Annotated in this window: 43 protein-coding genes and 2 pseudogenes; 27 read left to right on the top strand and 18 right to left on the bottom strand. The window is 60.2% G+C overall.

The features are described from left to right. The first annotated feature begins 102 nt into the window (after nucleotides 1–102). The 6 genes from B0W55_RS31160 (at nucleotide 103) to B0W55_RS14730 (ending at nucleotide 3290) form a co-directional block, all read left to right on the top strand. Complete coding sequence (locus B0W55_RS31160; RefSeq protein ID WP_083743194.1) at nucleotides 103–627, top strand: hypothetical protein; 525 nt, start codon at nucleotides 103–105, stop codon at nucleotides 625–627. Between the two features lie 149 nt (nucleotides 628–776). Further along, the gene (locus tag B0W55_RS31155; RefSeq protein ID WP_077046710.1) at nucleotides 777–1334 is read left to right on the top strand and encodes a hypothetical protein; all 558 of its coding nucleotides are present in this window, start codon (nucleotides 777–779) and stop codon (nucleotides 1332–1334) included. Between the two features lie 40 nt (nucleotides 1335–1374). After that, nucleotides 1375–1611, top strand: a complete 237-nt coding sequence (locus B0W55_RS31150; protein WP_077046709.1) for a hypothetical protein — start codon at nucleotides 1375–1377, stop codon at nucleotides 1609–1611. 70 nt (nucleotides 1612–1681) lie between these two features. Beyond that, a complete protein-coding gene (locus tag B0W55_RS31585; RefSeq protein ID WP_077046708.1) occupies nucleotides 1682–2590 on the top strand; it encodes an immunity protein Tsi6 family protein in 909 nt (302 codons plus the stop codon). Nucleotides 2591–2629: 39 nt separating this feature from the next. Then, the gene (locus B0W55_RS14735) at nucleotides 2630–2977 is read left to right on the top strand and encodes a hypothetical protein (RefSeq protein WP_077046707.1); all 348 of its coding nucleotides are present in this window, start codon (nucleotides 2630–2632) and stop codon (nucleotides 2975–2977) included. 34 nt (nucleotides 2978–3011) lie between these two features. Next, nucleotides 3012–3290, top strand: coding sequence for a hypothetical protein (locus tag B0W55_RS14730; RefSeq protein ID WP_077046713.1), 279 nt, complete (start codon nucleotides 3012–3014; stop codon nucleotides 3288–3290). A gap of 262 nt (nucleotides 3291–3552) precedes the next feature. Here the strand turns inward: B0W55_RS14730 and B0W55_RS14725 are convergent, their stop codons facing one another. The 4 genes from B0W55_RS14725 to B0W55_RS14715 are packed head-to-tail and all read right to left on the bottom strand — an operon-like array spanning nucleotide 3553 to nucleotide 6844. Continuing rightward, nucleotides 3553–4026 (bottom strand): hypothetical protein, encoded by a 474-nt coding sequence (locus tag B0W55_RS14725; protein WP_077046706.1) that lies wholly within the window; start codon nucleotides 4024–4026, stop codon nucleotides 3553–3555. 5 nt (nucleotides 4027–4031) lie between these two features. Continuing rightward, nucleotides 4032–4256, bottom strand: a complete 225-nt coding sequence (locus tag B0W55_RS30020) for a hypothetical protein (RefSeq protein WP_139340919.1) — start codon at nucleotides 4254–4256, stop codon at nucleotides 4032–4034. A gap of 46 nt (nucleotides 4257–4302) precedes the next feature. Then, nucleotides 4303–4728: a CbrC family protein gene (locus B0W55_RS14720; RefSeq protein WP_077046705.1), complete on the bottom strand. Its 426-nt coding sequence runs from the start codon at nucleotides 4726–4728 to the stop codon at nucleotides 4303–4305. Next, nucleotides 4679–6844 (bottom strand): M48 family metallopeptidase, encoded by a 2166-nt coding sequence (locus B0W55_RS14715; protein ID WP_077046704.1) that lies wholly within the window; start codon nucleotides 6842–6844, stop codon nucleotides 4679–4681. The genes B0W55_RS14720 and B0W55_RS14715 overlap by 50 nt, the downstream gene beginning before the upstream one ends. A gap of 697 nt (nucleotides 6845–7541) precedes the next feature. On the opposite strand from B0W55_RS14715, the gene B0W55_RS14710 reads away from it, so the two are divergent. The 17 genes from B0W55_RS14710 (at nucleotide 7542) to B0W55_RS14630 (ending at nucleotide 30156) form a co-directional block, all read left to right on the top strand. After that, nucleotides 7542–8294, top strand: coding sequence for a hypothetical protein (locus B0W55_RS14710; protein WP_077046703.1), 753 nt, complete (start codon nucleotides 7542–7544; stop codon nucleotides 8292–8294). Between the two features lie 68 nt (nucleotides 8295–8362). Beyond that, on the top strand, nucleotides 8363–8896 hold the full coding sequence (tssB, locus tag B0W55_RS14705; protein WP_007978739.1) for a type VI secretion system contractile sheath small subunit: 534 nt from the start codon (nucleotides 8363–8365) through the stop codon (nucleotides 8894–8896). 10 nt (nucleotides 8897–8906) lie between these two features. Next, the gene (tssC, locus tag B0W55_RS14700) at nucleotides 8907–10409 is read left to right on the top strand and encodes a type VI secretion system contractile sheath large subunit (RefSeq protein WP_077046702.1); all 1503 of its coding nucleotides are present in this window, start codon (nucleotides 8907–8909) and stop codon (nucleotides 10407–10409) included. 25 nt (nucleotides 10410–10434) lie between these two features. Continuing rightward, entirely contained in the window at nucleotides 10435–10917 is a 483-nt protein-coding gene (tssE, locus tag B0W55_RS14695) for a type VI secretion system baseplate subunit TssE (protein WP_077046701.1), read from the top strand. Then, entirely contained in the window at nucleotides 10917–12749 is a 1833-nt protein-coding gene (tssF, locus tag B0W55_RS14690) for a type VI secretion system baseplate subunit TssF (protein WP_077046700.1), read from the top strand. Before tssE ends, tssF begins: the two co-directional genes overlap by 1 nt. Continuing rightward, on the top strand, nucleotides 12713–13783 hold the full coding sequence (gene tssG, locus B0W55_RS14685; RefSeq protein ID WP_077046699.1) for a type VI secretion system baseplate subunit TssG: 1071 nt from the start codon (nucleotides 12713–12715) through the stop codon (nucleotides 13781–13783). Before tssF ends, tssG begins: the two co-directional genes overlap by 37 nt. Then, nucleotides 13780–16383, top strand: a complete 2604-nt coding sequence (gene tssH, locus B0W55_RS14680) for a type VI secretion system ATPase TssH (protein ID WP_077046698.1) — start codon at nucleotides 13780–13782, stop codon at nucleotides 16381–16383. Before tssG ends, tssH begins: the two co-directional genes overlap by 4 nt. A 23-nt stretch (nucleotides 16384–16406) precedes the next feature. Then, a complete protein-coding gene (tssJ, locus tag B0W55_RS14675; protein ID WP_077046697.1) occupies nucleotides 16407–17165 on the top strand; it encodes a type VI secretion system lipoprotein TssJ in 759 nt (252 codons plus the stop codon). Next, nucleotides 17158–18501, top strand: a complete 1344-nt coding sequence (tssK, locus tag B0W55_RS14670) for a type VI secretion system baseplate subunit TssK (RefSeq protein ID WP_077046696.1) — start codon at nucleotides 17158–17160, stop codon at nucleotides 18499–18501. The genes tssJ and tssK overlap by 8 nt, the downstream gene beginning before the upstream one ends. Beyond that, on the top strand, nucleotides 18498–19211 hold the full coding sequence (gene icmH / locus B0W55_RS14665; protein ID WP_077046695.1) for a type IVB secretion system protein IcmH/DotU: 714 nt from the start codon (nucleotides 18498–18500) through the stop codon (nucleotides 19209–19211). The genes tssK and icmH overlap by 4 nt, the downstream gene beginning before the upstream one ends. A gap of 29 nt (nucleotides 19212–19240) precedes the next feature. After that, on the top strand, nucleotides 19241–23125 hold the full coding sequence (locus B0W55_RS14660; RefSeq protein ID WP_077046694.1) for a type VI secretion protein IcmF/TssM N-terminal domain-containing protein: 3885 nt from the start codon (nucleotides 19241–19243) through the stop codon (nucleotides 23123–23125). 31 nt (nucleotides 23126–23156) lie between these two features. Next, complete coding sequence (gene tagF / locus B0W55_RS14655; protein WP_077046693.1) at nucleotides 23157–24083, top strand: type VI secretion system-associated protein TagF; 927 nt, start codon at nucleotides 23157–23159, stop codon at nucleotides 24081–24083. After that, on the top strand, nucleotides 24080–26575 hold the full coding sequence (gene tssM / locus B0W55_RS14650) for a type VI secretion system membrane subunit TssM (RefSeq protein ID WP_077046692.1): 2496 nt from the start codon (nucleotides 24080–24082) through the stop codon (nucleotides 26573–26575). Before tagF ends, tssM begins: the two co-directional genes overlap by 4 nt. A 165-nt stretch (nucleotides 26576–26740) precedes the next feature. Then, nucleotides 26741–27259 carry a type VI secretion system tube protein Hcp gene (locus tag B0W55_RS14645; RefSeq protein WP_059404755.1) on the top strand — a complete coding sequence of 173 codons (519 nt, stop codon included), beginning with the start codon at nucleotides 26741–26743 and terminating at the stop codon, nucleotides 27257–27259. A 94-nt stretch (nucleotides 27260–27353) separates the two neighbouring features. Beyond that, a complete protein-coding gene (tssA, locus tag B0W55_RS14640; RefSeq protein WP_077046691.1) occupies nucleotides 27354–28451 on the top strand; it encodes a type VI secretion system protein TssA in 1098 nt (365 codons plus the stop codon). A 63-nt stretch (nucleotides 28452–28514) separates the two neighbouring features. After that, the gene (locus tag B0W55_RS14635) at nucleotides 28515–29123 is read left to right on the top strand and encodes a LysR substrate-binding domain-containing protein (protein WP_256576299.1); all 609 of its coding nucleotides are present in this window, start codon (nucleotides 28515–28517) and stop codon (nucleotides 29121–29123) included. A gap of 37 nt (nucleotides 29124–29160) precedes the next feature. Next, the gene (locus B0W55_RS14630; RefSeq protein WP_083743191.1) at nucleotides 29161–30156 is read left to right on the top strand and encodes an MBL fold metallo-hydrolase; all 996 of its coding nucleotides are present in this window, start codon (nucleotides 29161–29163) and stop codon (nucleotides 30154–30156) included. 132 nt (nucleotides 30157–30288) lie between these two features. Here B0W55_RS14630 and B0W55_RS14625 read toward each other — a convergent pair whose 3' ends face one another. The 4 genes from B0W55_RS14625 to B0W55_RS14610 all read right to left on the bottom strand — a co-directional run bounded on the left by B0W55_RS14625 (nucleotide 30289) and on the right by B0W55_RS14610 (nucleotide 36552). Beyond that, nucleotides 30289–31704, bottom strand: a complete 1416-nt coding sequence (locus B0W55_RS14625) for an efflux transporter outer membrane subunit (RefSeq protein ID WP_077046690.1) — start codon at nucleotides 31702–31704, stop codon at nucleotides 30289–30291. Then, nucleotides 31701–34874 (bottom strand): efflux RND transporter permease subunit, encoded by a 3174-nt coding sequence (locus tag B0W55_RS14620; protein WP_077046689.1) that lies wholly within the window; start codon nucleotides 34872–34874, stop codon nucleotides 31701–31703. The genes B0W55_RS14625 and B0W55_RS14620 overlap by 4 nt, the downstream gene beginning before the upstream one ends. A 12-nt stretch (nucleotides 34875–34886) precedes the next feature. After that, the gene (gene mexE / locus B0W55_RS14615) at nucleotides 34887–36131 is read right to left on the bottom strand and encodes a multidrug efflux RND transporter periplasmic adaptor subunit MexE (protein WP_077046688.1); all 1245 of its coding nucleotides are present in this window, start codon (nucleotides 36129–36131) and stop codon (nucleotides 34887–34889) included. Between the two features lie 142 nt (nucleotides 36132–36273). Beyond that, entirely contained in the window at nucleotides 36274–36552 is a 279-nt protein-coding gene (locus B0W55_RS14610; RefSeq protein WP_077046687.1) for a LysR family transcriptional regulator, read from the bottom strand. Between the two features lie 109 nt (nucleotides 36553–36661). Between B0W55_RS14610 and B0W55_RS14605 the strand changes: the two genes are divergently transcribed. Beyond that, on the top strand, nucleotides 36662–37213 hold the full coding sequence (locus tag B0W55_RS14605; RefSeq protein ID WP_077046686.1) for a TetR/AcrR family transcriptional regulator: 552 nt from the start codon (nucleotides 36662–36664) through the stop codon (nucleotides 37211–37213). Nucleotides 37214–37276: 63 nt separating this feature from the next. On the opposite strand, the gene B0W55_RS14600 is transcribed toward B0W55_RS14605, so the two are convergent. From B0W55_RS14600 to B0W55_RS14590, 3 genes are read right to left on the bottom strand one after another with little or no spacing between them, the layout of a single operon-like run. Then, the gene (locus tag B0W55_RS14600) at nucleotides 37277–38512 is read right to left on the bottom strand and encodes a nucleoside permease (RefSeq protein ID WP_077046685.1); all 1236 of its coding nucleotides are present in this window, start codon (nucleotides 38510–38512) and stop codon (nucleotides 37277–37279) included. A 46-nt stretch (nucleotides 38513–38558) separates the two neighbouring features. Next, nucleotides 38559–39653, bottom strand: a complete 1095-nt coding sequence (locus tag B0W55_RS14595; protein ID WP_077046684.1) for a sugar phosphate isomerase/epimerase — start codon at nucleotides 39651–39653, stop codon at nucleotides 38559–38561. Then, nucleotides 39650–40816, bottom strand: a complete 1167-nt coding sequence (locus tag B0W55_RS14590; protein ID WP_077046683.1) for a Gfo/Idh/MocA family protein — start codon at nucleotides 40814–40816, stop codon at nucleotides 39650–39652. The genes B0W55_RS14595 and B0W55_RS14590 overlap by 4 nt, the downstream gene beginning before the upstream one ends. Before the next feature lie 173 nt (nucleotides 40817–40989). On the opposite strand from B0W55_RS14590, the gene B0W55_RS14585 reads away from it, so the two are divergent. Then, complete coding sequence (locus tag B0W55_RS14585) at nucleotides 40990–41979, top strand: LacI family DNA-binding transcriptional regulator (protein ID WP_077046682.1); 990 nt, start codon at nucleotides 40990–40992, stop codon at nucleotides 41977–41979. A gap of 136 nt (nucleotides 41980–42115) precedes the next feature. On the opposite strand, the pseudogene B0W55_RS31580 reads toward B0W55_RS14585, so the two are convergent. The 4 genes and pseudogenes from B0W55_RS31580 to B0W55_RS14570 form a co-directional block, all read right to left on the bottom strand. Further along, a pseudogene (locus tag B0W55_RS31580) lies at nucleotides 42116–42652 on the bottom strand (methyl-accepting chemotaxis protein); the annotation flags it as partial. A 324-nt stretch (nucleotides 42653–42976) separates the two neighbouring features. Next, nucleotides 42977–43870, bottom strand: a pseudogene (locus B0W55_RS31575) (cache domain-containing protein); the annotation flags it as partial. A gap of 514 nt (nucleotides 43871–44384) precedes the next feature. Next, nucleotides 44385–44723 carry a hypothetical protein gene (locus tag B0W55_RS14575; protein WP_077046680.1) on the bottom strand — a complete coding sequence of 113 codons (339 nt, stop codon included), beginning with the start codon at nucleotides 44721–44723 and terminating at the stop codon, nucleotides 44385–44387. Nucleotides 44724–44945: 222 nt separating this feature from the next. Continuing rightward, on the bottom strand, nucleotides 44946–45449 hold the full coding sequence (locus tag B0W55_RS14570) for a helix-turn-helix domain-containing protein (RefSeq protein WP_077046679.1): 504 nt from the start codon (nucleotides 45447–45449) through the stop codon (nucleotides 44946–44948). A 99-nt stretch (nucleotides 45450–45548) separates the two neighbouring features. Between B0W55_RS14570 and B0W55_RS14565 the strand changes: the two genes are divergently transcribed. Together B0W55_RS14565 and B0W55_RS14560 are read left to right on the top strand one after the other, a co-directional pair. Beyond that, nucleotides 45549–46172 (top strand): isochorismatase family cysteine hydrolase, encoded by a 624-nt coding sequence (locus B0W55_RS14565; protein WP_077046678.1) that lies wholly within the window; start codon nucleotides 45549–45551, stop codon nucleotides 46170–46172. 7 nt (nucleotides 46173–46179) lie between these two features. Next, a complete protein-coding gene (locus B0W55_RS14560) occupies nucleotides 46180–47745 on the top strand; it encodes an aldehyde dehydrogenase (NADP(+)) (protein ID WP_077046677.1) in 1566 nt (521 codons plus the stop codon). 123 nt (nucleotides 47746–47868) lie between these two features. Here B0W55_RS14560 and B0W55_RS14555 read toward each other — a convergent pair whose 3' ends face one another. From B0W55_RS14555 to B0W55_RS30810, 3 genes are all read right to left on the bottom strand, one after another. Then, a complete protein-coding gene (locus B0W55_RS14555) occupies nucleotides 47869–48927 on the bottom strand; it encodes a GGDEF domain-containing protein (RefSeq protein WP_256576298.1) in 1059 nt (352 codons plus the stop codon). Nucleotides 48928–49056: 129 nt separating this feature from the next. Beyond that, on the bottom strand, nucleotides 49057–49962 hold the full coding sequence (locus B0W55_RS14550) for a hypothetical protein (protein ID WP_077046675.1): 906 nt from the start codon (nucleotides 49960–49962) through the stop codon (nucleotides 49057–49059). A gap of 171 nt (nucleotides 49963–50133) precedes the next feature. Then, on the bottom strand, nucleotides 50134–50411 hold a 278-nt coding region (locus B0W55_RS30810; RefSeq protein ID WP_175645511.1), incomplete at its 5' end, for a hypothetical protein.

The following is a 50411-nucleotide window of genomic DNA, read 5'->3' as shown; positions in this document are numbered from 1 at the left end:
GGCGGTTGGCCAAAGCCCTGAACCTACCAAACATTTCAAATTTCTGATTTACTGAATTTTAGGCTCCAAATGAAAAACAAATCATTCGCCCCTGAATTCACCATGTCTCCACTGGCCTTCAGACTCGGCGCCTTGGCATTTGTTGTTATCATGATGCTGATGTGCGCATTTTCATTGTATTGGCTTTGGGAGCGCGTACTCCCCCTTTACGGACGCCTCTACAGAAACGCTCCTGTCGTAGAGACTCCCTATTTAGCTTTCACCCTACTTATGGCTCCTCCGGGCCTATTAGGCGCTATCATAGGAGTTTCAATTGCGGCGTGGACTGGAAAAAAATTTGATCCACCCAACAACTCTTTTCTGCATCGTTTTATATCACTCATGATATTCCTCTCCGTCAAGACAATAATTTATATTGTGCCCGTCATTATGATCCTGACCACGCTTACGCTGCTTAACAGAGGCTACTCTCCTTGCCCAAAGCTGCTTATCTCTGGGTCAGCCTGGCAGTTGTTTTGGGTAAACGACAAAAACGCATGTTTCAAGCCCACTCGCTACATTAATGATCATTGGCCTTGTAAAATGATAGGCAATCAGGAAGTATGCATACAGGTGGATGGAAGGTGAATGAATTAAGGAGGAGTAGAGCAAAGGAGCTTTACTTCAGTGACACACAAGGGAACTGAAACTATACGGTTTTAGGTGCTTCAGCAATTTAATGAAGTCACGAGATGATCTAATCCACTCCGCCTAAATTTACAACCTACTTTGAACCCATGAACAATAAAACACGAGTTTCGGCTTTAGCAATTTCCTCACTGCACTTAAGGGTCATCGCTTTAGCCCTTATCTTCGCCATTATCCCGGTGGGTACGCTTTCATTATATTGGCTTTGGGAGGATATGATACCTATATACGGACGCATCTATCGAAACGCCCCGGTAGTAGAAACTCCATACCTAGTTTTCTGCTTGCTGATGGGACCGCCTGCCCTATTGCTCGGAATCATAGGCGCTTCAATTACCGTGTGGACTGGAAAAAAATTTAACCCACCAAACAACTCATTTTTACACAGATTCTCAGCGCTGATGATGTATCTCTCGGTTAAGACAATGTTTTATATTGTGCCTGCAATTATGACCCTGACCACACTTACATTACTCTACAGAGACTACACTCCTTGCCCAAAGCTACTTATCTCTGGGTCAGCGTGGCAGCTATTCTGGGTAAATGACGAAAACGCATGCTTCAAGCCCACTCGTTACATCAATGATCATTGGCCTTGTAAAATGATTGGCGAACAGGAGGTGTGCATCCAGGTAGACGGTAAATAAACAGGATTAGCAAACCGCCAACCACCAGATCGAGGACAGGATGAAATTCAGCGACGCGTTCAAAAGCCGTGAACACATGTTTTCCATTGGAGTCGAGGAGACTACAGGCCGCTTTTACGTATCGATTCCAGTTAGCAACGGAATGGTTGACTACGAGGAATACTACGAAATTGACCGTGCCAGTTTCGATCTATTCCAAAAGGATCCGTGTCGTCGTAGAGAGTTAGATAATTTGCTAATTGTGCAGACGGGAGCAAATAGAGGAACGGCTGTCTAAGGCAAACTCGTCACTCCGACCCCGGGGGGACCGCAGCTTTAAAAATCAAAATCCTTGAACGGCTACCTCCATGTCAAAACTACTGCAGCGCTTGAAAACCTTTTTCGGACAAAAGCCAGCATCTCCACCAGCCCCCACCGAGCAGGTTGTCGATGCAGCCCCCAACACCGAAGTGGACAAGCCACTTTCCCGAGTGGAAAGGAACCTGTCCTGGCTGCCGATCAATCGTGAGCCAGAAGTGTTTGTCCCGCTGATGCCCCCGGCCTGCCCGGACCTGACGCTTGTGGATGCCCTCCTGTTGCAGCGTTATCGGGTTTTCGTCATAGCGAATGACCCGGCCGACCGGCCATCAGAGACCACGATAAACCGCGATTACGCCAGCCAATTGGCGAGTGACTTGTACGGCAAAGCGACAGACCTTGGTTATTGTCGAGGCACTGACTCCTCGTTCGAAATCTATTGGCTCACGCAATGTGCGGCGATTGTCTCGCTGCTGTCTCACGGACCAGAATCAGAACAATTCCTGACCTATAGAAAACACGTTGATTACAATCGAGACTCTGCCCGGACCGGTGAGCAAGTTCGAATGTTTGATGAATACGTGGCGTCGCGCAGCTATCAAACCGCTGGAGCCGGGAAGGACCGCCGTCTGAAAACGCCGATAACGGCCCTCGACTACATCGACAATGCGATAACCATCACTGCCCTGAGGTACAACGGCTGTCCAGAGTTCCAGATTTACTCAAGCTCGCTGATTCAGTTGCAATTCATCAGAAACGTGTTGCTGGACGTTGAAAAAGATAAAGCCCGGTTGCACCAATTGACTATCGGCGCTTGGGCCGGCAAAGAGTTTGAAGCCGACGATCCTGAACTTGCCAGCGCACTCGGGACTGCCTTCTACATTGCCGATCAGATTGCACACGGCCTGAAGATTCAGCTGCCGAATGGATTGCCGCCGGAAAGTCTTCTTCGTACATGACATTGCTGCGACTTCACGGATAGCGCTAGAGGTAACGTAATGACCGAAACGTGGTACCGCGTTGACAACGGAATCCTATGGATAGCGAATCAACCCATTCACCTGCCTCACCCGGTCAACGTCGCCTTGCCGCATGACGACAGGCTCGCGGTACTGATCGAGCCCTCATCAAATGTCATTTCCAACAAAAACATCCTTGCACTATCGAGGCATGGAACAGTGCTTTGGTACATCCAGGAAAGTCCCCACGGTACACAAGCCGATAAACCCTACATGAGCCTTCACTGCGACAAAAACGGGGCGCTGATCGCTGGTAACTGGAATGGCGTCAGCTACTCGGTCGATTGGCACAATGGCTCCGTCAGCGTTGTGAGCGTTGATAAGTGATTTACCGAAAACACTAGTGCTCAGGGCTGTCACCATGAAAGACCTCCACAAGATCTCCTCGAACATCGCCCGAACAGCAGAACTGCTAAGGAGATTCGGCCACCCGCAATGGGCCGACAGACTTGAGGAGTGCAGCCTTGCGCTGCCTCAGGATACGGCGTACGCGTTGTCTCGATTGATGTCGCTCTACGGCGGCATGGGCTCGATCAACGACGTTGTTCTGTATGAAGACGCAACGCCCTTGCTGGCCGAAAATAACGAACTTCAGACGCTGCTATCAGACCTCCATCAGCTCTGCGCAGGGTGCCATTGAACTTCGCACCCCACGCTTGCAGGCCCAAATCGGCGATGTGCCGGATCGGCAATGGCGCCTTTAGGTTCCCAAATACCAATTGCTCGGGCGTCCGCAACAACACCGTCTTGTTCGCCCGCTTGAGCATGCGCAACGAGAATGGCAGCAGGCACGCCATCAATACGACCAGCCCCCCAGCAACCAGTATCATCGATTTGCCGATGCAGTGGCCGGCACTGGCGATTGCGTTTGTCTGCGCAGTGATTGCCTTGCTGAAGCAAGCTTACCGACCGCTCGCCAAGGGCGGTCGCGTTTCTACTTGTTCAAGGCTTACACGGTAGGTGGTGTAAGTGTCGCCGTCTTCAAGGTAAAGGTTGCTCTGGTAATTCGAGACTGCGCCTTTGAGTTTGATGTGCAGGCCGTTGGAGACACGCTGGATTACCACGTCTTTCAAGTCAGTGTCCGAGACCAGGAAGGGCGGGGTCTTTCCGAGGAGCACCTTCATCGTCTCATTATTCCTACCGTCGCCATTGTTGACGTAGAACCTCAGGCTTTTGGGCTCATCTGCATCCCTGGCATCTTGAACGATGTAGATCGACTGCCCCGGAATGAAGTCTTGCTTCAGGACTATCTCAGAAGGAAACTCCGGTTTGTGCAGATACGCATAGATGACAACGCCTACAAGGCAGAGCAAAAAGATAATCGCGAGATACTTTTTAACTCTGACTACAAGCGTTTGCAGTTCGGCCTTATTCATGGGATTCAACTGTAATCGAAGGTGAATAGCACCAACCCTTCAATCGGCGCGTGAACATGACGATCATGTCTGCGCCGGCCGGGTTTACGGTGCTGATACCCAAGCTGAACAAAGGGTGCAGATCGCTGGCCAGCTCCAGTTGATCGGCCTACAAACACGGCTTCAACAGGCGGGAACGGCAGCATGCCGGTGGGGACTTTGCTGAAGTCGGGGGTGTGATCGTCGGTCATCAGAGATTCTTCCTTGTGGGTCGCCACGGATTGAGCACTTTGGGTATCAATGGCTGTCCTGGTAAGCACCCAGCATGGCGCAGTGGTGACATTTGAATAGGTAGGCGGTAAGTCCATGATCCTCATCCAGGACATTGAAGAACGCTTGCCACTGCGGACCTTCCTCAAAGCCTGTTGAGGCCTGAACGGCAGCGATGGCTGCCGGGCCCAGTTCAAGCAACTCTGCATGGCCGGCCTTACCGACAAACTCGGCTGCGTCGTCACAGTGAGTGAACCAGCGCTCTTGCTGCCAGCCATTAAAACCAGGCGTGCGCTGGCTGACTTCGGCGATCTGCGCCTCGTTCAGCGTGTCTTCGCCGTCCAGGCCGATACTCTCTTCATCGACAAACGTCGCGCCCAGGCCTTGCCAATGCTGAAAGCCTTCAAGCCTGCTCGAATCGCTGCTGCAGCAAGTGCCGCGCAGTACCGGCATTGAGGTAGGTCCCTATCAGTTCCGCCAATTGTTCATTCTTGAGCTTTTTGTCGTCCCGGCAGAACTGAATCAACTGTAACTGGACCCAGCGCTTTTTCTTGTCGAGCTTGGCATCAGGGGAAAAGAACGATCGTGAGGCCAACTCAGGCATGGGCGCATCGTCTTCCAGCAGCAAATTCAGGTGCAGTCCCTGCCCCATTTGCAGGCCAAAATCAGCAACGTGCCGGATCGGCAGTGGTGCCTTCAGGTTGGCAAAAACGAAGTGCTCGGGCGTCAGCAGCAACGCGGTCTTGTTCGCCCGCTTGAGCAAGCGCAACGAAAACGGCAGCAGGCATGCCATCAAAACAACGAGCACCCCACCAGCGACCAGTATCATCGATTTGTTACTCCCCAAAGCCTGCGGCAACAGCCACGGCAAGACCAGCAGGCCCAAGCCCAGCAGCAAAAACAGCGAGAAGCAACCCAGGGTAATCCACCCACGCAGCCGCGCGCCTTCATGCAACCGGACTTCCTCCATGGCATTGCCGGCATGGCTGCGCAGCTCTTGCACCACCGCTGCATCCTGCTCCACATAGTGGCCGAGAAAGTCCTCGGTAATGCGCGCACGCAATGCTTGGGGATCGGCGAAATAGTGATCCATCGCGGCGCTGGCTTGTGCCGCCATGATCGGTCGGGTGCCGCGGCTGACGGCCTCTTCGACCGTGACGTGCAGGGACGCCAGTCGTTCGCGATGGGAGGGATGGGTATCCGATGGATGAGGCAGGCTGGCTGCCATGTCCTCCTCGGGCAAGGTCAGCGGCTGCGCGGCCAGCTCCTGCACGACGCTGACCGGCAAGTCGCGGGTCACGGGGTGTTCGGTACTGGGGTTGGTCGCGCGGACCACATGGGTCGAGACACCCTGTTGCAACAAGGGGTCGATGGCAGAGATGCGCACCAGCGCCGACGCGATGGCGATATTCCCCGTCAACTGCGCACCTGCCGCGTCCGCCGCCAGCTCCCGCACGCGGCTCCAATGGTTCACCGCATGATCGAAACGCTCCATGAAATATTCACCGAGCATGAAGGCCGGCCACAGCGTCGTGCGTTGCAGTACATCGCTTTGCAGCATGGTCTCGGCAATCACCCCGAGACTGCGGCCGATACCCTCGTAGATCGGTACGAAGCGCAGGCTGTACTCGGTATCGGCTCCGGCGAAGTGCGCCAGTTCGTGACCGATGACCGCGCCGATTTCTGCCGTATCGAGCAAGCCCAGGTACAACATCGGCACGTGCAGAGTGCGGCCTTTTAGCAGCGTGTCTGCAGGAAGCAGGCTGACGTCGCTGGAGGTGACGTAAAAGCCTTCGGTCATGCCCAGTACGATGTGCTCGGGGGCCAGCGCGCCGAGCTGGTCCGCCAGCTCTCGAACGTACGCCCACAGAGCAGGCGCCTCTTCCGTTGTGACCGCCCGGCCCAGAATGCTCATCGGCGTGGGCTCAAACATGTGCAGCATGACCGGTAGCTGCTTGCCCATCTGCCAGATCGAATACAAGAAACCGAGCATCAGCATCAGAACGACGAGCATCAGCTTGAATTCACCGGTGGCCATTTTCCCCATGTGCCACAGCCCCAGGCCTTCGAAACCGAGGATGGCCGCTACCGCCGCCCCCATGGCGACGATGTGCCCCACCAGCAGGTACGGCAACAGACGACTCACTCGGCTGAAGGTGTGCAGTAACCGTTCACGGGAATGACTCGCGCGGGCACCGGCCCAACGCAAACCCAGCAGCCCCAGCACACCGACCAGCGAAGCCAGCAGGCCGAGGGCGATGACGCCCTTGGCCAGGTTGTTCATCACGGCTGCCATCGGTTGCAGGATGGTCAGTTCGTGCTCGGCTTGAGTCACGCGGGAAAAAGCCTGGTGAACGCCCATGCGCTCACCGTTGATATCCACCGTGGCCGAGCGTGAGAACGGCTTGGCAACCATCGCTGCCAGTTCGACATGCATCTCGCTCAGCTCGGCCTTGATATCCGAGAACTCCTTGATGCTCTCGGAACTGCGTTGCAACTCCCAGACACCCAACAATCCCAGGCAAAGCGGCAGGAGAAAAAGTACGGCGATAAGTTTCAATACTCTCATGAGAACAGGGCCTCAATAGCGCGTCGCCTGGCATCCATGGCGAGCGTAAATTCCATTTAACGAAGGCCCGAAAGCCCTCCCACTACTGCACGGTCCGACAAGAAAGTTCTGCGGCAAGTCGTACTCGGCGCGTTATACAGAAATATCGATGACATGTAACGCCAAACTAACCGAACAATCGTTCAGCATCGGGAAAGTTGTCCTTCCAAGCCCGGACATCCCGCGATGCCATCACTTTCGTAACGGCTAACATGATACTTATCCTTCAAAAGCCTCTTGGACGGACCTTCAATTGCCAATTGGGTGAACCGGTTCACCTTTTTCAAATTATTTTTCATTAAAAATTGGATCCACAACGCCGCTGAAACCATTGAATCAACTGGGTTTCAGAACTATCCGACACACACATCCCACAGATAATGGCAACCCGACATCATTGCGGCGTGTAACAAAAACGAGAAAAAATCCGCCGCCGATTGAACTTTCAGTTGCAACGAGTTGCCATACACGACGTTACTGGCATCTCGACATCCATATGCCAGCATCACACTCCCGGTTATTCCCGGCGGTGTGTTTTTTTGATAGCGAAAATTCGCAATCACCTCTCGTGAACAGGTGTTCATTCGAGAAATTAGTCGCTCGACATGCCCCGGTTTTTTTTCCAGGAAGGCGTGGAGCGTTCAAGGACGATGTACCGATGACTCAAGCGTTTTTTGATGTTGAAGCATTGATCAAGCTGCGAAGCCAGACCCGGGCCATTTCCGATGCGCTCAAGGCGCAGGCCTCGGACTATCTGGCGACCCTGGCTTTGCTGATTCGTCCTCAGGCGTTTTTCGGTGAGTACCTGCAAGGGGCGCAACGCAGCAGCGGGCGCGAGACCCAGCACCATTTCAAGGAACTCAAGGCGCTCTACGACCGCATTGGTTGCGACGCACCGTTCCAACTGGTCAATGAGCTCGAAGTTCCTCTGAACCTGCTCAGCACCACCCCGCAATTGTTTGCGCTGGAGTACGACAAGGTGCTCAGCGCCAGCGGTCAAACCATTCGTATCACCAGCCCCGTGCGCTGGGTGGTCGGGTTCAGTTCTTTCGATCTGGCCCGCTTTCGCACCGTCATCAAAGACCCCAATCGCAGCAGCGCCGAGCTGTACCGCTTCGTGGTGCACTACCTGGTGCTGTTCTACTGCCTGAGCAAGTCGCCCGGAATCGGCCGCCTGCTCGAAGGGCTGCGTTTCCCCGTCAGTTTCGAACGCTTGAAAGACTTCGGCGACCTGCCCTTCTGCGTCATCAGCTCGCCGGTTCGTTCGCAATTGCCCGACGAGGCGGTGATCCGCAGCAGCACCCAGATCGCCGGCAACACCAGCTTCGAAGAGCTGGTGGGCTTTGAAAACATCATGGACATGAACGATGAAATCCGTCAGCGCCTGCTGCTGACGATCGAAGGAACGTAACGCGCTCGGCCACCCATTGAACCGACACGCAAACGACTTGCAGCGAATTGTTCGCACAGGAGATCACGATGGCGAAGAAGGAAAGTACCCAGCACAAACTCGACCGCGTTCGCGCGCCTCGGGTCCATATCACCTACGACGTGGATATCGGTGACGCTCAGGAAAAGAAAGAGCTGCCCTTTGTCGTCGGTGTGCTGGGCGATTTCTCCGGCAACCCGCTGGAGCCGCTGCCGAAGCTCAAGGACCGCAAGTTCATTTTCATCGACCGCGACAACTTCAACGGTGTGCTCAAGGGCATCAAGCCGCGCCTGACCTATCGCGTCGACAACACCCTGGCAAAAAACGGTACTCAGCTGGGCGTGGAGCTCAACTTCAACGCCCTCGAAGACTTCGAACCGCAGAACGTGGTCAAGCAGGTCGAGCCGCTGCGCAAGCTGTTGGAAGTGCGCAACAAGCTGGCGGACCTGCGTAACAAGATGGGTGGCAACGACAAGCTCGAAGAGCTGCTGATGGACGTGTTGCAGAATACCGAGAAGTTGAAAACCCTGGGCAAGGAATTCGGCCGCGAAGCCGCCGTTCCCGCCACCGACGGCAAAGCGTAGGAGCCTGACGATGAACGACAAGCAAACCGTGACTCAACAGGACAGCACGCTGGTGGAAGTGGACAGCTTCACCGCGCAATCCTCGTTGCTCGACAGCATCATTTCCGAAAGCCGCGTGGCCCGTTCCGAGACTGAACGCACCCGTACCCGCGACCTGATCGGCGAACTGGTCAACCAGATCCTCGAAGGCGAAATGACGCCGAGCAAGGACCTGATCGCCGTGCTCGATGCGCGTATCGCCGAAATCGACGCGATGCTCTCCGAGCAGATGAACGAGATCATGCATGCCGGGGAATTCCAGCAGCTGGAAGCCTCCTGGCGCGGCCTGAAGTATCAGGTCGACCAGACCGAGACCAGCACCACACTGAAGATCCACCTGCTCAACGCGTCGAAAAAAGACCTGGTTCGCGACCTCAAGGCCGCCTCCGAATTCGACCAGAGCGCGCTGTTCAAGAAGATCTACGAAGAAGAATACGGCACCTTCGGCGGTGCGCCGTTCGGCATGCTGCTGGGTGACTACGAGTTCAATCGCAGCCCGGAGGACATGTACCTGCTCGAGGAGATTTCCCATGTCGCCGCGGCCGCCCACGCACCGTTCATCTCGGCGGCGTCGCCCGAACTGTTCGGCTGGGATTCGTTTACCGACATGTCCGGCCCACGGGATCTGGCGAAGATTTTCGACACCGTCGAGTACGCCAAGTGGAAGTCGTTCCGCGCTTCGGAAGACTCGCGCTACGTGGGCTTGACCCTGCCTCACGTGCTCGGTCGCCTGCCTTACGGCCCGGATACCACCCCGGTCGAAGAATTCAACTTTGTCGAAAGCGTCGACGGCCGTGACCACAACAAGTACCTGTGGATGAACGCCGCCTACGCGCTGGGCACCCGGGTCACCGATGCGTTTTCCCGTTACGGCTGGTGCGTGGCCATTCGTGGTGTCGAAGGCGGTGGCCTGGTCGAAGGCCTGCCGACCCACACGTTCAAGACCGATGACGGCGAAATCGCCCTCAAGTGCCCGACCGAAATCGCCATCACCGACCGTCGTGAAAAAGAGCTGTCGGACCTGGGCTTCATTCCGCTGGTGCACTGCAAGGGCACGGACTACGCCGCGTTCTTCGGTACGCAGTCGGCGCAAAAACAGAAGCAGTACAACACCGACATCGCCAACGCCAACGCGCGGCTGTCCGCGCAGTTGCAGTACATTTTCGCCACCTCGCGCATCGCGCACTACATGAAGGCGATCATGCGCGACAAGATCGGCAGCTTCGCGTCCCGCAAGGACGTCGAGCTGTTCCTCAACAAGTGGCTGTCGAGCTATGTGCTGCTGGATGACACCGCCAGCCAGGAAGCCAAGGCCAAGTTCCCGTTGCGCGAAGCGCGGGCCGAAGTGTTCGAGGTACCCGGCAAGCCAGGCGTGTACAAGGCCGTGACGTATCTGCGTCCACATTACCAACTGGACGAGCTGACCGCTTCGTTGCGCCTGGTCGCTGAATTGCCGCAATCGACCCGCGGCTGATCGAACACGTTGCCAAGGAGGCACCATGACCAGTCAACACAAGTTGTTGCCATCACTGCTGGACCGATTGCTGGACGATCGTCCGCATCAGTCCATCGAAGCGTCATCGCAACGCTTGTGTTCGCTGGCCGATTACAAGGCCAGCATCGTTCGCGACCTGGAAATTCTGGTCAACACCCGCCAGTCCCTGGTCGCCAACGAGCTGGACGGTTTCGTCAACCTGAGCGGCAGCATCCTCGACTATGGCATGCCGGATTTCACCAGCCGCAGCGTGCTTGATCCCCAAGACCGCCTGTTGATTCAACGACAACTGGAGAAAGCGATCACCGTCGGCGATCGACGGTTTCGCAGCGTAAAAGTCCAACTGCTCGCCCAGCAAACCGGCCAACGCATGCTGACCTTCCGCGTGGACGCAGTACTGCGCCTGCAGGACATCACCCGTCAGGTTTCCTTTGACGCTGTGCTGCAGGTCAACACCCAGGAATACAAAGTGCAGAACCTCAACTGATGCTCGACGATCTGCTGCCCTACTACGAAAAGGAACTGTCGCACCTGCGCTTTCTGGGCCAGGAGTTTGCGAGCCAGTACCCGAAGATTGCTTCGCGGTTGCTCATCGAGGGCGATAACTGCGAAGACCCGCATACCGAGCGCTTGATCGAAGCCTTCTCGTTCCTGTCCGCTCGCGTGCACAAAAAACTCGACGATGAACTGCCGGAAATCGTCGAGTCGTTTCTCGAAGTGCTGTACCCGCATTACCTGCGCCCTACCCCGTCGATGTCGATCGTCGAGTTCAACCTGGGCAAGCAGGAAAAAGTCACCGAAGCTTTTCGCGTCGCCCGGCACACCGAGCTCAGCGCCAACCCGATTGATGGCGTGGTGTGCAAATTCCGCACCTGCTACCCGGTCGAACTGTGGCCGGTGGCGGTGCATCAGGCGTCGTTCATTGAAATGGAACGCTCGGCGTTCAACGGTCATACCGCTGACTTGGTCGCGCGCCTGCGCATCGGCCTGACGGCGACCTCCGATATCTTGTTCGGCAAGATGGAACTGGACAGCCTGCGCTTTTTCCTCGACGGCGAAAGCACCCTGATGCTGCAGCTCTACGAGTTGCTGTTCAACAATCTGGCCAAGGCCACGTTGTCGTTCGAGGATGAGGGGCGAACCCGCGAGATCACCTTGCCGGCGAACGCATTGAACGCCGTCGGTTATGGTCGCGATGAAGGCTTGGTGGATTACTCGGAGCGCTCGTTCCTGGGTTATCGCTTGCTGCACGAGTACTTCACGTTCCCGGACAAGTTCATGTTCTTCGATCTCTCGGGTTTTGCGCGGCTGTTAGCGGGCAAGAATCTCGAGAAGATCGAGATCAACTTCTACTTTTCCGATTACGACCTGAGCGATCGCCTGGCGCGCCTGACGCAGAACATCGGGCGCAATAACTTCAAGCTCAACTGCACGCCGATCATCAACCTGTTCCGCCAGCAGGCCGAGCCGATCAAGTTGACCCATACCCAGCACGAGTATGCCGTGACGCCGGATGTTCGCCTGCAAGGCTCGGCGGAAGTGGTGTCGATCGATCGTGTGCGACGGGTGCGCAAAGTCGGCGGTGTCGATCAGGTCGGTACTTGTCATCCGTTCTTCGAACCGCGTGGCGATCAGGGTCCCGGCCAGAGCTTCTGGATCGCCCGCCGTCGGCCGGTGCAGTCGCGCCAGCGTGACGGCTCGGACGTGTTTATCCGCGTGGTCGATCGCGAACTGGAGTTGCTCAACTCCAGCAACGACACCTTGAGCCTGCGCCTGACCTGCAGCAATCGTGACCTGCCGCTGATGCTGCCGTTCGGCGGTGAGCGCGGCGACTTCAACATTCCGGGCAACTCGGTGATCCAGGACATTCGCTGCCTGCGCAAACCGACCGCCACCGCGCGTGTGCCGCTGGGCAACGGGGTGATCTGGCGGTTGATTTCGCACCTATCGCTCAACCACATGTCGCTGGTATCCCAGGGTCGCGAAGTGCTGCTGGAGCTGCTGTCGCTCTACAACTACCGCAATGCGTCGGCGCTGCGCAAACAGATCAACGGCATCGTCTCGATCAGCAGCGAGCCGGTGGTGGCACGCATCGGCCATCCGCGCCCGAACTTTGTCCGCGGCGTCGGCATCACCCTGAATTTCGATGAAAGCCAATACACCGGCAGCGGTGTGTTTTTGTTCGGCATGGTGCTCGACCATTTCTTTGGCCAGTACTGCACCATGAACAGTTTTACCCAATTAACCCTTCGCACCTTGCAGCGCGAAAAGAGAGTCGTCCAATGGCCACCGCGAACCGGCGATCAACCCCTGGTCTGATCGATCAGGCACGGGCTGAGCCGCACCGATTCGAGTTTTTCCAATTGGTGCGCTTGCTCCGCCTGCATTACAGCAGAACCGGGCGCATGGACCTGGACACTCGGCCGCACGAAGACCCGTTGCGTTTTCGCTCGCAGCTGTCGCTGAACTTCCCTGCCAGTGAAGTCAGCGACTTGCAGTTCGAGCGTGAAGGCAAGGTATCGGCGGCAGGTTTGCCCCTGTCTGAAGTGCAAGTCACGTTCATGGGGCTGGTCGGGCCGTCCGGCGTGTTGCCGCGCCCCTACACCGAATTGTTGATCGACCGACATATCCAGCACCGCGATGATGCGGCCCACGCCTTCCTCGATATGTTCTCGCATCGCATGACCACGCTGTTCTACGAGGCCTGGCAGAAATACAAGTTCTACATCGAATACGAACGCAAAGGCACCTCGGATTTCGATCGCTACCTGCTCAACCTGGTCGGCTTCGGGCCACAGGCGCAGAAGCAGAAATTCGACAGGCAAGGCTCGCCGCTGCGACGCGAACTGTTCAGCTATTTCTCCGGCCTGTTCGCCCAGAAGCCGCGCAACTCGCTGAACCTTGAAGTGATGCTGAGCTTCTATTTTTCGCTGCCGTTCAAGGTCAAGCCATTTGCCGGACGCTGGCTGAAACTCGACGCCAGCCAATGCACGCAATTGGGCCGCAAAAACGCCGTGCTCGGGCAAAGCGCAGTCGCCGGTAACCGGGTCTGGGACTACCAGTCGTGCGTGCGCATCGAGCTCGGTCCGCTGGACCTGGTCGACTATCAACGCTTCCAGCCAGGCACCGTGGACTACCGCAAACTGGTGGAGCTGGTGCGGTTCTACGTCGGCGCCGAACTGGACTTCCAGTTGTCGCCCCGGCTCAAACCCGAAGCAGTACCCGTGGCTCGCCTCGGGCGCCAGGGCAACGTTGCACTGGGCTGGCAAGGCTGGCTCAAGCGCCCCGGTGTCGACGTGGAACCTTCCCGTTGTGCCCTCTTCCACATTCCTTTTGATGGGGTCTCCCTGTGAACCTGAAGTCCCTGTTTGCCAAACTGAACGACACCAGCCGCACCGCCACCGAAAGTGCTGCGGCCTTGTGCCTGTCGGAACAGCATTACGACGTCGAGATCGAGCACCTGTTGTTGCAGTTGCTCGACAGCAACGACAACGACCTGCCCGCCATCCTGCGTCACTACGACGTGGTGCCGGATCGCCTGCAAGCTCAGTTGGTGAGCGCGCTGGGGACGTTCAAGAAAGGCAACACCCGCACGCCTGCGCTGTCGCCGCACATTACGCGAATGATCGAGCAAGCCTGGGTGCTGGCCTCTATCGAGTTCGGGCAAGGGCAGATTCGCACCGGTTATCTGTTGCAGGCATTGCTGGATGACAACGAACTGCGCCGGGTGGTCATCGCATCGGCCCCCGAGCTGGAAAAAATCAACGCCGATGACCTGCGGGTCAACCTCGGCGCGCTAGTCGAAGGCAACGCCGAATCGCAGCAAGCCAAGCCGTTGGCGGGGGCAGACGTCGCAGCGCGCAGCACCGTTAAAGGCAACGGCAAGACCCCGGCTCTGGATCAATACACCATCAACCTGACGCAAAGTGCGCGCGAGGGCCGGATTGATCCGGTGCTGGGCCGGGAGTTCGAGGTTCGGCAGATGGTCGACATTCTCACCCGTCGGCGCCAGAACAACCCGATCCTGACCGGTGAAGCCGGCGTGGGTAAAACCGCCGTGGTTGAAGGCCTGGCGCTGCGCATCATTCAAGGGGATGTGCCGTCGGTACTCAAAGACGTGGCCATCCATACGTTGGACCTGGGTTTGCTCCAGGCCGGTGCCGGGGTGAAAGGCGAATTTGAAAGCCGCCTCAAGTCGGTCATCGAAGAAACCAAGCGCAGCCTGCACCCGATCATCCTGTTCATCGACGAAGCCCACACCCTGATCGGCTCCGGTGGCCAGGCCGGGCAAAACGACGCGGCCAACCTGCTCAAGCCAGCCTTGGCCCGTGGCGAATTGCGCACCATCGCGGCGACCACGTGGGCCGAGTACAAGAAGTATTTCGAGAAAGATGCCGCCCTCGCCCGCCGCTTCCAGGTGGTGAAGGTCGAAGAGCCGGACGAGGACAAGGCGATCCACATGCTTCGCGGCTTGCTGGCCAAGATGCAGGATCACCACAACGTCACGGTGATGGACGAAGCGCTGGTGCAAGCCGTGCGCCTGTCCAATCGCTACATCACCGGGCGCCAGCTGCCGGACAAGGCCGTCAGCGTATTGGACACCGCCTGCGCGCGGGTTGCCCTCGGTCAATCGTCGCAACCGGGGCCGCTGGAAGACTGCAAAAGAACCCTCGACAACCTTCAGGCGGAAATATCGGTGCTGCAGCAAGAAGCCGCCAAGGGCAGCGACCATGCCCGGCGCCTGGCGATCCTCGACACCGAGCTGCAAGCGCAGCAGCAAACCCGCGATGCCCTGGAACAACAGTGGCAACGCGAACTGGAACTGGTGGAAAAACTCGGCGCGCTCAGCCATCCGGACAACCAGACACCGGATGCCCGCGAGATTGCGGCGGTACGCGCCGAGCTGACCAGCGTCCAGGGTGAACAACCGTTGGTGCATGCGTTGGTCGACGGCGGGACCATTGGCGAAGTGATCTCCGGTTGGACCGGCATTCCTCTGGGCAAAATGCTCCGTGACGAAATCGACACCGTCCAGCGCCTGCCCGCGCTGCTCGGCGAACGGGTGCTCGGACAAGATCACGCCCTGCAGGAAATCGGCAAGCGCATCAAGGTATCCCGCGCACGCATGGAAGACCCGAACAAGCCGATCGGCGTGTTCCTGCTGCTCGGCCCGAGCGGCGTCGGCAAGACCGAAACCGCGCTGGCCCTGGCCGACACCTTGTACGGCGGCGAACGTAACCTGATCACCATCAACATGTCCGAGTACCAGGAAGCCCACACGGTATCGAGCCTCAAGGGTTCGCCACCGGGTTACGTCGGTTACGGCGAAGGCGGCGTGCTGACCGAAGCCGTGCGGCGCAAGCCTTACAGCGTGGTGCTGCTGGATGAAGTGGAAAAAGCCCACCCGGACGTGCTCGAACTGTTTTTCCAGGTGTTCGACAAAGGCGTGCTGGATGACGGTGAAGGCCGGGAGATCAACTTCCGCAACACCGTCATCATCCTCACCTCCAACACCGGCACCGACCGCATCATGCAGTGGTGCCTGAATGCCGAGCAGCAACCGGCGCCGGAAGACATCGTCGAAGGCCTGCGCGACGAGTTGAACCAGGTATTCAAACCGGCGTTCCTCGGCCGCTTGAGCATTGTCCCGTACTACCCGGTCAAGGACGCCATCCTGGAGCGCATCGTCGCGCTCAAACTCGAGCGCATCCGCAAGCGTTTCGAGCGCAACCATCAAGCCGTCCTGAGCTACGACCAAGCACTGGTCAAAGCCATTGCCTCGCGCTGCACCGAAGTCGACAGCGGCGCTCGCAACGTCGACAACATCCTGTCGAAAAGCCTGATGCCGGAACTGGCGCAACGGGTCCTGGAGCGGATGGCGCAGGACAAGCCGATCCAGAGTTTGAACATCGCGTTGGGCAGCGACGGCGATTTCGCCTACAGCCTGTGCTGAATGAGTTTTTAAAGGTAGCCATCATGGATAACAGACATTCAAGGAAGCGCCCTGCGCAGCCGGCATTGGCAAAATGCCTGACCGCAGTGGCATTGATGATGGCGTTGACCGCCTGTGGCGTCACCGACCGTGTCAGCAAGCGGGTCGACGATACGTGGGCCGGCGACATGCTGTTCGACGATAACGAGAAGGTCATCCTGACCTCCGATGGCGGTAATCAACTCAACCCCGACGCGTCCGGCACACCGCTGTCCGTCGTGATTCGCGTGTATCAGTTGACGTCGCTGCAGCGCTTTTCATCGATCGACGCCGACACGCTGTGGGACGACCCGCAAAAAGCCCTCGGCAATACGCTGCTCGAAAACCGCGAAATCACCTTGCTGCCGGGCATGGGGCAAGTCGACAAGTGGCCGTTGAACAAGGCCGCGGGCTACGTCGGTGTTGCCGCGTTTTTCCGCTCGGAAGAAAACAGCCGCTGGAAGGTGGCGTTTGACGCCAACTCGCTGCGCAAGGATGGCATCTGGTTTTCCGCCGATGGCCTGCGGGTGTTGGTGGACAACAACACGGTATCCGTCGTGAACGGCGTCGATGTGTTGAACAAACCCAAGTCCCAGGAACAGCTCGCCCAAGCCTCCGCCCTGCCCGATTCACCAGCGAAACCGACCCTTACCCAGCGTGTGCAGGACGCGGCCGTTCAACAGGCTGAAGAGACGGCGACCAACTCCGCGCAAAAAGCCACCAAGTCAACATTAAACTCTCTATTGGAAGGCGTTCATGAGTAAGCAAAGCCGGGTGATGTGGTCAGAAGGCATGTTCCTTTTGCCACAACATTTCCAATATCAGGATGAGTTCCACCAGCATCAGCTGGCGGAGTCGACGCTGCGCAACACGCCTTTCCATTGGGGCGTGCAAATGCTCCAGGTCGATGAAGAGGCACTCGCCACCGGTTCCTTGCAGCTGAAACGGCTGAAGCTGGTGTTTCCCGACGGCAGCCTGTACGACGCGCCGCAGCACGATCCGCTGCCGGCGGCGCGCGATCTGAAGGACTTGCTCAAGGGCAACGACCTGAAGGTCTACGCCGCGCTGAAACTGCCAGAGCCGTTCGGCATGAACTACGTCGAAGACGGTCAGGAACAAAAAAGCGCGCGCCGGTTTCGCAAGCAATTCGATACGTTGCCGGACCTCAACGAAGGCGACCTCGAGAACGAAATCACCAGCCTGCGCCTGAACGTGGTGATGCTGATCGACGGCGACAACCTGGATGGCTACAGCCACTGCCCTATCGCCCGGCTGTCGCGCAATAACATCGGCGGCTTCAACCTCGATCCGCACTTCGTGCACCCGACCCTGCATGTCGGCACTCACGAAACCCTGACCGGTCTGGGCAAGCGCTTGCTCGGTGCGCTGCAATCGAAAAGCAAGGCGCTATCGGGTCGTCGTCGTGAACGTGCGGACCAGATTGCCGAGTTCGGCTCCAGCGACGTGACTCTGTTCTGGCTGTTGAACACGGTGAACCGTGCGCACCCGGGACTGGCGCACCTGCTCGCCCATCCGCGCCTGCACCCCGAGCGTCTGTACCTGTTTCTGGCGGAACTCGCGGGCGGCTTGCTGACGTTTTCGCTGGACACGCAACTCAACGACATCCCCGAGTATGACCATCACGACCCGGCGGCCTCGCTGGTCAAGCTCGATGAAATGATTCGTGTCCTGCTCGACAACGTCGTGCCTAACCAGTGCGTGATGATCAACCTGACCCAGACCAAGCCTTCGTACTGGCAGGGACAGCTGCTCGATCCGCGGCTGGCCGAGGCCGATTTCTATATTTCGGTGCACGCCGACATGCCCGGTTCCAGCTTGCTCGAACTGGTGCCGCGGGCGTTCAAGGTCGGTTCGCCGGAAGACATTGAGGTCGTGGTCAACAGCGCCATGCCCGGCGTTACGCTCAATCACTCGACCCGTTTGCCCAACGCGATTCCGGTGCGACTGGACAATCACTACTTCTCCATCGAGCCGCATGGCCGGGTGTATGAACGCATGATGAGTGCCCAGGCCATCTCTTTTTACGCACCCAGCGCCTTTACCAATCTCAAGCTTGAACTGATGGCGGTACTCAAATGAACGAAGCCGTAATGCAAGGCGCCGTGGCGCCCGCAACCGAAAAACCGGTGTTGAAAGACCTGGTGCAAGACTTCATCAGCATGGCGCTGATCGTGCGCAAAGGCCGTCAAGTGACCTCGGTCACCGCTTTTGAGGCGAGCATCGACGCCTTCTTCTCGACACTGGAACGCGAAGCCCGTAACGCCAACTACAGCGTTGAACAAGTGAAGGACACGCAGTACGCCCTGTGTGCGTTCCTCGACGAAAGCGTGTTGCGCTCCGGGGAAAACGATCTGCGTCGTCACTTCGAACTGCAACCGTTGCAGTTCCGCTACTTCGGCGTGCACCTGGCCGGTGAAGGCTTTTTCGAGAAAATCGATTCGTTGCGCAGTGACGTCAAGCAGAACCTGGATGTGCTCGAGGTCTATCACCTGTGCCTGGCGCTGGGTTTCGAAGGCAAATTCAGCCTCGGCCATAAAGACCAGTTGCGTTATCTGGCCAACACCCTGGGCCAGGACATCGCGCGGTACCGCAAGACGCCCAAGGCGCTCTCGCCGGATTGGGCATTGCCCGACCAGGTTTCGCAGATGCTGCGCCATGAAGTTCCCGTTTGGCTCTATCTGGCGCTCATTGCGCTGGTCTGCGTGGGTGTCTACCTGACGCTGGACTGGCTGTTGGCCAAGGACGTAGCCGCACTGTCCGAACAAATCAGCCAGCTGTTCAGTGCCTGAGCGCACTCAGGTAATCGAGTCAGGAAGACATGAAGACATTATTGCGTTTGTTGAAAAGTTTCTGGTTTGTCATCCCCGTGCTGTGGCTGGCGAGCCTGGCGGTTGGCTGGTTCATGGCACCGCACGTGAGCTGGTTGCGTGGCTACACGCTGGAGGCGATGGCGATCATCAGCGCCTTCTATCTGCTGATCATCGTGCTGCGTCAGTACAAGCGGATCCGCGCTGAACACAACCTTGAGAACCTGGTGCAGATCGAGGTCGATCGATCGCTCAAATCCACCGGTGAATTCCGCGACCAGCAAGTGCTGCGCGAACGGCTCAAGCACGCCATCGCGATGCTGCGCACCGACCGCTCGGCCGGTGGCGGCGGTTCGTCGGCGCTGTATGACTTGCCGTGGTACCTGGTCATCGGTATGTCCGGTGCCGGCAAAACCTCATTGCTGACGCGTTCCGGCCTGTCCGCGAGCATCGCCAACAGTGCCAATGACACCCAAAGCGGCACGCAACATTGCGACTGGTACTTCAGCCCTGAGGCCGTGATGATCGATACGGCCGGCCGTTACCTGCGGGACGACCAGTCGGCCAGCGAATTCGCCGCGTTCCTGCGGATGCTGAAAAAACAACGCAACAAAGCCGCCGTAAACGGCCTGGTGCTGGTGGTGAGCCTGCCCGAGCTGCTGGCGGCCAGCGTCACCGAGCGCAACGAGCTCGCCGCGCAACTGGTGACGCGCATCGAGGAATACACCGACTGCCTGGACGCCAACCCGCCGATCTACCTGATGCTGAGCAAGACCGATCAGCTGCCGGGTTTCAGCCAGGCTTTTGAAGGCCTGGACCTGAACGAACGCCAGCAACCGCTGGGCATGACCTTCGGTTTGTCGGAAATCCGCAACCAGGGTTTGCGCCCGGTACTGGATACCAAGCTGGCCAACCTGCACAGCCATATTCGCCGTCACGTCGACGCGCAGATGGTCGCGCTGGGCGCCCATGCCAACAGCGCGCTGCTGAACTTCCCGAACTATTTTTCCGAACTGTCGATCGTGCTCGAGCAATTTCTCCAGCACTTCGCCCAGACCGGTCATACGGGTACGCAACTGTTGTTGCGCGGCCTGTATTTCACCAGCGCCTTGCAGACCGATCAGCAACTGAGCCAGGTGTATGAAGATGATCTCGCCGACTCGTTTTCGCTGCTGCCGGAAGCCGAGCACGGCACGCACACGCACAGCAGCGGCAAGAAAATCAGCGACCGCAGCTATTTCATCACCGATACGTTCCGCCGCGTGATTTTTCCGGACCGCGACCTGACGCTTTATCAGTCGCGTTCCGGACACAACAAATCCTTCAGCCCTGCGGTGCTGGGCGTGGCCGTATTGGCTGCACTGGTGTTCATTGGCTGGCAAACCCTGTCCTTCCAGAACAACCGTCAGTGGCTGGCGGCATTGCGCGAGCAGCTGAACGAGCTGCAGCAATCACCGGAGCGCGCCGAGTTGCTGGCCTCGGGCCAAGGCTTGGAATTGCTCCGCGATCAACTCGCCGCCATCGAGAAGTACCGTGCCAAAGGCGTGCCGCTGCAACTCAGCGCTGGCCTGTATCGCGGCGATGACATCTACCGCGTCGCACAGACTGCTTATTTGCAGCAGTTGCGTACTCAGGCACTCGAACCGATCACCCTGCAACTTCAATTGCAGATGCGCGCCTTCAATGAGTTCGCAAAAACCATGGACCCGCAGAACAGCTTCGCAGCGGCGCCCGCCAATGCCGGCAGCCCGTCAGCCAAAGCTCGCGCGCAAGGGCTGAAAGTGCCGACCCGCTTGAGCAGTGTTCCGCGCAGCGCCGGCGATGTCACCAGCCGTTTGAGCGCGGCGGCCAAGGGTGCCGCGAATAAGGTGCGCGGCGATGCGTTGACCGCACTGCGTAATCCAGCGACGACGAGCGACGCCGCTGAACTGTCGGCGACTACGGGCGGGCTCTCGTTGTCCGAGGAAATGCTCGGTCGACTGGATGAGCGTCAGGTGGCTTCCATCATCGAGTCCTATAACGCGCTGAAGCTGTACCTGATGCTGACGCAACCCGATACCCACCCCGAGCCAGAGTTCGTCAGCGCTGCCTTGCCGGTTGCATGGGCCAAGACCGCCAATACCGACAACCCGGCCAGCACAGCGGTTATTCAGGACAACTCGCCGGTCTACGTGCAACTGCTGAAAAATGGCCAGGCGCCGTCCCTGCCCCGTAACGAGCGATTGATCAGCGAAACCCGCAATAGCCTGAAGTCGTTCATGATTTCCAGCTCGTTGGTGGACCGCGAATATCTGCGCCTGCAATTGGAGTCCAGTCGCCAGTTTCCGGCCGTGGGCCTGAGCGATCTGGTGCCGCTGCCTGGGCGTCAGCTGTTGTACGGCAGCGAAGCGGTCCCGGCGATTTTCACCCGTCAGGGTTGGGAACAGTTTGTGAAGCCTGAGCTGATCAAACTGCTGTCGGGCAATCTGCAAAACGAATCGGACTGGGTGCTCGATGGCGAAGGCGGCGACAGCCTGGTGCAGAAAGCCAACTTCATCCGTGAGTTCATGACGCGTTACAAACGCGACTACACCCAAGCCTGGTACACCCTGATCGACAGCGTCGGTGTTCGCCATTTCACTGACATGGCCAACGCGACCCAGCAACTGTCGCTGCTCAGCGACGTGCAGAACTCGCCGGTGAAAAACCTGCTGGCAGCGGTCAACGACAATACCCAATGGGATGTGCCCGCACCGCGGGAAACGCAGCAACCGGGGATCAAGCGCGATGACGGTTTCTGGGGCAAGGTCACGGGGATTTTCGATGGACAGGACACCTCGCCCAACGCGCTGATTTCGCCGCTGCCTGCGGTGGACGACGGCAGCCTGGCCAAGCGCTTCGAACCGGTGTCGCGGGTCTTCGCCGTGCAAAACGCCGAGGGCGCCGACAGCACGATCATGGATCGCTACCTGGCGGCGCTGCGCAAACTCAAGGTACGGATGAACAACATCCAGCGCTCCCAAGACGTCGGCAAAAGCAGCAAGCAACTGATCAGCGAAACCCTGGAAGGCCAGCCGAGCGAAGTCACCAGCGTGCGCAACTACGTAGAAACCACCGTCGACACCAGTCAGGGCGGCCTGTCGACTTCGCTGCAAGGCCTGTTCAGTCTGCCGATTCAGTTTGCCTGGGAAACCCTGCGCGATCCGGCCGGCGAGCAGATCGCCAAGGCCTGGGCGCAACAGATCGCCAAGCCTTGGGAACAAGTCATGGCGCACCGTTACCCGATCGCGGCGGGCAGTGGCAATGAAGCCTCGGTCAAGGACCTGCAGCGTTTCGTCGACCCGGAATCCGGCTTGCTGCCCAACTTCAAGCGCAACGAGATCGGCAACCTGTCCGGGGGCGAAGGCCTCGGCATGAGCAGCGCCAGCAAGGCAACGCCGCTGGTCAATCCGAACATGGTCAACAGCATCGACAAGGCCAGCTCGCTGGGCCAAGTCATTGCCAGCCTGTCGGACCGGGAAAACGGCTTTGAAATCATGCTGGAGCCCGCGGCCTGGTTCACCGACATCATCTTCACCCTGGACGGTCAGGTGCAGCACTACCGCAACGGCAAGACCAGCTGGAGCCGCTTCTCCTGGCCAGGCACCACCACCGCGCCGGGTGCGCGCATGGACGTGGTCACGCTGAGCGGCGAACGCATCACGGTGTTCGACTACCCCGGTCGCTGGGGCCTGTTGCGCATGAATGACAGCGCCCGCGTCAGTGATCTGGATGGTATCCAGCAGCGTTTCAGCTGGAACACCGCCAGCGGTCAAGTCAGCCTCGCCGTGCGCAACTACGGTGGCGTCAAGCTGACCGACCTGGCGAACGTCAAGGCGCTGAGTGCACTCAACGGCAGCGGCGGACGCGTCCAGTGAGCACGCTCGCATTGAATCAGGGACGCGGCCAATGATTGGCTGTTTCGGAAAAGTGCCCGCGAGCCCGGACTTCGTCAGCCTGCACGGTGCGACCGACGACGTCTGCGAGTTCGATGCCTGGCTGCAAGGCGCATTGGGCGCCCTGCAGCCCCTTGAGAACTGGCGGGAGCTGTTCGACGGATTGCCGGTGTGCTTTTTCAGCTACCGCGCACGCAGCGGCAACGGGTTGGTCGGCGGCTTGATCAGTTCGAGGGATTCCAGCCAGCGGCGTTATCCGTTTTTCATTTTTCAAACGGTGAAAGCCAGCGACTCCGGGCCGTTGGTCAATCCTTTCACCCTGAGCGAACTGTTCAGCGGGCAGATCCGGCCGTTGCTGCACATGGCTGCCCAGGGCGAAAGTACGTCGGTGCTGTTCGACCGCATCAAGGCCTTGCGCCCAATGCAAGGTCAGGACTTCGAGTTGTTCCGGCGCGTGCATGACAAGTTCCTGGTGAACTTCAACCTGCGCGACATCGCCACCGCGCTGCAAGGCGCCTATCCGGAGTTTGTCACCAACGCCGTGCTGACCCGGCTGCTGGCCTTCAAAAGCCATCTGCATCAGCCAACGGCGATGGGCATTTCCCTGCCCCTGCCGGCGGAAAGAGGCCTGAAGAATCCGACAGCCGATTTGTGGATCACCTGGTTGGCGCGAATGACCGCCGGCAGCGGCGTGCCGCACGTCAGTCTGTTGGCGGACGACTTCATGCGCCCCCGGCTGATCTGCTTCCCGTCGCGCAATAACAGCGATGCCTACCGCGTGCTGACCGGTAGCGGCACCCGCTTGCAGAGCCATGACGTGCTGGCGTCATTCGATGCATTTGATGAGCACCACCCGAAACACGCCTTTCCCGAAATCGACCGCCCCCTTGATGACGTTATCGACCGTTTTGTCGACGCGCTGGATTTGAAGTCCGTATGAACAAGATCAAGTATTACTTCTTGCGCTTCCAACCCTACATTCTGGGGGTTTGTTTTTTCCTCACCATTTTCGTGGTGTGGGGCATTGGGCGTGCGTTTGACTTCAGCTCGCTGAACAGCCTGCTGACCGGGATCGGCGTGTTCCTGCTGCTCTCGGCCGGTTATGTGCTGCTGCTATATCGGGGCGTGTCACGGCACCACAACCTTGAAGGGCTGCTGCGCGACGACGCCGATCAAGCGGTGCTCAACGCCAGCCCGGCGGACCGCGAAGAAGTCAGCCAGTTGCGCGAGCGCCTGTTGCAGAGCATCGAGCGCCTGCACAACAACAAGCCGCGCGGCAGCAATCCCAAGGACGCGCTGTATGCCCTGCCCTGGTACCTGGTGATCGGCCAGCCGGCTGCCGGCAAAAGTACGATGCTCTATCAATCGGGCCTCAACTTCCCGTATGCGGAGCGTGAAGGCGCGCGCGTCGCCGGTCTGGGCGGCACCCGCAACTGCGATTGGTTTTTCAGTTCCGAGGCCGTGCTGCTGGATACCGCTGGGCGCTACATGAACAACCAGGAAGAAGCCGGCAAGTGGCGGGCCTTCCTGCAACTGTTGCGTCAACACCGCCAGCGTCGGCCGCTGAACGGCTTGATCGTCACCGTCAGCATCCACGACATTCTGCAAACCTCGCTCGAAGACCAGGAACGTATTGCCAAGCGCCTGCGCGAACGCATCCAGGAAACCCATGCGCTGCTGGAAGTACGACTGCCGGTGTACCTGGTGTTCACCAAATGCGACCTGGTACCGGGTTTTGCCCCGTTCTATCGCCAACTGGATGACGTTGCCCGCGGCGAAGTCATGGGCAAGACGTTTCCCCATAAGGGCTATGAACAGGCCGACTGGGGCCGGCAATTCGGCGTGGCGATGGACGAGTTGGTCAGCTATTGGCAGCAGGTGGCAAGCCAACAACTGGTCATGCAGGACATTCAGATCACCCGCCAGGATTCAGCGGTGTATCGCTTCCCGCTGGAGCTGGCGGCACTGAAGCCGAGGTTGCAACTGTTCGTCGACGCGCTCCTGCGCGCCAACCCGTACCAAAAGGCCGAACTGCTGCGCGGCTTCTATTTCACCAGTGCACTGGACGCCGACCAACCGGAAATGGGTGGGCACACGCGCCAGGTCACCGAGCGCTTCTCACTGGACAGCGATCAAGAGATCGCAAGCGGCAATGCGCAACCGCGTCCGCTGTTCATCAACAGCCTGTTCCGCAAAGTCATCATTCCCGATCAGCATCTGGTGGCGCTGTACACCACCAACCACCGTGAACGTCGGCGCAAGGCGGCGTGGATTGGCGGCGCCGGACTGGTGGCGATGCTGCTGTGCAGCTTGCTGGGCTGGTCCTATGTAAACAATAAAAACACCGTGCAGACCATTTCCACGGAACTGGCCGAGGCGGCCAAAACCGACGCCTTGGCAACGGGGCACTACACCGACTGGCAAACGCTGGATCGCATGCGCTTCTGGACCGCCCATTACTACGCTCAGCACCACGATGAAGGTGTGCCGATGCGCATGCGCCTGGGGCTTTATCAGGGCTACAAAGTCGAGCCGCTGGTGCGCAGTCAGTATTTCAACCGGCTGGAAAGCGTGATGCTCAAGCCGACCGCCGACAACCTGACCCGTTCGCTGTACCTGTTGACCACCCTCAAGGTGTATCAGCGCAACAGCAAGGAACTGCTGCCCGTGACCGGCGTGGACAGCGTCGAACCCAAGGCGCTGCCCAGCGACAACCGGGCGCAGTCCATCGCGGCGTTCGGCAAGACCACGCTGGACACCTACGTCATGCTTTCGCGTGCCCAGCGCGAAAAGGCTGATCCAGCGTTTCTGAAAGCGAAAATACCGGACTACTGGTACCCGGCGATTGCCCGTCAGACCGGCAAAACCATCGGTGCGTCGAATGACGGTTCGGCCTCTGATCAGGATTACGAGTTTGCCAGCCGGCAGATCAATTTCTACAGCGACCAGATCCATGAGCACGACGTACCTCGGATCCTCGATAACGCGTTCCTGACCTCCAGTTCGCGTAACTACATCAACAGTTTGCTCACCCAATCGTTGCGCTCGATCGAGACCATCACCCTGGAATCGGACACCTTGTTCGCCTTTGGCCGTGCCGACTTCCAGAGCCTGAAAACCGAAGGCCAGGGCCAGTTGAGCGCCATCGCCGGCAAGCTGTTGAGCACGCCGGACATCGGCAAAATCATCATCGCCGGGCACGCCGATCAACTGGGCGACCCGCAGGGCAACCTGCAGGTTTCCCGCCAGCGCGCACAAACCATCAAGACCTACCTGGTGGGCAAAGGCGTGCCGGGCGAACTGGTGGAAGCCGTCGGCGAAGGCAGCACCAAGCCCTTGGTCAAATGCAACATGCAGCAACCCAGGGCCCAGCTTATTCAGTGCCTGGAGCCTAACCGGCGCGTGGAAATCGAAGTACGGGCGCTCAACTGAGACGACCGTGCCTGTGAAGGAAAACTGTTGCCTTGGCCCGCTTGATGTTCGGCCCAGGCCGGTAAGACACCTCTCTTGATCGTTTCAAAGAGGTTAAAAACCAAGGGTTGCGATCTGTCCGCAGGTCGTTGCAGCCCTTTAAATGAAGGTAAGGAGAAATTAGAAATGGCATTTGACGCATACATTCAGATCGAAGGCATTCCAGGTGAAGTGCTCGACGACAAGCACAAGGACTGGATCGAAGTGCTGGGCTACGAGTACGGCGCAACTCAGGCGACTTCCGCGACTGCAAGCTCTTCGGGCGGTGCTTCGTCGGAGCGTGTGTCGTTGAGCGATTTCAGCATCCGCAAAGCCGTGGACAAGGCTTCTGCCAAGCTGTTCGAAGCCTGCTGCAAAGGCACGCACATCGCCAAGATCCAGCTCAACGTCAACCGGGCGGGCGGTGACAAGGTCACTTACCTGACCATCAACCTGGAAGAAGTCGTGGTCTCCTCGGTCAAGGCGGTCGCCGGCGGCAGTCAGGGCGGTGAAGATAAAGCGGTCAGCGATCTGCCGATTGAAGAAATCAGCTTCAACTTCGCGCGCATCAAGACAACCTACACCCAACAAAGCCGTGCCGATGGCCAGGGCGGTGGCAACGTCACCGGTGGTTGGGATCGCACGGCGAACAAAGTGTTCGCTTAAGCCCTTCGCGATAGCGGACCGCGCACGCGGTCCGCATTCAGCACCGTGCCTGCCAAACAGGCGCGGTGTTCTTTTATCTTGATCAGAGTTGCCTATGTCTGAATTTCTCAACGACCTTTCGCTGGCCGAACTGACGGCGCCCATCAATGAGGGGAGCGGTGAAGACTTGAGCTTTTCCACCTTGTTCGATCAGGTGAAGGAAGCTCGTCGAGCAGACCCCGATTATCTTACCCAGGGTGACTGGCAAACCGATCTGAAGGCTTCCGATTGGGATCTGACCATCACCTTGGCGGCACAAGGCCTGGCTCGACAGAGCAAAGACCTGATGCTGGTCGCCTGGCTCAGTGAAGGCCTGGCGCACAAGTACCATTTTGTTGGCATCACCTTCGGCCTGACGCTGGCCGAGCGCATTCTGCACACCTTCTGGGCGGATCTGTTTCCCTCCCTGGAGGACGGCGTCGATGAACGCGCCGCACGCCTGTCGTGGATGAAAACCTCACTGGCGGACATCGTCGGCGCATTGCCGATCACTCAAGGGCAACATTACGGTCTGCTTCGCTATGACGAATCCAGGCACATCGAAAACCTGGCGCTGCAAAACCCTCAGGCGATGCGGGCCGCCCTCGACGAAGGCAAGATCAACGCGGAAATCTTCCAGCGTTCGGTGGTGCTGACCGACTCGGATCATCTGCGTCTGAAAGCCGGCGAAATAGCCGCATGCCTGAAAGCCTGCCAGCAGCTTCAGAGCACCGCGGACAGGCACTTTGGCCCTGAAGCGCCGAGCTTTGCCGGGCTCAATGACATTCTGTTCCGCGCAGGACAACTGGCTGAAAAGCTGCTCAAGGATCGGGGCATCGACCTGACCCCAGCCCCTGCCGCACCGACTCCGGCCATCCCTGAAAGCATGGGTGAACAACCTGCAGGTTGCGCAATGACCCAGCCTGAACACAGTCTTTCAAGCACACCGCTTCGGACCACACCGCAGACCCGAGATGAAGCGTTCACCCTGCTGGCGGGCATCGCCCAGTTTTTCAAACAGACCGAGCCCCAAAGCCCCGTCCCCTATCTGATCGAACGCGCGATCAAATGGGGCAACATGCCGCTTGAGGGTTGGCTGAACGATGTGATCAAAGACAGCAATGTGGTGGACAGCATCCGCGATGTGTTGGGAACCAAGGAAACCAAGTCCTGACACGCCGCCTCCGCGCTGCCGCCTGACGATGCTCTGATTCAGAGTCTGGAGCGAGAACTGGGTGTGACCTTGCTGCTGCGCTCGAATCAGGGCGTCAGCCTGACCCTGGCCGGGAAGCTTTTCCTGACCCGGGCACGCTCGATCATTCTCGATTGCGACCGCGCCGTACAGGATGTGCGCCAGTGGGATGAAATGTCCGAAAGGCAGATCGCGTTGGGCGTCGCAGCCAAATCGCTGGCGGCCTGTTTGATGCCGGTGTTCAGCAGCTTTATCCGCCGGTTTCCCAACGTGCAGCTACACGTCGCCGGGGGCAAGACCAAGATGCTGATCGAGATGATCCGCGCCGGTCGACTCGATTTCGTCATGTGCCCCCTGGGACCCAACGTCTGCGATACCGACCTGCACATCGAACGGCTGTACAGCTCGACAGCCAGCATCATCGCGCGCAAGGGCCATCCCTTGGCGAATGCTCGCTCAGTGGCCGACCTGGTCGATTGCCAGTGGATCAGCGTGCGGCCCGCAGGCGTTGCCGGCAGTGCGGAGACATCTTGCCGACTGGCTGGCCGTCATCGCGAACAAGCCTTGCTCCTGCCGGGTTTCCCCACCGCGGTGCACCCCATGCATTTTCATATGATGGAAATTGCACTTCTTCCCTCACACCTGGCCGGGTAGGGTCTGAGGCGCCCCCTCCCTGCAAACGAGAAACGCAATGAAACCCGATGAAAAGCGCAAGCACGCTGGTCCGCGTGCTGCCGATTTTTTTCAGATCGCGACCCTGGCCACTGTCTCACTGTTCGCCACTGGCACAACCCTCGCCGCCGACACCCAAGCTATTCAAGACGACTACTTCCACACCGGCGCCGGTCACCATTATTTGCTGCGCGCCGACACCGGCATCATTACCCACACGCTTCGCGACAACATCAGCGTGCTTGAGGGCTCAGGCGGCAACATCGTGGTGTTGACGGGCAAGGACGGGAAGTTCCTGGTGGATGCGGGCATTGGCAAATCCCGGGACAAGGTCAAGGCGGCACTCGCGGCGATCAGCCCGGCGCCGGTCAAATACGTGGTCAACACCCACTGGCACTGGGACCACACCGATGGCAATGCCTGGATGCACGCCGATGGAGCGACCCTCGTGGCGCAGGTCAATACGTTGAAGCATCTGTCGCAAACCACCCACGTCGATGACTGGAACTGGACTTTCCAGCCTGTGCCGGCGGTCGCGCGGCCTACGGTGCTGGTGAACGATGCAAAGACCTTCGACTTCGACGGCAGCAAGATCAGGGTCGAGAACTTCGGCCCCGGCCACAGTGACGGCGACCTGTGGGTCTATTTTGAAAAAGCCGATGTGCTGGCGATGGGCGATACGTTCTGGAATGCCGGGTATCCGTTCATCGACAACCAGGACGGCGGCAGTATCAATGCGGCAATTCATTGGGCCAACGAGGCTATTGACCACACCACCGATCACACCCTAGTGATTCCTGGGCATGGTCGTCCGGCGGGTACGCGGGCCCAGGTCATCGAGTTCCGCGACATGTTGGTGGGGGTGCGCGATAACGTGGCCAAGCTCAAGCAACAGGGGAAATCGCTGGATGAGGTTATTGCTGCGAAACCTACGGCGGCTTTTGATGCGAAATGGGGGCACTTTGTAATCAAGCCGGACTTCTTCGTGAAGCTGGTGTATGCCGGGGTGAAGTGACCCATCGCGGCCAACTCAATTACTGTAGGAGCGAGCTTGCTCGCGATGGACGTGAACTCGCCGCGTTCATTCAGCCAACCCGCGTCATCGTTGGCGTCCATCGCGAGCAAGCTCGCGCCTACAGTAAAAGCGTTACCGGGCGGCCACCTTGTTGGCCCCTGCGTCCCACCCTCCTCCCAAGGCTTTGTAGATTGCAACGATGCTGCGGTACTGGTCGGTTTCGCCCTGGGCCTGAGCGTCTTCGGCGTTAAGCCGTTCGCGCTCGGCATCGAGCAGTACCAGATAATCCACCGAGCCTTCCCGATACTGGATGCCCGCCAGATCCGCCGCTGCCCTGCTCGACTCACTTTGCTTGATCAGCGACAGCAGGCGCTGTTGGCGTTTGCTGTAATCGCTGAACGCGTTTTCCGACTCTTCCAGCGCCAGCAGTACCTGCTGTTCGTAGGTGGCCAGTGCGCCTTCGGCGTCGGCATTGGCACCGCGAATGCGGGCGCGGACACTGCCCAGGTCGAAGGCGGCCCAGGTGATGCTCGGGCCCAGGCTCCAGGCTCGGGCGGCGCTGGAGCCGATTTGCGAACCGCGCCCGGCGGTGAAGCCGAGGAAGCCGCTGAGGCTGACCCGGGGGAACAGGTCGGCGGTGGCCACGCCGACATCGGCGGTGGCGGACGCCAGACGCCGTTCTGCCGCCAGCACGTCCGGACGACGGCGCAGCAGATCGGCAGGGTCACCGATGGGCAGTGCCTTGGCGATCGCTGGCAGATCCTTCGGGCTCAGTGACACGCTCAATTGTTCCGGCCGCTCGCCGAGCAAAGTGGCGATGCGGTTTTTCTGCCGCACCTGTTCGGCCTGCAGTTGCGGCACGCTGGCCTCGACCGCGGCCAGCCGGGCGTCGGCACGCATCACGTCGAGTTCGTTGCCGACGCCGGCATCGCGCAGGCTGACCGTCACGGCGCGGGAATCGTTCTGGTTCTTCAAGTTGGCCAGGGCGATTTTTTCCCGCAGTTGTGCGCCGCGCAGTTGCCCGTAGGCATCCACCAGTTCGGCGATCATGGTCACCCGCAGTTGATACAGGTCCGCCGCGGCGGCGTCTTCACGGGCATCGCTCGACTCCAACGCACGCTGAATGCGCCCGAACAGGTCAACTTCCCAGGCCATGTCCAGGCCCAGGTCGTACCGCTCGGTATTGACCCGGCTCTCGGTCTGGCCGGGCACCTGGGAGCGACCTTGCAGGCTGCTGACCCGGCTGGTGACCACCGGCAGGTTGTCGTTGCTGATGTCGTCGCGAATCGCCCGGGCCGCTTTCCAGCGAGCGAAGGCCACCCGCAGATCGCGGTTGCCCTCCAGGGATTTGCTCACCAATTGGTTGAGGGTCGGGTCGTCGAATTGCTGCCACCACACCGTTTCAAAGCGGGTTTGATCGTAGCTTGCCGCTTTCGCGTAGACGCTGGTGGCCGGCGGCGTATCAGGGGTCTTGTAGTCCGGCCCGACGGTACAGGCGGCCAGTGCTGCCACCAGAAGGCTGGGTACGAAAAGCTTCAGGGCACTCATGGTTGCACCTCCAGGGCGTGGACGGGTTTGCGGGCTTTCTTGCGTTCGATGTAGCGGCGAATCAGGACGAAGAACACCGGTGTCAGCAACAGGCCAAAGAAAGTCACCCCGAGCATGCCGGAGAACACCGCCACGCCCATGGCCCGACGCATTTCGGAACCGGCGCCGCTGGAGGTCACCAGCGGGATCACGCCCATGATGAAGGCGAACGAAGTCATCAGGATCGGCCGCAGACGCATGCGGCATGCTTCCAGTACCGCCGCCAGCGGTGACAGGCCCTGGTCCTGTTTGTCCTTGGCGAACTCGACGATCAGGATCGCGTTCTTGCACGCCAGGCCCACCAGTACGATCAGGCCGATCTGGGTGAAGATGTTGTTGTCGCCTTTGGAAATGATCACCCCGGCAATCGCCGACAGCAGGGTCATGGGCACGATCAGGATCACCGCCAGCGGCAGGCTCCAACTTTCATACAACGCCGCCAGCACCAGGAACGCCAACAGTACGCAGAGCGGGAACACCAGCAGCGCGGTGTTGCCCGACAGGATTTGCTGGTAGGTCAGATCGGTCCACTCGTAGGTCATGCCGTTGGGCAATTCTTCCTTCAACAGTTTCTCGATAGCAGCCTGGGCCTGGCCGGAGCTGTAGCCGGGGGCGGCACTGCCGTTGATTTCCGCAGTGAGGAAGCCGTTGTAGTGCGAGACCCGGTCCGGTCCCGAAGTCGGGCTGACCTTGACAAACGTGGCCAGCGGAATCATCTCGCCGCGATCGTTGCGCACCTTCAACTGACCGATCTGCTCGGGCTCCTGACGGAACTGTTGCTCGGCCTGGACGTTGACCTGATACGTGCGGCCAAAGCGGTTGAAGTCGTTGGCGTACAGCGAGCCCAGGTACACCTGCAGGGTGTCGAAAATATCGTTGATCTTCACCCCGTGAGTCTTGGCCTTTTCCCGGTCGATGGCGGCTTCGACTTGCGGCACGTTGACCGTGTAGCTGGTGAACAGGTTGGCCAGTTCCGGCGTGGTGCGGCTCTTGGCGATGATGTTCATGGTCTCTTTGTACAGTTCGTCATAGCCCAGGTTGCCCCGGTCTTCGATCTGCAGACGGAAACCGCCGATGGTGCCAAGACCCTGTACCGGAGGTGGCGGGAACACGGCGATGTAGGCGTCCTGAATGCCGCCGAACTTGCCGTTGAGCGAGGCGGAAATCGCCCCGGCGGACAGGCTCGGGTCCTTGCGCTCATCGAACGGGCGCAGGCCGATGAAGGCGATGCCGGCGTTCGGGCTGTTGGTGAAGCCGTTGATCGACAACCCGGGGAATGCCACGGCACTGTCGAAACCCGGCTCTGCCATGGCGATGGTGCTCATGCGCCGGATCACCGACTCGGTGCGATCCAGGCTGGCGGCATCCGGCAATTGAGCGAAGGTCACCAGGTACTTTTTGTCCTGGGTCGGCACGAAACCGGTCGGGGTGGTGCTGAAGCCCATGTAGGTCAAGGCGATCAGGCCGGCATAGATCAACAGGGCGACGCTGCTGCCACGGATGATCTTGCCCACGCCAATCACGTAGCCGTTGCTGGCCTTTTCGAAAAGCCGGTTGAACGGTTTGAACAGCCAGCCACCGAGCACACGGTCCAGCACTTTGGAGAAGCGGTCTTTCGGTGCGCCATGGGCCTTGAGCAATACCGCCGCCAACGCTGGCGAGAGGGTCAGGGAGTTGAACGCCGAGATCACCGTGGAGATGGCGATGGTCAGCGCGAACTGCTTGTAGAACTGCCCGGTCAGGCCGGAGATAAAGGCTGCCGGTACGAACACTGCGCACAGCACCAGCGCCGTAGCGATGATCGGCCCGGTCACTTCACTCATGGCTTTCTTGGTCGCCTCGGCCGGTTCCAGGCCGGACTCGATGTTGCGCTCGACGTTCTCCACCACCACGATCGCATCGTCGACCACGATGCCGATCGCCAGTACCAGACCGAACAGCGACAACGCGTTGAGCGAGAACCCGAGCAAATGCATCACGGCAAAGGTACCGATCAGTGACACCGGTACTGCCACCAGGGGAATGATCGAGGCCCGCCAGGTTTGCAGGAACAGGATCACCACCAGCACCACCAGGATCAGTGCTTCGAACAGCGTGTGCACCACCGCCTCAATGGAGCTACGCACGAAGATGGTCGGGTCGTAGACGATCTCGTAGTCCATGCCTTCCGGGAAATTCTTCTTCAGCTCGGCCATCTTCGCCCGCACCTGGTCGGAGATGTCGATGGCATTGGAACCGGGGCGCTGGAAGATCGGCATCGCCACCGCTTCCTGATTGTTGAGCAAGGCGCGCAGGGCGTACTGATTGGAACCCAGCTCGACCCGGGCAATGTCCCTCAGGCGAGTGATTTCGCCGTTCGGGCCACTGCGGATGATCACGTTCTCGAACTCTTCCTCGGTGACCAGGCGGCCCTGGGAGTTGATCGACATCTGGAAGCTGGTGGCATTGGGCGCCGGCGGCGAACCCAGTTGCCCGGCGGCGACCTGTCGGTTCTGTTCACGCACCGCAGTCACCACATCGGTGGCCGTCAGGTTGCGCGAGGCGGTCTTGTCCGGGTCGAGCCAGATCCGCAGCGAGTAGTCGCCGATGCCGAACATCTTCACGTCACCGATACCGTCCAGCCGCGCCAGCTCATCCTTGACGTTGAGGATCGCGTAGTTGGACAGGTAGAGCATGTCGTAGCGTTTGTCCGGCGAGACCAGGTGCACCAGCAGGGTCAGTTCCGGCGAGGCCTTGTCGACGGTGATGCCGATGCGCGTCACTTCTTCTGGAAGCTTCGGTTCGGTGCGGGTCACGCGGTTCTGCACCTGGACCTGGGCGTTATCCAGGTCGGTGCCCAGGGCGAAGGTCACGGTGAGGGTCAAGCGCCCATCGGCGGTGGACTGCGAGGACATGTACAGCATGTTCTCGACGCCGGTGATCGCTTGCTCCAGCGGCGCGGCCACGGTTTCGCCGATGACCTTGGGGTTGGCCCCCGGGTAGTTGGCGTGCACCACCACGGTCGGCGGCACCACTTCGGGGTATTCGCTGATCGGCAACTGGAACAGCGAGATCAGGCCGGCGATCAGGATCAGCAGCGACAGCACCGCCGCGAAGATCGGTCGCGTGATAAAGAACTGAGAGAATTTCATGTCGGTGTTCCCTTATCCGCGAGGGCTGAGCGCAGCATCCGTCTTCACCAGGGCCGGTGACTTGACGGTTGCAGGCTGGTTGGCGGCTTCGATCGCCTGCCGTTGACGAGCCAGGGTGGCGACGGTTTCCGGATCGGCCATCGGTGCGCCCTGCGGCGCAACCACGGCGCCGGGGCGCACCCGCTGCAGACCGTTGATGACGATGCGGTCTTCCTTCTGCAGGCCGCTGCGCACGATGCGCAGACCCTCAAGCTTGGGCCCCAGCTCGACGCTGCGGTACACGGCCTTGTTGTCATGATCGATCACCAGCACGAACTTCTTGCCCAGGTCGGTCCCCACCGCTTCGTCCTTGATCAGCAGGCCGGCATAGGCGGCGCTGCCCACCAGTTTCAGGCGCGCGTACAAACCCGGGGTGTACTGGCCGTCAGCGTTATCGAACACGGCGCGACCGCGGATGGTGCCGGTCTTGGGGTTGACCTGGTTGTCGACGAAGTTCATCTGCCCCTGGTGGGTGTTGCCCTCCTCGTTCGACAGGCCCATGTACACCGGCGTGGTCTGGCCACGCTGGCCCTGGCGCGAGAGCTGGCTGTACTTGAGGAACAGGCGCTCGTCGGCATCGAAGTAGGCGTAGACCTTGTCGGTGGAGACCACGCTGGTCAGCGCGGTGGTGTCGGCGGTGACGATGTTGCCGGCGGTGATTTCGGCGCGACTGACGCGGCCGGTGATCGGCGCAGTGACGCGGGTGAAACTCAGGTTCAGGCGCGCCAGATCGAGCTGGGCCTGGATCGCATCGACCCCGGCCTTGGCCTCCTGCGCGGTGGTGGTGCGGGTGTCGGCCAGTTCGGCGGAGATCGCGTTGGTGGTCAACAGGCGCTGACCGCGCTGCGCTTCATTGGCGGTGCGGTTCTGCGTGGCCCGGGCCTGTTGCAGTTGGGCTTCGTAACGATGCACTTCGTGCTCGAACGGCCGTGGATCGATCTGGAACAGCAGGTCGCCCTTCTTCACCAACGCGCCGTCGGTGAACGCCACTCGTTCGATCTGCCCCGACACCCGTGGCCGCACCTCGACGGTTTCCGGTGCTTGCAGTCGGGCGGTGACTTCATCCCATTCGGTGATCGGCTGCTCGATCACCTTGGCCACGGTGACATGGGGCGCCCCCGGTGCGCTGGCGGCGACGGTCGCACGATCGCAAGCGGTGAGCAGCGTGAGCGCCAGTGCGGCGATCGGGTAACGAAAAGCTTTGAGTGACTGATCCATGGGTTGTGTCCGCCAGACGGTTTGGGAATGTTGTGGAGTCTCGGCCTCGCGCGAGGCGGCGACGAATCGAACGCGGTGAACTTGGCTATTACTATTAATGATGAACGTCATGTATAAGGACAAAAAAACACCACGACGAGGCTCAAGCCTGGGTCTTGGCGAGGGCGCTGCACACCGAATCCAGGGCCGGCCCGAGGGTCTGCGCCAGTTCCCGGGCTCGGGGCGTGGGTTGCATCTGCCTTCCCATGCGCTCGAACAGCGGGTCGTTGAACAAGGCCCGCAGGCGCCGCAGCGCACCGCTGACCGCCGGTTGGCCCATCGACAGTCTCAACGCGGCCCGAGTGACGTTGCCCTCCTGCATCAGGGTTTCGAATACCACCAGTAGATTCAGGTCGATAGTGCGCAGATCATGACGTTTCATAATGTGTCCACCTGGTATTTGCGCCGACGATATATTACGACCATAATCATTACAAGCCTCTCGGCGACGACTTGCACTCGGCAAGCGCACCTGACCACAGGAGCAGCTCATGAAAGTCACGAAAGACAAGGCAGCGGCGAACAAAGAAGCGATCCTCAGCGCCGCGTCCCGGCTGTACCGGGAGAAAGGCATCGACGGCATCGGCATCGGCGAGCTGTCACGTTCGGTGGGGCTGACCCACGGCGGGTTTTACGGACAGTTTCCGGGCGGCAAGGAACAGCTGGCGTCGGAGGCGGTGACGCGCACGTTCGAGACCAATATCCGGGACTGGCAGAACGCCAAATCGATTCCCGAACTGGTGAAGGGTTACCTGACCCAGAAGCACCTGAACAACTGGACCGAAGGCTGCCCGATCCCGGCGCTGGCGGCGGACGTTGCGCGTAACGGTGGGAGCGTGAGCCAGTCGTTTACCCAGGGTGTCGAGCGGTTGACCGAGATACTGATGCCCTTGGTAGAGGGTGAAACCGAGGAGGAAAAACTGCAGCAGGCGCAACAAGTGATTGCCTCGATTGCCGGCGCGATGCTGATTGCCCGAGCGTTGGACAAGCCGGAGTTGTCGAAGCAGTTTTTGACATCGGTGATCAATGCCTGGCAGGACTGAATAACGAAACTCACACCTGTGGTGAGGGGACCTTTCCCCTCACCACAGGTGTGTCGTCTGCCATCAAACCGTGGTTTGTACGGCCACCGCCTCCCGCCCCTTGAACGCCAGGCAGAAGCAGAAAAAGATCGCCAGGGCGAACCCGGCCGGGAACAGCCAGATGTGCTTCCAGTCATGGCCACCAGGCGTTGCGGCGAAGTGATCGGTCACCTGCCCCGCCACCCAGAAACCGATCAGCATGCCCAGGCCGTAGGTCGCCAGGGTGATGAGGCCCTGGGCGGAACTGCGGAAGCGTTCCGAGGCCTTGGCGTCGGTATAGATCTGCCCGGACACGAAGAAGAAGTCATAGCAGATGCCGTGCAGGGCAATGCCGGTGAACAGCATGAAGGCCAGATCACCGTTGTTGCCATAGGCGAACAACAGGTAGCGCAGCGCCCACGCCAGCATACCCACGAGCAACGCAATCTTGATCCCGAAGCGCTGGATGAACAGCGGCAACAGCAGCATGAACAGCACCTCCGAAACCTGGCCGATGGCCATTTTCGCCGTGGGGTTGGTCACGCCGATTTCCGCCAGGAACGGGTTGGCGTTCTGGTAGTAAAACGCCAGGGGGATGCAGATCAGGATCGAGGCGATGAAGAACACAAGGTAGCTGCGATCCTTGAGCAGGCCCAAGGCGTCCAGGCCGAGCATCTGCTTGAGGCCGCCGTTGCCGGACTCGGCTTTCAGTGGCGCGGTGCGCGGCAGGGTGAAGCTGTACAGACCCAGCAGCAGCGAGGCGGCAGCGGACATCAGGAACGTATTGCGCAAGCCACCGGTGGCAATCATGGCCTGTGAATCCCAGGCGAACACGAAGCTGATCACCAGGCCGGCGACGATCCACCCCACGGTGCCCCAGACGCGGATCCGGGAAAACTCCAGCGCCGGGTCGCTCATCTGGCGGAAGGCCACGGAATTGACCAGGGCCAGGGTCGGCATGTAGATCAGCATGTAGGCCAGCACGTACGGATAGAACGTGCCGAAATCTGGCGCCCGATACAGCTGAAACAGCAACACCGCGCCCACCAGGTGCAGCACCGCGAGAATGCGCTCGGCATTGAAGAACCGGTCGGCGATCAGGCCAATCACGAACGGCGCAATGATCGCCCCCCAGGACTGGGTCGAAAACGCCATGCCGATCTGTCCGCCACTGGCCCCCAGGTTACTGGCCAGAAAGGTGCCGAGGGTGACGAACCAGCCACCCCAGATAAAGAATTGCAGGAACATCATTGCGCTCAATCGCGCGGTCATCATCGTCATAACAGTCACCGTCTTATTGTTGTTTTTTTATTGCGTGAAATCGGGGTCAGGCGTCGGGCAGCCCCAGCAGGCGTCGATTGAAGGCCGCATCGGACGTCACCCCGGCGAAATCGTCGAAGGCCTTGCGGGTCCTGGTGATCATGTGTCGCTCGATGAACGCCGCCCCTTCGGCCGCGCCCTGCTCCGAATCCTTCAAGCAGCATTCCCACTCCAGCACCGCCCAACCGTTGAAGTGGTATTGGGTGAGTTTGCTGAAGATCGATTTGAAATCGATCTGACCATCGCCCAGGGACCGAAAGCGCCCCGGCCGCTCGACCCAGCCCTGATAACCGCCGTACACACCGGAGCGGGCATCGGGGCGGAATTCGGCGTCCTTGACGTGGAACATGCGGATGCGTGAGTGGTAGCGATCGATGAAGCCCAGGTAGTCCATCTGCTGCAGCAACAGGTGGCTGGGGTCATAGAGAATCGCCGCGCGTGGATGGTGATCGACCGCCTCCAGAAAGCGCTCGAACGAGGCGCCGTCGTGCAGGTCTTCGCCGGGGTGAATTTCATAGCAGAGGTCGACGCCGGCCTCCTCGAAGCAATCGAGAATCGGCAACCAGCGCTTGGCCAGTTCGGCAAAACCCTGCTCGACCAGGCCGCTGGGGCGTTGCGGCCAGGGGTACATGTAGGGCCAGAGCAAGGCGCCGGAGAAGGTCGCATGGGCCTTGAGGCCCAAGCGCTGACTGGCGCGGGCCGCCAGCTTCAATTGCTCGATGGCCCATGCGGTGCGCGCTTGGGGCTGACCGCGCAGATGGGCCGGTGCGAAATCGTCAAACAGCGCGTCGAACGCCGGATGCACCGCCACCAGTTGCCCTTGCAGATGGGTCGACAGTTCGCTGATCTGCACGCCGGCTTCGGCGCACACCGCGATCAATTCGTCGCAGTAGCTTTGGCTTTCAGCCGCTTTTGCCAGGTCAATGAACTGCGTGCCCAGGGTCGGCAACTGGATGGCTTTGTAACCTTGGGAAGCAGCCCAGCGGGCGATGTTGGCCAGGGTGTCGAACGGCGCGTCGGCGGACATGAATTGCGCGAGGAAAATCCCCGGGCCGCGCAGGCCGGATGAGGTTTGAGGGGTCACGGAGCTCTCCAGGGTCATGGGTGGCACACCAGTTCGGTCCACTTGGCGTCGCCGCGATGGTTGGCGATGGCGGTTTCGATGAATGCCATGCCGCGCAGCCCGACGTCGATGCCGGGTACGCCGGGGGCATCGTGCCCCGCGACATGGCCACGGATGGCGTTGGCAAAATCGCCGTACAGGTTGGCCATGGCTTCGAGGTAGCCCTCGGGATGACCGGCGGGCAGGCGCATGCGCTGGCTGGCGGCGTCGCACAACCAGGGCTGGCCGAGGCCGGAACGCAGGATGCGCAGGGGTTGATCGAGGGCGCGATGGATCAGGCTGGCGGGCTCTTCCTGGCGCCATTCCAGCCCGCCCTTGTCGCCGTAGACACGGATTTTCAGCGGGTTTTCTTCACCGGCGCAGACCTGGCTGGCGATCAGCACACCGCTGGCGCCACCGGCCATCTTGAACAGCATCGAGGCGTCATCGTCCAGTTGCCGGCCGTCGATGTGCACGCTCAACATTGCGCACAACCGATTGATCGACTGGTCGGCGACAAACTCGGCGAGGGAAAAGGCATGGGTGCCGATGTCGCCGATGCACCCGCCGATTCCGGACTGCTCCGGCAGGTCCCGCCAGGCCGCCTGTTTGTTGCCCTGCCCCGCCACATCCTGGCTGAGCCAGCCCTGGGGGTATTCGACGATGACCTTGCGCACCGCGCCGATCACGCCGCTGCGCACCATGTCCCGCGCCTGCCAGACCATCGGGTAGCCCAGATAGGTATGGGCCAGGCCGTAGAGGCGGTTGCTGCGTTCGACCACTTGCTTGAGGTCGAGCAATTGGGCCAGGTTGAGCGCGGCCGGTTTCTCGCTGAACACATGGAAGCCCGCGCTCAGCGCCTCGCTCGCCACCGGCGCATGCAGATGGTTGGGGGTGACGATCACCAGCAGTTCCAGGCGTTGTTCGGCGGGCAACGCACGTTCGGCTTCCAGCATCTGGCGCCAGTCGTTGTAGCAGCGCGAGGCCGGCAAGCCCAGCGCTGCGCCGGTCTGCTGATTGTTCAGCGGGTCGCGACTGAAGGCGCCGCACACCAGTTCGAAGCGACCATCGAGCCCGGCGGCCTGACGGTGGGCCTTGGCGATGAAGGCCCCCTCGCCGCCCCCGACGAAACCCATTCTTATCTTTGGCACCGCAGCGTTCATCACATTGGCTCACTGTTGCTGGGAAAAGTGGCGATGTAACCGGTTACATCGTCGCGAAAATTTAGGCGCAGTTGCCGGCGCTGTCAAACCCGCAATTGCAGGTACCGAAGATTTCAGGCGACGGCCAACCTGCGGTAAGCTCGCCGGCCGAGGGGTTCGATAATGAGGTGGTCTTGTCCAATATCCGTGAAGTAGCAAGGCTGGCCGGGGTTTCCGTGGCCACGGTGTCGAGGACGCTGAAGTCGCCCGAGCGCGTGCTCCCCGAGACCCGGGACAAGGTCAACGCCGCCGTGGAACAGGCCGGTTACCGACCGAACCTGATGGCGGTGCAGTTTCGTTCGCAGCGCACCGGCAACCTGGTGATTCTGGTGCCGGCCATCGCCAACACTTTTTTTGCCAGGGTGATCAGCGGCGCACAGCAAGCGGCCCAGGCGGCGAACTATCGGCTGCTGTTGTGCGACACCCAGGGCCGCGAAGAGATTGAACGGGAGTTTGCCGAACTGGTGCACAACCACCAGGCCGATGGCGTGATCCAGTTGCGGGCCTTTGATCCGTTTACCGAGCCGGCACCGATGGTCAATGCCTGTGAGGTGATTCAGGGCGGTCGGCACCCGACCATCAGCCTCGACAATCGCGCAGCCGCCAAGGCCATGACCGAGCATCTGATCGAGCTCGGCCACCGGCGCATCGGCCTGATCAAAGGACCGAAAAGCAGCCCCCTGACCCGCGATCGCGTGGCCGGTTATCAGGATGCCCTGCAGCAAGCGGGAATCGACTGCGACCCGGCGCTGATCTGCCACGGCGACTTCAGCCTGCAAGCCGGCCACGACGGCGCCGCCGCGATGCTGGCCCTGCCCGAACGCCCTACTGCGCTGTTCTGCGAAAACGACGAAATGGCCATCGGCGCGTTGAAGCGCATCAAGCAAGAGGGTTTACGGGTGCCCGAGGACCTTTCCCTGGTAGGGTTCGATGACATCCCCTTCGCCGCCTATTGCGACCCGCCACTGACCACCATCGCGCAACCGGCTGAGGTTTTCGGCCAGCAGGCGGTTGAGATGCTGATTGCGTTGATCGAGAAAAAACCGCTGGTGGAGCGGCATGTGGTGTTGCCGTTTGAGTTGACGTTGCGAGGGAGTACGGCGGTGGTGAGGCAGGGGAAATAGCGGTTGCCTGATCTATCGCCTTCGCGAGCAAGCCCGCTCCCACAGGGTTTTATGTTGTTCACAGATAATGTGATCAACCGAAAACCTGTGGGAGCGGGCTTGCTCGCGAAAGCGGTGTGTCAGGCACCCCGAACCATCAATCCCTGAACTGCGTCAGCTGCTGGCTCAACGACCCGGCCTGATCACGCAGTTGCACCGATTGCTCGAGCAGGCTGCGGATCGCCTGGTCATTCTGTTCGGAGATGCGGCTGACGCCCTGAATCGCCACCGACAGTTGCTCACCGGTCGCCGCCTGGCTTTGGGTCTGGCGGGCCACTTCGCTGATGCGCGTCAGGATGTCCTGGGCATGCTGGCGGATCTGGTCCACGCCCTGGGCCGAGGTGGTCAGTTGCACCACGCCCTGGCGCACCGCTTCACCGACCTGCTGGACGTTGGCCACGGTGTTGCGCACATCGGAACCGATGGCGCCGATCATGTCGCCGATTTCCCCGGTGGAGCGACTGGTGCGTTCGGCCAGTTGCCGCACTTCATCGGCCACCACGGCAAACCCACGGCCCTGCTCCCCTGCCCGCGCCGCTTCGATCGCCGCGTTGAGCGCCAGCAGGTTGGTCTGGTCGGCGATGCTGCGAATCACCGCGATGATCCCGGCGATCTGCTGCGAACGTTTTTCCAGATCCCCCACTGCGCCCGCCACCACGTCCATGGTCTGGTCGATATGGGTAATGCCGACCAGGGTCTGGCTCATGTCGCTGGAGATATGGGTGGTCAGCACCTCGGTGTTGCGCGCCAGTTGCTCCACGTCTTCGGCTTGCTGGGACATCTCGGTCACCGAATGCGCCAGCGCGGTCACGCCGCTGGCCATTTCCTCGGTGGCGGTGTGCTGCGAGGTCGCGCGCTCGGCCACGGCCTGGGTGGTATCGCCCAAATGATTGGAGATCTGCATCAGCGTGCTGCTGCTGTGGCGAATCGAGCCCACCAGGTCGCCCAGACGCTGGATGAACTGGTTGAACGCCCCGGCCAGCTTGCCGGTTTCATCGCCGCTGCGTTGTTCGAAACGCAGGCCCAGTTCGCCACCCCAGGCCTGGATGCCCACGGTCAGCCCCGACAGCGGGCGAATCTGCCACGCCAGCAAATGCCACAGCACAATGGCCAGCGCCAACAAGGCCACCAGGCCGATCACCACCGCGGTGTAGAGGAAGTGATTGATGCCGACCATGGCTTCGGCCAGCGGGTAGGCCACCATCAACGACCAGGTGTTCGGTGACTTGCCGATGTGCACCGGTTGCAACACATAGCCCCAACCGTCGCGTTCGAAACTGTAGGCTTGGCCCGCCTTGATCGCGTCCTTGGCGGCGGCCGGCAGCTCATCGGCCGGCTGGCTCAGGCGCTTGGCATCGGGGTGGCTGGCGTACAGGCCGTCGCTGGACACCAGCGCTCCATAACCCTTGTAGGCGTCGATGGTCGCGAGCTGGCGGTTGATGCTTTCCAGCGGAATATCCACCCCCGCCACACCCAGGGCTTTGCCACCCTGCAACAGCGGCACCATGATCGACACCAGCATCACCTTCTGCCCGCTGCCGACCGCGTAGGCATACGGCTCGGACGCCCACGGCTGGCGCGTGTGCAGCGGCCGGTAGTAGTACTGGTTGTCGGCGTTTTCCGGGGTGTAGCCGCTCAACGCTTCGGACTTCACCACGCCGCTGGCCCGGTTCCAATAGGTCAGGTAGCGGCCGGTGGCGTCATGATTGGGTTGATTGACGAACTCGCTGTCCTTGCCATCGAACGCGTTCGGCTCCCAGTACTGACCCAGGCCGATGATCTTCGGGTTGGCCTCGACCAGTTGCCGCGTCAGGGCGTCGGCAGTCTTGCGGTCGACCTGCTGTTGCTGCATGGCCATGGCGACGCTGGTCAGGGATTCGGCGACGGTAAAACCGGCGCCGAGCTCGACTTCCACTTCCTTGGCGTTGGCCTTGACGATGCTGTCGACCAGGGCAAAGGTTTCTTTGACCGACGAGCCATAGGCAATGTAAGCGATGGAGCCCAGCAGCAGCGCCATGACGACCACGGTTCCCGTCAGAGCGGTCCAGAACAGCTTGAAATGCAGCGAGCGATTGGGCATGAACATTCTCGAAGTGAGCACTATGTCAGCCAGCACAGCCCGCGCAAAAATGTGAGTGCAGCCGCCCTGCTGGCAAGTGATTTATAATTGATATTATTGGGCCACTATATCGAGCGATGCGCCTTTTGGGCAACCCATATCAAAGGATGGTTGCCGGATCAAAGGCAGAGGGAAACAAGGCAGACGAGCGCCTGGAACAGCTGTCGAGCCCAGGCGAGGCAGCGGGTTTTTCACAGCCGGACGCAGCCTCGCACGGGCTCGACAGCTGCTGCAGGGTGAGAGGAAATCAGAGGCATTCCTGAGCGGCGCGTTCGAGTCGCGACGGGCCGAAGGTCGAGGCCAGCAACGTCCGTTCGTACAGGAACACCTTGCCGCCATTGGAAGCCTTGTGGGCCTCGAGCACTTCGTTGGCAGCGACTTTGCTGGACACCACGATGCGGTAACTGCGCTGGGTTTCCGAGACCGTCGTTTGCAACGAATCTTCCTGCAGTTTCGGCAATACGCATTGGGCGTAGTCTGCCGGGGCCTTTTTCGTTTGCAGGGTCAGCGTCGGGTCGTTGGGCGTGGAGGCACAGCCCGACAGCAGCAGGGAGGCGGCAATGGCCAGCCGGGTATAGGTATTCATCGCGCCGATTCCTGGAGAAGCTTTCAGATGGGCGCGATTTTCCCTGTTTGCGGCAGACAACAGAACTTGCGATGGCTGATGGTAACTATTATTCGAAGGAATAGTTGGAGGCCTTTCTGTAGGAGCGAGCTTGCTCGCGATGGTCTCAAAGGCACCACGTTCATTCAGGCAGGGCGCGTCATCGTTGACGTCCATCGCGAGCAAGCTCGCTCCTACAGAGGATCAGGTCGATTTGCCTTTGAACGCTTCGCGCCGCGCCGATCGCTCTTGGACATAGGCCTCTGAAGGCTCGCTGATCAGGTCTTCCCGGCGCAACAACTCACCGCAATGCTCGCACAGCGGCCCGAGTCCGGCCCCATGGCCACAGGTGCGGTGAACGTAGTGCACCGCCACCCCCTCCTGCGCCGATTTGCACCAGGTTTCCCCCCAGGCCCGCAACGCAAGCACCACCGTGTAGAACGCCTCGCCCTTGGCCGTCAGGTGGTACTCGTAGCGCGGTGGCCGTTCGCTGTAGGCGCGGCGCTCGACCATGCCGTCCGCCTCCAGGCTTTTGAGGCGCGAAGCGACCATCTGCGGCGTGCCGCCGGTCTGCGCCTGGATCTCGTCGTAACGATGGTTGCGCATGAACAACTCGCGTAACACCAAGACCGTCCATCGGTCACCGACGATGTCCTCGGCCCGTGCAATCGGGCACAGGGTTTCAGGACTAGAATTTTTTACGGCCATGCAGGCTTGCCTCTTTCACAGTAACTATGATTATCATATCTACACCGCGCCAGGGCAAGCCCATGGCACAGGTCAGCCATCCTTTTCGGAGAATTCGTCATGTCCAACGCTGCCTACCCGCTCGATCGCACCGCCTACCTGCTGGTCGATCCCTATAACGATTTCCTGTCCGAAGGCGGCAGGGTCTTCCCCTTGATCAAGCCGATCGCCGAACAAGTGGGCCTGCTCGACAACCTGCGTGCACTGGATCGCGCGGTGCGCGCGCGGGGCATTCAAGTGGTCATCGTACCGCACCGTCGCTGGGAACAAGGCGATTACGAAAACTGGGACCACCCAAGCCCTTCCCAGTGCAAGATCCAGCACATGCATCATTTTGCCCGTGGCGAATGGGGCGGCGAATGGCATCCCGATTTCGCGCCTAAGGAAGGCGACATCATTGCGTCGGAACACTGGGGTTCGAGCGGCTTCGCCAACACCGACCTGGATTTTCGCCTCAAGCAACAAGGCATCACCCACGTGATCATCGTCGGCCTGCTGGCCAACACCTGCATCGAGGCCACTGCCCGCTATGCGCAGGAACTGGGCTATCACGTGACCCTGGTGCGCGATGCCACCGCCGCCTTCAAGCCGGAAATGATGCATTCGGCCCATGAACTGAACGGCCCCACCTACGCCCATTCGATCGTGACGACCGAGCAACTCATCGCCACCCTGAAGCAGTGATCAAGCCATGAACCTGACCGGAAACCTGCTGATCGGCGACAAGGAAATCCTTGCCTCCGAAGGCACCCTCAAAGCCCTCAACCCCGCCACCAACCAGTACATCGAGCCGGACTTCGCCCTCGGTGGCGTGGCCGACGTCGACCTGGCCGCGAACCTGGCCGACGAGGCCTTCGACCTCTATAGCCACACTTCGCTGGCCGAGCGCTCGGCATTCCTTGAGCGCATCGCCGCCAACCTCGTGGCCGTGAGCCAGGAGCTGGCAGCCCGTACCGCCCTGGAAACCGGCTTGCCCCCAGCCCAGTTCGAGGGTGAAGTGGTTCGCGCCGCGACCCAGTTCCGCCAATTTGCCGACGTGGTGCGCAAAGGCCGATTCCTGCACCTGGCCATCGATCCGGCGCAGCCCGATCGTCAGCCGCGTGCGCGCATGGATCACCGTCTGCAGAAAATCGCCATCGGCCCGGTGGCGGTATTCGGCGCCAGCAACTTCCCCATCAGCTATTCCGTGGCCGGCGGCGATGTGGCTTCGGCCCTGGCGTCTGGCGCAACTGTGATCGTCAAGGCTCATAACGCGCACCCTGGCTCTTCGGAAATCCAGGCCCGGGCCATTCGCAAGGCCGTGCAGGACAGCGGCTTGCCGGCGGGTGTGTTTTCGATGGTGCGCGGTGCCGGCAATGCCATCGGCGAAGCGCTGGTCGACCATCCGCTGATCAAGGCCGTGACCTTCACCGGCTCGGAACAGGGTGGCATGGCCCTGTATCGCCGCGCGCAACTGCGCCCCGATCCAATACCGGTGTTCACCGAAATGACCAGCGTCAACCCCACCTTCATCCTGCCCCAGGCGCTGGCGGCCCGCGGCGCGCAGATCGGTGACGGGTTCGTCGAGCGCATGCTGGTCAACGTCGGCCAGGCCTGCCTGAAACCGGCGATTCTGATTGCGCTCGAAGGTGAGGGGTTCGCGGCCTTGCGTGCAGCCATGGTCAAGCGTGTGACCGATGCGCCGGCGCGGCCGATGCTGACGCCGGGCATTCACGGGGCTTACGTGCGTGGCCTGGACCACCTGCAAGGAGCGGGCGCAAACCTTGTCGCCGTGGGCGCCGTGGCCCATGTCGATCTTGATGGTCGATCAGCGTTGCTGGAAGTGGACGGTGAGCGTTTTCTCAGCGAGCCTGCCCTGGCCGATGAGGTGTTCGGGCCGGCGGCACTGCTGGTGAAGGTCAAGGATGAGGCGCAGATGTTCGCCGTCGCCCGGGCGTTTCGCGGTCAACTCAGCGCCACCTTGCATCTTGAAGAGGGAGACATGGATCTGGCCCGGCGTCTGTTGCCGATCCTGGAGCGGCGTACCGGACGGATCGTGGTCAACGCCTTTGCCCACCCCCAGGAGGTGTCGTTCGCGACCATCCATGGCGGACCGTTCCCGGCCTCGTCGGACAGCCGCTTCACCTCCGTGGGCATGACCTCGATCGAGCGCTTTTTGCGGCCGATCACCTATCAGGGTTTTCCGGATGGATTGCTGCCTGAAGCGTTGCGCGAACTCAATCCACTCGGATTGCCGCGCAGCGTAGACGGCCAGTAACCGCTGCTTTCCTGTAGGAGCGAGCTTGCTCGCGATGGTCGTTAACGATAACGCCGCAAACCTGACACCCCGCGGCGTTCTCAGGTTCATCGCGAGCAAGCTCGCTCCTACAGTGGGTTGGCGTCAGTTCACGCCATTGTGCAGGGCAAACACCTGATTGCGCCCATTGCGCTTGGCCTGGTACAAGCCGTCATCGGCCCGGGTCACCAGGCTTTCCAAATTGTCGCCCGGTTGCACGAAGGCCACCCCGAAGGAGGCGGTGATGGTGTCCAGCACCGTGTCGGTGCCCCGCGCCTTGATCCGCAGCGACTGCACCTTCAGCCGCAGTTGCTCGGCATAGGCACAGGCGCTGTCCAGGCCCGCGCAGTCTTCGAGCACCACACAAAATTCCTCGCCGCCGTAGCGCCCGGCAAAGGCATTCGCCGTCAGCGCCCCGCGCAACACCATGCCGACATGCTGCAGCACCCGGTCGCCCAGCGGATGACCGTACTGATCGTTGAATTGCTTGAAGTGATCGATGTCCAGCATCACCAGCGCGACCTGCCCGGTGTTTTTCGCCAGTGCCTTCTCCAGCAGACGGGTGAACGCGGTGCGGTTGAGCAGCTCGGTCAGGCCATCGAGCGTCGCCGCTTGCTGGGCACGTTCGAGTTTGTCGCGCAGGGTCTTGATTTCGCTTTGCGCCGATTGCAGTTGGGAAAGGAAGTGTTCCTGCTGACTCTGCATCAGCCGCGTGCTCTGTTGCAGCTCGCTGAGGATGCCTGGCAACCGATCGCTGGTCGGCTCCTCAAGCACCTCCAGGCACTGCCCGAGGCGGTGTTGAAAATCCACGCTGCCCTTCACACTGCGTGAAACATCGCGCTCCATGCCATCGACCAGGCTGATGACCTGCTGCTGCTCGGCGCGGGCATCCTGGAGCTCGTCACGAATGATGAACTCGCGAAACAACCGGGTCGCAGACTCCGGCGGGCATCCGTCGAAGTCCCGCACCACCCGGTCCAGATGACGATTGAGCTCTGGCTCCTGGCCTTTGCTGTAGGTGTACCACAGCGCGTAATGCACGGGGTTGGGCGGGATATTGTGGCGAACCATCAGGGGTACGGCTTGCTTGAGCAGCGCCGCCGCCTCGCGGGAGTCTTCCGGATAAAGCGCTAGAACATTCGCACGCGTGTCTGATTGGCTCATGGATTCACTGTGGTTGTTTATCATTGGCGTTCAACAGTGCGTTGAGCATACCGATACGCCCGACAAACGGCTATCCCGGCTTGATTTGAATTGTTGATCGCCGCAGATCCCCGTGGGAGCGGCGGTGCTTCAGCGAATGTTCGAGGGCGTATAAGGCTCGATAAACCCACAGCCCAGAATCTCGTTCAGCCGCCTGGCATCGCTCATGCGGCGAAACAGCCCCGGCGTCATCCACGGCGCATGTCCGTCGATATTGGCTGCACCCCTGCCCGTCTGCACATCGTCGATCAGCACCGAGCGGGTTTCGAAGGAGATCCGCGTCAGCCCGGTGCAATTACCGACACCGGCATGGGCATGGGCGCCGGAAAACGCGATCAGGCTCCCCGGTGCGATATCGACGGCAACGCCCTGTTGCGGATCGATCATTTCAAGCAGGTGCGGGATGGCCTCATCGGCATCCACCGCGTTGCGGCCGTCGCGGTGCGAACGCTGCAGGATGGCGTGCATGTCGAAATCGGCGCTCGAATTGCTCAGCGGCCGCTGCCACAAATGCGGATACAACGCGAAGGTCCGGCCTGGGGTGATGGGGTAAATCGGCGCCCACCAGTTGGTCTGCGCATACAGATTCGAACCCCAGGTATCGCGATGAAACGCAATGGTGGCGGTGGTCCGGGCCCGTGGCACGACCTGCTGCGGCTCACGGTGCGGCTGAAAACGCAGGTGCAGGCGATCGCAGGCCAGTGCATCGGCCGCCATCCCCACACTCTCCACCACGGCCAGCCAGCGTTGGCGGATGTCCGCTGAACCGGCGAAAGCGTTCTGGCACTGGGCAAAGCGCAGGGTCTGCTCGCGGTGGTCCAAATACTGGTGGATCTCGGGAGGTGACCAGGGGTGCAGGGCTTCTTCGAGCAACTCACGGGTGACGTTCACCAACGCCTGCATGGCCGACGATTGCGTGATGTGCAGTATGTCGCCGGCGTAGATCCGATCGTGAAACCGCCGCGGGTCAATCGGCGTTTGCAGCGCGCTGTACATGATCTGACGTCCGTTGAAGGTACCTGTGCGACTCTAGAAGCATGCCCATCGCCGTGCAAAGGGCCAGCGGCGGCAAAAAACAACGGATCAGTGGTTCATTGCTTCAACATCCTGTTATTTTTAGTCAGTAATCGGAATCTGCATTGCCACTATCAGCATGGCACAATGATATCAACTTGATGCCGGACGCCCCCGGCATTCATCAAAACGGTTTGAGCGAGAGGAAACGCAATGCTCCTGAATGTCCTGATTTGCTGGCTGCTGGTGGCCGTTGCTCTCGCCGCGTTCCTGTGCCGACTGATTCACAAAGCCAAAATGGCTGACCGGGCATTGCGCCTTCAGCGCCCCGACGCTTCCCGGCGCAAAAGCGATGTCCACGGCCGCGGCAAAGATTCGGATCGCCATGCGGCCTGAACGCCCGCCCCCCTGCTCGATCTCCCCCTGATACC

Origin of the sequence: Pseudomonas sp. KK4 (assembly GCF_001984065.1) — a bacterium.
Lineage (GTDB): Bacteria > Pseudomonadota > Gammaproteobacteria > Pseudomonadales > Pseudomonadaceae > Aquipseudomonas.
This window is presented reverse-complemented; position numbering and strand designations above follow the sequence as displayed.

Coding starts and splice junctions, on each gene's coding strand:
- B0W55_RS14715 (WP_077046704.1), bottom strand. CDS start 6,844: ATGAGAGTATTGAAACTTATCGCCGTACTTTTTCTCCTGCCGCTTTGC.
- B0W55_RS14570 (WP_077046679.1), bottom strand. CDS start 45,449: ATGGCCGTAAAAAATTCTAGTCCTGAAACCCTGTGCCCGATTGCACGG.
- B0W55_RS14725 (WP_077046706.1), bottom strand. CDS start 4,026: ATGAATAAGGCCGAACTGCAAACGCTTGTAGTCAGAGTTAAAAAGTAT.
- tagF (WP_077046693.1), top strand. CDS start 23,157: ATGATTGGCTGTTTCGGAAAAGTGCCCGCGAGCCCGGACTTCGTCAGC.
- B0W55_RS14560 (WP_077046677.1), top strand. CDS start 46,180: ATGAACCTGACCGGAAACCTGCTGATCGGCGACAAGGAAATCCTTGCC.
- B0W55_RS14730 (WP_077046713.1), top strand. CDS start 3,012: ATGAAAGACCTCCACAAGATCTCCTCGAACATCGCCCGAACAGCAGAA.
- B0W55_RS14630 (WP_083743191.1), top strand. CDS start 29,161: ATGAAACCCGATGAAAAGCGCAAGCACGCTGGTCCGCGTGCTGCCGAT.
- tssB (WP_007978739.1), top strand. CDS start 8,363: ATGGCGAAGAAGGAAAGTACCCAGCACAAACTCGACCGCGTTCGCGCG.
- B0W55_RS14550 (WP_077046675.1), bottom strand. CDS start 49,962: ATGTACAGCGCGCTGCAAACGCCGATTGACCCGCGGCGGTTTCACGAT.
- B0W55_RS31160 (WP_083743194.1), top strand. CDS start 103: ATGTCTCCACTGGCCTTCAGACTCGGCGCCTTGGCATTTGTTGTTATC.
- B0W55_RS14575 (WP_077046680.1), bottom strand. CDS start 44,723: ATGAATACCTATACCCGGCTGGCCATTGCCGCCTCCCTGCTGCTGTCG.
- tssG (WP_077046699.1), top strand. CDS start 12,713: ATGGCCACCGCGAACCGGCGATCAACCCCTGGTCTGATCGATCAGGCA.
- icmH (WP_077046695.1), top strand. CDS start 18,498: ATGAACGAAGCCGTAATGCAAGGCGCCGTGGCGCCCGCAACCGAAAAA.
- B0W55_RS31585 (WP_077046708.1), top strand. CDS start 1,682: ATGTCAAAACTACTGCAGCGCTTGAAAACCTTTTTCGGACAAAAGCCA.
- B0W55_RS14590 (WP_077046683.1), bottom strand. CDS start 40,816: ATGAACGCTGCGGTGCCAAAGATAAGAATGGGTTTCGTCGGGGGCGGC.
- B0W55_RS14645 (WP_059404755.1), top strand. CDS start 26,741: ATGGCATTTGACGCATACATTCAGATCGAAGGCATTCCAGGTGAAGTG.
- B0W55_RS14660 (WP_077046694.1), top strand. CDS start 19,241: ATGAAGACATTATTGCGTTTGTTGAAAAGTTTCTGGTTTGTCATCCCC.
- tssJ (WP_077046697.1), top strand. CDS start 16,407: ATGGATAACAGACATTCAAGGAAGCGCCCTGCGCAGCCGGCATTGGCA.
- B0W55_RS14605 (WP_077046686.1), top strand. CDS start 36,662: ATGAAAGTCACGAAAGACAAGGCAGCGGCGAACAAAGAAGCGATCCTC.
- tssA (WP_077046691.1), top strand. CDS start 27,354: ATGTCTGAATTTCTCAACGACCTTTCGCTGGCCGAACTGACGGCGCCC.
- tssC (WP_077046702.1), top strand. CDS start 8,907: ATGAACGACAAGCAAACCGTGACTCAACAGGACAGCACGCTGGTGGAA.
- B0W55_RS31150 (WP_077046709.1), top strand. CDS start 1,375: ATGAAATTCAGCGACGCGTTCAAAAGCCGTGAACACATGTTTTCCATT.
- tssM (WP_077046692.1), top strand. CDS start 24,080: ATGAACAAGATCAAGTATTACTTCTTGCGCTTCCAACCCTACATTCTG.
- B0W55_RS30020 (WP_139340919.1), bottom strand. CDS start 4,256: ATGACCGACGATCACACCCCCGACTTCAGCAAAGTCCCCACCGGCATG.
- mexE (WP_077046688.1), bottom strand. CDS start 36,131: ATGGATCAGTCACTCAAAGCTTTTCGTTACCCGATCGCCGCACTGGCG.
- B0W55_RS14600 (WP_077046685.1), bottom strand. CDS start 38,512: ATGACGATGATGACCGCGCGATTGAGCGCAATGATGTTCCTGCAATTC.
- B0W55_RS14610 (WP_077046687.1), bottom strand. CDS start 36,552: ATGAAACGTCATGATCTGCGCACTATCGACCTGAATCTACTGGTGGTA.
- tssF (WP_077046700.1), top strand. CDS start 10,917: ATGCTCGACGATCTGCTGCCCTACTACGAAAAGGAACTGTCGCACCTG.
- B0W55_RS14625 (WP_077046690.1), bottom strand. CDS start 31,704: ATGAGTGCCCTGAAGCTTTTCGTACCCAGCCTTCTGGTGGCAGCACTG.
- B0W55_RS31155 (WP_077046710.1), top strand. CDS start 777: ATGAACAATAAAACACGAGTTTCGGCTTTAGCAATTTCCTCACTGCAC.
- B0W55_RS14595 (WP_077046684.1), bottom strand. CDS start 39,653: ATGACCCTGGAGAGCTCCGTGACCCCTCAAACCTCATCCGGCCTGCGC.
- B0W55_RS14710 (WP_077046703.1), top strand. CDS start 7,542: ATGACTCAAGCGTTTTTTGATGTTGAAGCATTGATCAAGCTGCGAAGC.
- B0W55_RS14735 (WP_077046707.1), top strand. CDS start 2,630: ATGACCGAAACGTGGTACCGCGTTGACAACGGAATCCTATGGATAGCG.
- tssE (WP_077046701.1), top strand. CDS start 10,435: ATGACCAGTCAACACAAGTTGTTGCCATCACTGCTGGACCGATTGCTG.
- B0W55_RS14565 (WP_077046678.1), top strand. CDS start 45,549: ATGTCCAACGCTGCCTACCCGCTCGATCGCACCGCCTACCTGCTGGTC.
- B0W55_RS14720 (WP_077046705.1), bottom strand. CDS start 4,728: ATGCCGGTACTGCGCGGCACTTGCTGCAGCAGCGATTCGAGCAGGCTT.
- B0W55_RS14620 (WP_077046689.1), bottom strand. CDS start 34,874: ATGAAATTCTCTCAGTTCTTTATCACGCGACCGATCTTCGCGGCGGTG.
- tssK (WP_077046696.1), top strand. CDS start 17,158: ATGAGTAAGCAAAGCCGGGTGATGTGGTCAGAAGGCATGTTCCTTTTG.
- B0W55_RS14555 (WP_256576298.1), bottom strand. CDS start 48,927: ATGAGCCAATCAGACACGCGTGCGAATGTTCTAGCGCTTTATCCGGAA.